We start from the raw sequence: 57,443 nt of genomic DNA, 5'->3' as shown, positions 1-57,443 counted from the left end.
TCTCCCACGTTCAGGTGCGTCGCGAAGACCCGATCGAGGAAGAAGCCCGCCTGCGTCAGGAAGCCGAGGCACTCGCTGCGCGCATGCAGTTCCAGCATGACGAAGCACCGGGTCTGGAAGCGCCGGAAGCCTTGGGCGAAGAGGTCGATGTGGCCTTGGCTCAAGCCCCGGTCCGCAATGACCAGAAGCTGGGCCGCAACGAGCTGTGCTGGTGCGGTTCGGGCAAGAAGTTCAAACACTGCCACGGCGAAATCAACTAAGATTTTTGCCTGACGCTGCAACACCCTGCGCCGCGACCGGCCTTTGCCGTCGCGGCGTTTTGCCATTAATTTCACCGTTGATCGCGACGGTACAGACATCACCTATTCTTTAAGGAGCGCATTCATGGCTGTTGGTCTTGGTCCTTTGCCCACTTTGTACCCGGTCGCCGGTTTTGAACTCGGTATCGCTTCGGCCGGCATCAAGCGCCCGGGGCGCAAAGATGTAGTGGTGATGCGCTGTGCCGAAGGCTCGACGGTTGCGGGCGTGTTCACGCTCAACGCGTTTTGCGCCGCACCGGTCATCCTGGCCAAGCAACGCGTGGCAGGTTCGATCCGTTACCTGCTGACCAACACCGGCAATGCCAACGCCGGTACCGGCGAGCCAGGCCTGGTTGCCGCTGCGCGCACCTGCGCCAAGCTGGCCCAGTTGACCGGCGTGGATGCCAGCCAAGTGCTGCCGTACTCCACCGGCGTGATCGGTGAGCCGCTGCCGGTGGAAAAAATCGAAGGCGCGCTGCAAGCCGCACTGGATGACCTGTCTGTGGATAACTGGGCGGCTGCGGCCACCGGCATCATGACCACCGACACCCTGCCCAAAGGCGCTAGCCGCCAGTTTGTACACGACGGCGTGACCGTTACCGTGACCGGCATCAGCAAGGGCGCGGGCATGATCCGCCCGAACATGGCCACCATGCTCGGCTACATTGCCACCGACGCCAAAGTCTCCCGCGACGTGCTGCAGCGCCTGATGCTCGACGGCGCCAACAAGTCGTTCAACCGCATCACCATCGATGGCGACACCTCGACCAACGACTGCTGCATGCTGATCGCCACCGGCCAGGCCAACCTGCCGGAAATCACCTCCACCGAGGGCGCGCTGTTCGCCGCATTGAAGCAGGCGGTGTTCGAGGTGTGCATGGACGTGGCCCAGGCCATCGTGCGTGACGGTGAGGGCGCAACCAAGTTCGTCACTGTTGAAGTGAACGGCGGCGCTAACCACCAGGAATGCCTGGATGTCGGTTACACCGTGGCCCACTCGCCCCTGATCAAGACTGCACTGTTTGCTTCCGACCCGAACTGGGGCCGCATCCTCGCTGCCGTCGGCCGTGCCGGTGTGCCGGACCTGGACGTCAGCAAGATCGACGTGTTCCTTGGCGACGTGTGCATTGCCAGCCGTGGCGCTCGCGCTGAAACCTACACCGAAGCCCAGGGCTCGGCGGTGATGCAGCAAGAAGAAATCACCATCCGCATCGAGTTGGGGCGCGGCGACTGCAGCGAAACCATCTGGACCACCGACCTGTCCCACGAGTACGTAAAGATCAACGCGGAATACCGCACCTGACAGCCAAGAGGAAAACCTGGTGAAACGAGTGCATGTAGCAGCAGCGGTGATCCGTGGCGTCGACGGCAGGATCCTGCTGGCACGCCGTGCCGATACCCAGCACCAAGGCGGCCTCTGGGAGTTTCCCGGCGGCAAGGTGGAGGCTGATGAGTCGGTCGCAAGCGCTTTGTCCCGCGAGTTGCAGGAAGAACTGGGCATCCAGGTCACCACGGCGCGCCCGCTGATCAAGGTGCAGCATGACTACCCGGACAAGCAGGTGTTGCTGGATGTCTGGGAAGTCTCGGCCTTTACCGGCGAGCCCCATGGTGCCGAAGGGCAGCCGTTGGAATGGGTGACGCCGCGGGACTTGCTCAACTATGAGTTCCCGGCGGCGAATGCACCGATTGTTGCGGCTGCCCGTTTGCCCGCTGAATACTTGATCACACCAGGCGAACTGGAAGCCCCCACCTTGTTGCGAGGTGTCCAGAAAGCCATTGCCGGTGGCATCAAGCTGGTTCAACTGCGCGCGCCCAACGGTTACGACCCTAAATACCGTGACCTGGCGGTGGACGCGGTGGGCCTGTGTGCCGGCAAGGCGCAACTGATGCTTAAAGGGCCGTTCGAATGGCTGGGGGATTTCCCTGCCGCCGGCTGGCACATGACCTCGGCGCAGTTGCGTAAATACGCGAGCAAAGGCCGCCCGCTGCCGAAGGATCGCTGGTTGGCGGCTTCTTGCCACAACGCCGAAGAGCTGGCACTGGCAGAGATGATGGACGTGGATTTCGTCACGCTGTCGCCGGTGCAGCCGACCCAGACTCATCCCGATGCCCAGCCGTTGGGTTGGGAGCAGGCGGTAGAGTTGATCCGTGGGTTCAGTAAACCGGTGTTTCTGCTGGGCGGGCTTGGGCCGGCTGAGCGGGAACAGGCTTGGGAAGCCGGGGCTCAGGGTGTGGCAGGCATTCGCGCGTTCTGGCCTGAGGCATGATGATCGTTCCCACGCTCTGCGTGGGAATGCCTCTTGTGACGCGGAGCGTCACGCTTTGGGACGCGGAGCGTCCAGGGCTGCATTCCCACGCAGAGCGTGGGAACGAACTTAGTGAGGCTTGGCCGCCGCCTGCCACAACACTTCCACTACACCCTGACGCTTGGCAATCACCCGCGCCGCCACAAACAGCACATCCGACAACCGATTGATATACGCAAGCCCCACGCCTTCCAACGGCTCAATCGCATTCAACTGCTGACACCGCCGCTCCGCACTGCGCGCCAGGCTGCGGCACACATGGGCCTGGGCAATCAGCGCTGAACCGCCGGGCAAGATGAAGTTTTCCAGCGGCCCGACTTCCTCATTCCAACGGTCAATCGCCGCTTCCAGCCGGTCGACTTCTGCGGCATTCAACGCTTTGTACACAGGCATCGCCAACTCACCGCCCAAGTCGAACAAGCGGTGCTGGCACGGCGTAAGCACCTCGATCACCTCCTTGAGCTGCGGGTGCTGGCCGCTCTGTTCTTCAAGGTTGGCCAGCAGCAAACCCAACTGGCTGTTCAGCGTATCCACCTCGCCAATGGCTTCCACGCGAGGGTGGTCCTTGGGCACGCGACGGCCATCACCCAGGCCCGTCTCGCCCTTGTCGCCGGTGCGGGTGTAGATCTTCGACAGGCGAAAGCCCATGGTCATTGCTCCAGTTGAGTCAGTTCATAGGGTGGCATCTGGCTGCCGGCCAACGGCAGGCGCAGGGTAAAACAGGTGCCTTGGCCGAGGGTGGAATGCACTTCCATCTGGCCTTTATGGTTGTTGGTGATGATGAAGTACGACACCGACAGCCCAAGCCCGGTGCCTTGGCCGATTTCCTTGGTGGTAAAGAACGGCTCGAACGTGCGTTTGCGCACGTTTTCGCTCATGCCGATGCCATTGTCTTCCACCTGGATCTCCGCCCACGGCGGGTTGAGGCGGGTGCGCAAGATGATGCGCCCCGGCTCGCTGTCGTCTTCACGCAGGTGAATGGCTTGCGCAGCGTTTTTCAGCAGATTGAGCAGCACCTGTTCCAGCTCGTTGGCGGTACCGGGCACCGGGCCCAGTTGCGGGTCGAACTGGCGGATGATCGCCTGGCCCTTGAAGTCGAAGCCGATGGTCAGGTCGAAGTCGTTACCGGCAATTTCCACGGCCTGGTCGATCAGTGCCGGTAAGTCGCACGGCGCCATCTGGCGGTTACTGCGGCGGCTGAAGCTGAGCATATGGGTGACGATTTTCGCCGCCCGCGCGCCGGCTTGCTGGATGCCATCGAGCAATTGCGGGACTTCGCGGCTTTGCAGGTAGTGGTTGACCGTCTCCAGCTCGATACCCGCCTGTTCGGCGTGTTCCAGGTTCTTCGGCAGGTCGGGGGACAGGCGCCGGCGGATGTTCTGCACGTTATGCAGGATCGCCCCCAGCGGGTTGTTGATTTCATGGGCCATGCCCGCAGCCAGGCCGCCCACGGAGAGCATTTTTTCCGACTGCACCATCATTTCTTCCAGGGACAAACGCTGGGTGATGTCGTCGATACGGATCACTACGCCGCGCCCGGCACCGCCCATCAACGGGTAGAAGGTCAGGGCGTAATGCTTGGGTTCGTCATCCTTGATCCAGGTGACACGCTCAATGCGCTCCACCGTGTGCTGCTCCACCGTGGCTTTTATCTGCGGCAGGTACGGTTTGAGCGGCTGGAAGGCGAGGAAGATCGGCTGGTTCAGCGCTTCATCCAGGCGCGTGCCGGAAAGCGCCGTGGCTTCCTGGTTCCATTGGGTGACGTAAAGCTGCTCATCCAGGGCGATCAGCGCCGACGGCATCGAGTCGATGATGCTGTTGAGGTAGTTCTGGAAGCCGGTGAGCTTTTTCTCGATCTTGCTGCGCACCTGCACTTCCAGTTCGAGCTTGCGGTTGGTGTGGCGTGTTTCTTCGGCCAGGCCCTGGGCTTGGTCGTAGGCGGCCTGAGAGTCGTCTCGCGCACGTTTGAGCTGCTGCTCGCGGGCTTCGATGCGCGACAACATGGTGTTGAAGGCTTCGGCCAGGCTGCCGATTTCATCATGGTTGCCGCGCCCGGCGCGCAGGGCGTAGTTCTCTTCGCGCGTCACCTGGCGTGAAAGCTCTTCCAGCTCATGGATCGGGCGGGTGATCAGGCGTTTGATCTGGCGGGCGATGATCAGCCACAGCAATACGCTGAAAATCAGGATGCCGAGGCTGGCGGTCAATGTGCCGGTATAGAACGCCATAGGCAGCTCACTGCTGGCCACCAACAGCAAATGCCCGGACGGCTGGCCGGCGCGGGGCAGGGTGATGACCTGGTTGCTGCGAAACTCAGTGAGGCGCCAGGCTTCGATATGCCGGTAGTTTTCCGGCAGGTGCAGGCGGTTGCCGTGCTGCATCTGCGCCAGCAAGGTGCCGTCGCCGTCGTACAGCGCGGCGGCGCGTAATGGCGAATAGCTGGTCAGCTCATTGAGCAGGGCGTCGGCCTTGGCCGGGGATTCAAGGGCTTCGGCGGCCAGCGACGGGTTGGACACCAATCGACCGATGGCCTGCAACGCCTGGGGCGCCATGCTTTCCTGGGAGATCCAATAGGCGGCACTGATAAACGTCAGGTTGGCCACCAGTAATACCGTGGTCAACAGCACCAGCAGGGCGGCCAGCAGTTTCTGCCCTACCGGTAGATTTTCTAGACGCTGGCGCAGTGGCATCAGGTTTTTTCCAGGTGATAGACAGGTAGGCAGGGTAGCGCGTGCCTCAGTCGCTGGCCAATCCGCGTGTGTGCAAGTAGTCGACCAGGCGCGCCCGCAACTGTTGCAGATGCGGCAGCACCAATTGATGGCGCTCTGCCGCCTGGCACGCATAACCGAGCAGGTAGCTGATTTCGGTGCGACGGCTGGAGGCCACGTCCTGATACATGGACGAATAATTGGCCGCGGTGGCCTGGATCACCCGTTGCACTTCGCTGTGCAGGTCCTGGGCGGCGGCGGGTTGGCCGCAGCATTCGAGCAACTCGCTGAGTTCGGCGCACAAGGTCGCGACTTCGCATTGGTGGGCTTGCAGGCCGCCGTTGCGGCACTGGTAAAGCACGGTCAATGGGTTAATGGCGCAATTGAGCGCCAGCTTGCGCCATAAACGCGTCAGGATGTCGGTGCTCCACTCATGGGGAATGCTGGCGGCGTGCAGGTCGTCCAGCCACAGCGCGGGAGTGGGGTGCCGCGCGTCTCCCAGCCAGGTGTAGCCGTGGCCGGCGAAGACCACGCGCCAATCGCCGTCGCGAAACGCGCCTTCGGTGCTGGAGGCAAAGATACAGCGGGCCTGGGGCAGTTGCGCGGCCACCGCATCCTGGCTGCCAAGGCCGTTTTGCAGCAGGATCAGCTCAGCGTCCGGTACCAATCGGTGTTGCAGCTGTGCGATGGCGCTTTGGGCGTCGTAGGCTTTGCACGCCACCAGCAGGCGATGAATCGGCCCGGGGCTGTCAGGTGTTTCGCCGATCACCAGGTAAGTATTTTCTACGCCGTGTTCCACCAGGGTCAGGCCGCCCGCCTGGTGATAGCTGGCCAGGCGCGCGGCATCCCGCACTATCAGCCGCACGGGCAGGCCCGCGCGCGACAATCGTGTGGCCCAGAGGGTGCCCAGGCTGCCGGCGCCGAGAATATGCCAGGTGGTCGACATCAGTTTGTGCTCCGTAGGGTCGCCTGCGATGAATGGTGCGAAAGAACCGCTATAATGCCTCGGCATTTTAGCTTGGGCGCGCTCCATCTCTACTGAGCCCGCCCCTTATATTGGAGAAATGACATGCCTTCGTTCGACGTGGTATCCGAACTGGACAAACACGAAGTCACCAACGCCGTCGAAAACGCCGTCAAGGAACTGGACCGTCGCTATGACTTGAAGGGCAAGGGCAGCTTCGAGTTCAAGGAAAAGGAACTGACCGTCAACCTGACCGCTGAAGCCGATTTCCAGCTGGAAGCGATGATCGAGATCCTCAAGCTGTCGTTGGTCAAGCGCAAGATCGACGCGCAATGCCTAGAAATCAAGGACGCCTACGCCTCCGGCAAACTGATGAAGCAGGAAGCCGTGCTGAAGGAAGGCATCGACAAGGAGCTGGCGAAGAAGATCGTCGCTCACGTCAAAGATGCCAAGCTAAAGGTCCAGGCCGCCATCCAGGGCGAGCAGGTACGTATCACCGGCAAGAAGCGTGACGACCTGCAGGAAGCCATTGCTGCCCTGCGCGCCAAGACCTTTGACATGCCGCTGCAGTTCAATAACTTCCGCGACTGATGGCACATTGGGGAACCTGTGGGCGTTTTTGACGTCCCACGCCCCAGAAACAGTGCCTACACTTGAGCCCTTCGGGGCTCATTTGCGTTTTAAGGCAGTCAATTAAGCCGCACATCCGCGCAACAGGAGAAGATAGATGGATTTAAACGTTGAAATGGATCACCTGATCAAGACCTCTGAGTCTTGGCTCCCGATGATTATGGAATACGGCAGCCGGTTTTTGCTGGCCGTGGTCACCCTGGCCATCGGTTGGTGGCTGATTAACGTGTTGACCCACCGCGTGGGGCGTTTGCTGGCGCTGCGTAATGCCGACCTGGCGCTGCAACATTTCATCACTAACCTTGCCAACATCGCGCTCAAAGTCATGCTGGTGGTCAACGTGGCCTCGATGATCGGCGTGGCCACGACCTCGTTCGTGGCCGCGATTGGTGCCGCTACTCTGGCCATCGGCCTGGCATTGCAAGGCAGCCTGGCGAACTTCGCCGGTGGCGTACTGATCCTGTTGTTCCGTCCGTTTCGCATTGGTGACTGGATCGAAGCACAAGGCACTTCCGGTACCGTCGACAGCATCCAGATCTTCCACACCGTGTTGCGCACCGGCGACAACAAAACCGTGATCATCCCTAACGGTAGCCTGTCCAACGGCCTCATCACCAACACCAACCGTCAGCCGACCCGCAAGGTGGTGTTTGATGTGGGGGTCGACTACGAAGCCGATTTGCAGAAAGCCCGTGAAGTGCTGTTGGAGCTGGCCAAAGACCCACGCGTGCTGGCTGACCCTGCGCCTGTGGCAGTGGTGTCGACCTTGGGAGACAGTTCGATCACTGTCTCCCTGCGTTGCTGGACCAATACCCCGGATTATTGGGATGTGGTGTTTATGCTCAATGAACTGGCGCGTGATCGTTTGAAAGGGGCGGGTATTGATATTCCGTTTCCACAGCGAGTTATTCGCGTGATGCAAGAACCGCTTGCCAAATAACTAAGCGCGGGTTGTCGAACTTGGCCGATAGGTCAAGTTTGATGCGTAAGGCCAATGTAGTTACTTAGCTTGCTAGTTATTTTTCTTGTGTAATAAAACTGAAATAAAAAAGCCGCTCCCTTGCAAAGCAGGGTAGCGGCTTTTTAGTTAAGGCTTACGCCTTAAGTCATCATTGTAATTAAACAGCTAATTACAAGATGTTCAGCGGGTATTGCGCGATCAGACGCAGTTCGTCGATCGACGCCGAACCGTAGTACACGCCATCAGACGAACGATAGGTCGCTTGACGAACGCGCAGGCTCAGGTCTTTTGCCGGGCCGCTCTGAACCACGTACTTGGCTTCGATGTCGCGTTCCCACTCTTTGCCGTTCGAAGTGGTGCCAGTGTTGGCGCCGCTACCGCTGACATAACGAGTCATGAAGCTCAGGCCTGGCACGCCGAAAGTGGCCATGTTCAGGTCGTAGCGAGCTTGCCAGGATTTTTCGTCTTCAGCGTTGAAGTCGGAACGGGCGATGGAGTTGGCCAGGAAAATCGTGCCGCCGCCGTCTACGCCGTAGCCGTAGTCACCGTCACCGCTGACTTTCTGGTAGGCCAGGGTGAACGTGTGAGCCTGGATGGTGTACGCGCCTTGCAAGCTGTACGCACGGTTATCCAGTTTGGTGGTGTTGTCTTTTTCTGCGCGCTGCAGGCCGGCGCCATCGCTTTTGGTGCTGTAGATGTTGAAGTCAACGGCCAGGGACTGATCGTTGCTCAGCGCGTGAGTCCAGTTCAGGTTGGCGTAGGTCTTCTTCCAGTAGTCTTCGGTCTTCGCGTAGTAGAGGCTGGCGCTGACTTCCGGCGTCAGGGCATAGACACCACCGATAAAGTCGGTTTTGGTCAGACCCAGGCTGTCACGGTATGTCTGTGCTTGTGCCACGCTCGAGGTGAAGTGACCGCCTTCGAGTTTCAGGCCCTTGATCTCGTTGCTGGTGATCGAGATACCTTGCGGCAGCTCTGGCAGCAAGCGGCTGTCGTCGGAAGCGAACACAGGCGCGGTGGTGTACTGGTCGCCGACTTTAAGCACGGTGTCGGAGATGCGGAACTTAACGGCGCCGCCGCCTTTGGAGTAGTCGTCTTGCGAGCGACCGTCGGCACCGGTAGGGAACAGGCCAGTGCCCGAGCGACCCTTGCCGCTGTCCAGTTTCACGCCCAGCAGGCCGATCACGTCAACGCCGACACCGATAGTGCCCTGGGTGAAACCCGATTGGTACAGTGCGTTGAAGCCCAGGCCAGTTTCTTCGACACGGCTTTGAGCCTTGCCATTGATGATTTTGTAGCCGCCAGCCGGCTCATTACGGAAATCACGGCTGAAATACAACATACGAGTATTGATGCCGAAAGTGCTGTCTTCAACAAAGCCTTTGGAATCGTCCTGGGCGGACGCCATTGCGTACTGCGAAACGCCGGCTGAAACAGCCAGGGCGATCATGCTCCACTTCATCACGCGCATCGTGATTTGCTCCTTTGGTTTTAGGAAGAGTACTGCCGTCCCACCTGTATTTTTATCTGGGCGGCTCTTTCTTTTTTGTGTCGGCGCAAAGTTATATCACGCAGACCCTATTGACGATACTTACTCATCTATCCTTTCAGCTTCTTTACGAGGCTGTCGTAAATTGCTATTTCCCTGTCGCAAATTCACAGCCCGAGTGTGACCAGGCTGACAACTAAAGTGCAGTATTCATACCCCTTGCGAAGTTTGAACTCATCCTTGAAAGGCACCTGAACGCTACTGTTTCTTATCGCGTAACACCTGTATCCATACGGGTGCCGTTGCCGACGATACGGGTGTGAATGCAACAAGCGTGCACAAAGCGGTAACCGAATGTCATTTTTTCGTGAAAAACGTTACGGCCGTGTAAAAACCGCATAAGCACGGGCTTTTTACGTCGTTTGGTTTGGGCTTGACGCCCCGCTGAAACACCTGTTGGGAGGTACAAAAATCCTGTGCCAGGGCAAAGCGTTACCGGTTCACCCCTTGAGTGGGTAATTGGCGGATCCCTTTGAGGCACGGGTGGGTCATTTTGGTGCATCCCGCTGAGGCCCGATTTAGCGTAGCTCAAATATTTGCCTGCCTCGAAAGGGTGCGTGCTTTTTTGCCCGGTTGCCTGAACGCTCCCGCATTCGCCGTGAAGCCTCGGGCATTCGAAGGTATGCTGGGCACCTGAAATTGACCTGCCGAACGGAGTGCCGCGTGTTCGCCTTAGACCAACGCCTGCAACAAGACACACTGGCCATTGGGGACTTCCCGCTCTGCCGCCTGCTGCTGTCCAACGACGCCAATTACCCCTGGTTCATCCTGGTGCCGCGCATCAACGGTATCAGCGAAGTGTTTCAACTGGATGTCGCAGATCAACAGATACTGTGGCAAGAAACGACAGTCTTGGCGCAACAGCTCAACACGAGCTTTGCCGCCGACAAAATGAACATCGGCGCGCTGGGGAATGTCGTCAGTCAGTTGCACGTGCATGTGATCGTGCGCAAACGTGACGATGCGGCCTGGCCGGCACCGGTCTGGGGCAAACACCCGGCCCGGCCTTATACCGAAGAGCAAGTGGCGGCGATTCGCAGCCAATTGCGCGGGCTATTGCCTGCCGACTTCATCTTTAGCCAGGACTGAATCATGGACCTGCAAGACCGCGTTACCGATCTGGAAAGCCGCCTGGCCTTCCAGGACGACACCATCGAGACCCTCAATGACATCCTGGTCACTCAGCAGCGTGCGGTTGAACGCCTGCAAATGCAGATGACGGCGCTGCTCAAGCGCCAGGAGGAAATGGGCGGGCAGTTCGAGACCTCCGAAGAAGAAGCACCGCCGCCACATTATTAATCGGTCCTTCGTTAAACAGCCGCGCATAAAAAACCGCGATCCAGCTCAGCCGGATCGCGGTTTTTTTATGCGCTGCGGGTAGGAATCAGCGACGCGGCAAGGCCGCAATCACGTCTTCGGCTTGCAGGCCTTTGTCGCGGTTCATGACGGAGAACTCCACGCGCTGGCCTTCGACCAGGACGCGATGGCCTTCGCCACGGATGGCCCGGAAGTGGACGAAGATATCGTCGCCCGAATCGCGGGAAATAAAGCCGAAGCCTTTGGAGGTGTTGAACCACTTGACGGTCCCGGTATCCCGGTTGGTCATGTCGTAGTTTTGCGACGCCGCGGCAGGCGACGAACGGTAGAAGCTGATGGCCAGGTGAAGAACGATGGCGACCACAGCAATCACCAGGCTGAGCAGGATGGCCGGGTGGCCGCCCACTTCAGGCATAGGTGCCAGGAGGGTGAGGGTTTGCACGACAACGGTCAGTACCAACAGCGCGCTGACCAGGTTTTGCAGTTGATGACGCGTGCCTTTGTTCCAGTAAGGGATTACCGGTGCGAGCGTCAGGTTAAGAAGGCCGAACAAGGCCAGGTACAGGGCGTCGTGTTGTTCCAGGTACGGCAGGCTTTCAGGCTGCAGACTCGGAATAAAGGACAGCAGCAACGCTGCAACGCCCGTCAGGAGGTGGACGATTTTCAACATTTTGATTAACTCACGTTAAGACGGATCACAAGGAAGAGCTGACTGGCACGGTTCGCTTCTGAACAATGGGAGGCGTTGAGCACGTGCGCGGGTATCAGCCTATGTGGCGTACCGCAGAAATGAACGGTAACCACACGCCGCCTATTTAACAGCAAAGGCTGTGCCTACTCAAATCAAGCATTTCGGGGCGTTGCAAGGGCAAAGGCATTTCTGCGTCAAACCCTTGTCCTAGACAGTGGCAGGGTTTGCGAGCGGTAATTTTAAAGTTTTCCGACTCGTCACAAAGGTTGGCCCGTCGCTCATAGGCACAGCCGTGGAGAGGGGCGATATGTCGCACGCTGTCTGCCTGTGTCGGGCTGCACACCGCCGGCACTCTTGCTAGAGTGGTCCTGCACCTGATCAATGAATGTTCGTCAATTGAAGGGGAAAAACATGGCAATCGATATTGGTATCAGTGAAGAAGATCGTAAATCCATCGTCGATGGGCTTTCACGGCTGCTGTCCGATACCTATGTACTGTATTTGAAAACCCACAACTTCCACTGGAACGTCACGGGTCCCATGTTTCGTACGCTGCACTTGATGTTCGAGGAGCAGTACAACGAACTCGCGCTGGCGGTGGACTCCATTGCCGAGCGTATCCGCGCCCTGGGCTTCCCGGCGCCGGGTGCCTATTCGATCTATGCCCGGCTGTCTTCGATCAAGGAAGAAGAGGGCGTGCCCAGCGCCGAAGAGATGATCAAGCAACTGGTGGCCGGCCAGGAAGCCGTCACCCGCACCGCGCGCGGTATTTTCCCACTGCTCGACAAGGTGAGCGATGAGCCGACCGCCGACCTGTTGACCCAGCGCATGCAGGTTCACGAGAAAACCGCGTGGATGCTGCGTTCGTTGCTTGAAAACCAGTAAAGACACCCCCTGAGCGGCGCCTTCCCGGCGCCGCTCGCTTGTTTCTCCGCATTTCCTGCCGTTGTCCTACAACTTTCCAATCCGCGTCTTCTGGCTGCCCCTCTCGCCCTGCTGTTTTATAGGCCCACTGCCCAATGGGAGAAACCCATGGGCTGCTGTTTGGCAATGGAGTGTCAGGTGTATGTCACGCGGAGTGGGTAATGGAGTGATGGAAACCGCCGGTTTTCACAAGATAAAGGTCGACCCCTTTGCCAAAGGGTTCGACATGGGACTGGCCAAGCCATTGTCCCGGTCGGTCAGGCTCAATGGGTTTTCCACCTGCCTGCGTCTTGAGCAGATCTACTGGAATATCCTCACGGAGATAGCCAGGATCAATGCTTGTTCAGTCAGCGCGTTGCTGTCGTATGTCGATCGGGAAGTGCATTTGCGTTACGGGGGAGTGAAGAACTTCAGCGGGTTGGTGCGGGTGGTGTGCGTGGTCCACGTATTAAAAGATCGTGCCAGCGCCACGGGCCTGGATTAAACCGCCGGTTGCGAAGCAGGCCCACCGTCAAGGCGGGCCAGGCTTCGGGCAGAAAGCCGGCTGCGCTGTGTCGATTTACCAGATATAATCCCGCGCTTTGCTGCGCGCCCCTGGCTTATCCACAGGGTGGGCGTGGCGCAGTTACGATCTGATCGCCGAGACATCTCCATGCCCATGTACGATTATCAATGTGCTTCCTGTGGTCATCAGTTGGAGGCCATTCAGAAGATCAGCGCCGCGCCGCTGGTCGATTGCCCTGCCTGCCAGGCACCTGAGCTGAAGAAGATGTTGTCCATGCCGGGCTTCCGCCTGAGCGGCGGCGGCTGGTATGAGACCGACTTCAAGACCGGCGCCAAGAAGAATCTGGCGGGCGGCGACAAAGCAGACTGAGTTGAACTCTACGCGCAGGCTCCTGCATTATCCGTCCCCTGCTTAACTGTACGGTGACAAGGCGAGCCTCCACCGAATTTCGAATTACGAGAAGTGAAACCACTACCATGATGCGCAGCCACTATTGCGGCCAACTGAACGAGACCCTGGATGGTCAGGAAATCACCCTTTGCGGATGGGTTCACCGTCGCCGCGACCACGGCGGGGTGATCTTCCTCGATATCCGTGATCGTGATGGTCTGGCCCAAGTGGTGTTCGACCCGGACCGCGCCGAGAGCTTCGCCGCCGCCGACCGCGTGCGCAGCGAATACGTCGTTAAAATCACCGGCAAGGTGCGTCTACGCCCGGCCGGTGCTGTAAACGCCAACATGGCCTCCGGCGCCATCGAAGTGCTGGGCTATGAGCTGGAAGTGCTGAACGAGTCGGAAACCCCGCCGTTCCCACTCAACGAATACTCCGACGTGGGCGAAGAAACCCGCCTGCGCTACCGTTTCCTGGACCTGCGTCGTCCGGAAATGGCCGAGAAGCTGCGCCTGCGTTCGCGCATGACCACCAGCATCCGCCGCTTCCTCGACGAAAACGGCTTCCTCGACGTCGAAACGCCGATCCTGACCCGGGCCACCCCGGAAGGTGCGCGTGACTACCTGGTGCCGAGCCGTACCCACGCCGGTTCCTTCTTCGCATTGCCGCAATCGCCGCAGCTGTTCAAGCAACTGCTGATGGTCGCCGGCTTTGACCGCTACTACCAGATCGCCAAGTGCTTCCGCGACGAAGACCTGCGCGCTGACCGTCAGCCTGAATTCACCCAGATCGACATCGAGACCAGCTTCCTCGATGAAAAAGAGATCATGGGCCTGACCGAGCAAATGATCCGCAACCTGTTCAAGGAAGTGCTGGACCTGGAATTCGGCGAGTTCCCGCACATGACCTTCGAAGAAGCCATGCGCCGCTACGGTTCCGACAAGCCAGACCTGCGTAACCCGCTGGAACTGGTGGACGTGGCCGACCAGCTCAAAGCAGTCGACTTCAAGGTGTTCAGCGGCCCGGCCAACGACCCGAAATGCCGCATCGCCGCCCTGCGCGTGCCTGGCGGCGCGAGCATGCCGCGCAAGCAGATCGACGACTACACCAAGTTCGTCGGCATCTACGGTGCCAAAGGCCTGGCGTACATCAAGGTCAACGAGCGTGCCAATGGCGTTGACGGCCTGCAATCGCCGATCGTGAAAAACATTCCGTTGGACAACCTGAACGCGATCCTCGACCGCGTCGGTGCAGTCGATGGCGACATCGTGTTCTTCGGTGCCGACAAGGCCAAGATCGTCAGCGAGGCCTTGGGCGCGCTGCGCATCAAGCTCGGTCACGACCTGGACCTGCTGACCTGCAAGTGGGCGCCGATGTGGGTCGTCGACTTCCCGATGTTCGAAGAAAACGAAGACGGCAGCTTCAGCGCCTTGCACCACCCGTTCACCGCGCCGAAGTGCTCGCCTGAAGAGCTGGAAGCCAACCCGGCGGGCGCTCTGTCGCGCGCCTACGACATGGTGCTCAACGGCACCGAGCTGGGTGGCGGTTCGATCCGTATCCACCGCAAAGAGATGCAACAAGCGGTGTTCCGCCTGTTGGGCATCAACGAAGCGGAACAGGAAGAGAAGTTCGGCTTCCTGCTCGACGCCCTGAAGTACGGCGCACCGCCGCACGGTGGCTTGGCGTTTGGCCTGGACCGTCTGGTGATGCTGATGACCGGCGCCCAGTCGATCCGCGAAGTGATCGCCTTCCCGAAAACCCAGAGTGCTGCGGACGTCATGACCCAGGCTCCGGGCGTGGTGGATGCCAAGGCGCTGCGCGAACTGCACATCCGTCTGCGCGAGGCGCCGAAGGCTGAGTAAGGCTGCGGCGTGAAAGCGCAATAAGGTTTTACGCAGTCAAAAAGGCGCATCTTCGGATGCGCCTTTGCGTTTAAAAGAGGGAATTCCTGCCTGGGGCGGGATTGATAAGGTTTCTAGAGAATTTCGGAGTTGTGTTATGGCTGGCCATTCCAAGTGGGCGAACATCAAGCACCGCAAAGAGCGTCAGGATGCCAAGAAAGGCAAGATCTTCACCAAGTGGATTCGCGAACTGACCGTCGCCGCCCGTCAAGGCGGTGGTGACCCAGGTTCCAACCCGCGTCTGCGCCTGGCGCTGGACAAGGCCTTGGGCGCGAACATGAGCCGCGACATCATTGATCGCGCGGTGGCCCGTGGTGCCGGCGCTGCCGATACCGACGACATGGTCGAGCTGAGCTACGAAGGCTACGGCCCAGGCGGCGTGGCGGTGATGGTTGAGTGCATGACCGACAACCGCAACCGCACCGCGGCTGCTGTGCGCCATGCCTTCAGCAAGTGCGGCGGCAACCTGGGTACTGATGGCTCGGTGGCTTACCTGTTCGAGCGCAAGGGGCAGATCACGTTCGCCCCCGGCACCGATGAAGACGCCCTGATGGAGGCGGCCATGGAGGCAGACGCCGACGATGTGGTGACCAACGAAGACGGCTCCATCGACGTATTCACCTCGTTTGCCGGCTTCTACTCCGTGCGTAACGCGCTGGAAGCGGCGGGTTTCAAAGGCACCGACGCAGAAATCGTGATGTTGCCGACCACCAGCGCCGAGCTGGACCTGGACGGCGCGCAGAAAGTGCTGAAGATGCTGGATATGCTCGAAGACCTGGATGATGTGCAGAACGTCTACTCGAATGCCGACATCCCGGAATCCGTAGCCGAACAACTCACCTGAGCACCATGAAAATCGCCTGTGGGAGCTGGCTTGCCTGCGATAGCATCACCTCGGTTTGACGGAAATACCGAAGTGTCTGCATCGCAGGCAAGCCAGCTCCCACATTTGATTGTTGTTGGCCGCAAGAATCATGTTTTTCCCAACCCGCAGGCGTTATGACTTTAATCCTTGGTATCGACCCCGGTTCGCGCATCACCGGTTTTGGCGTGGTGCAACACACCCCGCGTGGCTGCGTCTATGTCGCTTCGGGCTGCATCCGTACCGGCGCGGGCGAGTTGGCTGAGCGCCTGCAGATTGTGTACCGCGGCGTGCGTGAAGTGATCCAGACCTACGGGCCGGTCACCATGGGCATCGAAAAGGTCTTCATGGCCAAAAACGCCGATTCTGCCTTAAAGCTCGGCCAGGCCCGTGGCGCTGCTATTGTGGCCGGTGCGGAGGAGGGCATGGAAATCGCCGAATACACCGCGACCCAGGTCAAACAGGCCGTGGTCGGCACCGGCGCGGCGAATAAAGAGCAGGTGCAGATGATGGTCATGCACATGCTCAAGCTCACCTCAAAGCCGCAAATCGACGCCTCCGACGCCCTGGCCATTGCCATTTGCCATGCACACACGCGTTCCAGCCTCTTGCCGCATGGCCTGGGCACCGCACGCAGTCGTGGCGGGCGGCTGCGTCTCTGATAGCATCAGCGCAATCGTTATTTCCGGTCAGGCCGTGCTCTGACCCCAAGCTTTAAGGATCTGAACCGTGATTGGACGCTTGCGCGGCACCCTGGCTGAGAAACAGCCGCCGCACCTGATTCTGGATGTAAATGGGTTGGGGTATGAGCTGGAAGTGCCCATGACCACCTTGTATCGCTTGCCGTCGATCGGTGAGCCGATAACATTGCACACGCATTTGGTGGTGCGCGAAGACGCGCAATTGCTCTATGGTTTCATTGGCAAGCGCGACCGCGACTTCTTCCGTGAGCTGATTCGCCTCAATGGCGTGGGGCCAAAGCTGGCGCTGGCGTTGATGTCGAGCCTGGAAGTGGACGAGTTGGTACGCGCGGTTTCGGCCCAGGACACGTCAGCGTTAACCAAGGTGCCTGGTGTCGGCAAGAAAACCGCCGAGCGCCTGCTGGTCGAACTCAAGGACCGTTTCAAGGCCTGGGAAGTGGTGCCGAACATGTTCGCGCTGGTACCGAATCAGCCGGACATGCCGGCCAGCCAGATCGCCAGTGCCGAAAGCGATGCCGTGAGCGCGCTGATCTCCCTGGGCTACAAGCCCCAGGAGGCGAGCAAAGCCGTGTCGGCCATCAAGGACAAGAACCTGAGCAGCGAAGACATGATCCGCCGAGCCCTGAAGGGAATGATTTAAGTGATTGAAGCTGATCGTCTGATCGCGGCCACCGGCCCGCGCGACCGTGAAGAAGTCCAGGACCGCGCCATCCGCCCCGTCAGCCTTGCCGACTATATCGGCCAGCCGACCGTGCGCGAGCAGATGGAGCTGTTTATCCAGGCTGCGCGTGGGCGCAACGAGTCCCTCGATCACACGTTGATCTTCGGCCCGCCAGGCCTGGGCAAGACCACCCTGGCCATGATCATCGCCCAGGAGATGGGCGTGTCGATCAAGTCCACCTCCGGCCCGGTGCTGGAGCGTCCGGGTGACCTGGCCGCGCTGTTGACCAACCTTGAACCGCACGACGTACTGTTTATCGACGAGATTCACCGGCTGTCGCCGATCGTCGAGGAAGTACTGTACCCGGCCATGGAAGACTTCCAGCTCGACATCATGATCGGTGAAGGCCCGGCGGCCCGCTCGATCAAGCTCGACCTGCCGCCGTTCACGCTGGTCGGCGCCACCACACGCGCCGGGATGCTGACCAATCCGCTGCGAGACCGTTTCGGCATTGTTCAACGTCTAGAGTTCTATAGCACTGCCGATCTTGCGACGATTGTCAGCCGTTCGGCGGGCATCCTGGGGTTGCCACTGGACCCGGAAGGCGCGTTCGAAATCGCCCGCCGCGCCCGTGGTACGCCGCGTATCGCCAATCGCTTGCTGCGTCGTGTGCGCGATTTTGCCGAAGTGCGGGCCAAGGGGCATATCACCAAGGCCGTGGCGGATTTGGCCTTGAACCTGCTGGATGTGGACGAGCACGGCTTCGACCACCAGGATCGACGTCTACTCTTGACCATGATCGAGAAGTTCGACGGCGGCCCGGTCGGTGTGGACAGCCTGGCCGCGGCGATCAGTGAGGAGCGCCATACCATTGAGGATGTGCTGGAGCCGTACCTGATCCAACAGGGTTACATCATGCGTACGCCAAGGGGCCGCGTGGTCACGCGCCACGCCTATTTGCACTTCGGGTTAAACATTCCGTCACGATTGGGCGAGATGCCTGTAGTAGACGAATTCCTCGATGCAGTGGACGATTAAAAACACCACGCCAGACGATTTATCTGAAGTTTGTGCTGTCCTAGTGGCTGGTGTCGTCATTCAGTCGTTAGAAATGCTGAATAGAATGCAAAAACAGTTGCCCAGCCGGATTGGCAACCTGAGGAGTAAGCACTAGAGTATGCGCGCGCAAAACGGGGATCAGTCGTTCGCACATCGCTGTCGCGTTTATTACGAGGACACCGATGCCGGCGGCATCGTTTATTACGTTAACTACCTCAAGTTCATGGAGCGGGCTCGAACCGAGCGGCTACGGGAGCTGGGCTTTGCCCAATCCCAGCTGGCAGGGGAGGACCTGTTATTCGTCGTGCATTCCAGCGAGGCGCGCTACCACGCACCGGCGCGACTGGACGACGAATTGCTGGTCAGCGCTGAAGTTATCGAATTGAACCGTGTCAGCCTGCGCTTTAAACAGCAGGTCAGGCGGGCAACGGATGCAACGCTGCTCTGTGAGGGGCAGTTCCTGGTGGCCTGTGTGCGCACCAATAGTTTGAAACCCCGGGCCATTCCCGAAGCTCTACGTGCGGCCTTTGCCGGCGTAAGCGGCGCGGGTAAACAATCAAAGCAGGAGATTTAGCGTGGAACCTACCGTCGTCGACCATTCCTCCATGTGGAGCCTGGTCAGCAATGCCAGTGTTGTGGTTCAACTGGTGATGCTGGTCCTGGTAGCCGCATCGGTTACCTCTTGGGTCATGATTTTTCAGCGCAGCAACCTGCTGCGTGCCGGTCGACGTGCCCTGGAGAGCTTCGAGGAGCGCTTCTGGTCGGGTATCGACCTGTCCAAGCTGTACCGTCAGGCCGGTAGCAACCCGGACCCGGATTCGGGCGTAGAGCAGATCTTCCGCGCCGGTTTCAAGGAATTCTCGCGCCTGCGCCAGCAACCGGGTGTTGACCCGGAAGCGGTCATGGAAGGCGTGGCCCGTGCCATGCGCGTTGCCATCTCCCGCGAAGAAGAAAAACTTGAACAAAGCTTGCCGTTCCTCGCCACCGTCGGTTCCGTGAGCCCGTACATCGGCCTGTTCGGTACCGTGTGGGGCATCATGAACTCCTTCCGTGGCCTGGCCCAGGCGCAACAAGCGACCCTGGCCACCGTGGCCCCGGGTATCGCCGAGGCGTTGATCGCCACCGCGATCGGCCTGTTCGCCGCTATTCCCGCAGTAATTGCTTACAACCGTTTTGCCGCTCGTGGCGAAACCTTGATCAGCCGTTACTACACCTTCGCCGATGAATTCCAGGCGATCCTGCACCGTAAAGTGCACACCAGCGAAGAATAAGCAGGTAATTTCCAATGGCTTTAATCGCTCGAGCTCGCAAAAAGCGCAAGCCGGTCGCCGAGATGAACGTAGTGCCTTACATCGACGTGATGCTGGTGCTGCTGGTTATCTTCATGGTGACCGCGCCGATGCTCAATCAGGGCGTGAAGGTTGATCTGCCCAAGGTTTCCAGCGAAGCCTTGCCGCAAGACAACAACACCCAGGTCCTGACCATTTCGATCAAGGCTGACAAGACCTATTACTGGAACCTTGGCAGCGAAGTCGACACCCAGAAACAGCAGGACAAGGCCATGACCTTGCCGCAGATGACGGACGCCGTGACCAAGATCATCCGGTCCGGCAACGAAGGCGGCAAGCACACGCAAGTGTTCATTCGCGGCGACAAAGTGGTCGACTATGGTTCCGTCATGGGCGCCATGGGCGGGCTGCAGAAGGCCGGCGTGGGTAACGTTGGCTTGATTACCGAGGCGCCCTGATGCAGCAACAGCGAGAGCCGTCCGCCTCGGAAAGCTACTTCTGGCCTAGCGTCTGGGCAATTGCCCTGCACGTCCTGGTGTTTGGCATGCTGTTCGTCAGCTTTGCCATGACCCCGGACCTGCCGCCAGCCAAGCCGATCGTGCAGGCGACCCTGTATCAGCTGAAATCGAAAAGTCAGGCCACCACCCAGACCAATCAGAAGATTGCGGGTGAGGCCCAGAAGTCGGCTGCGCGCCAGACCGAAGTCGAGCAGATGGAACAGAAGAAGGTCGAGCAGGAAGCGGTGAAGGCTGCTGCGGAACAAAAGAAAGAAGAGGCGGCTCAAAAGGCCGAGGAATCGAAAAAGGCTGACGAAGCCAAGAAAGCTGACGAGGCCAAAAAGGCTGATGAAGCCAAAAAAGCCGATAAAGCTGCCGAAGCTAAAAAGGCTGAAGAGAAACAATTGGCTGATATAGCCAAGAAGAAGTCTGAAGAAGAAGCCAAAAAAGCTGCCGAAGAAGAGGCCAAGAAAAAGGCCGCTGAAGACGCCAAGAAGAAGATAGTCGAAGACGCGAAGAAGAAAGCCGCCGAAGACGCCAAGAAAAAAGCTGAAGCAGACGAGGCGAAGAAGAAAGTCGCCGACGACGCGAAGAAGAAAGCTGCCGCCGACGCCAGTAAGAAAAAGGCCCAGGAAGCAGCGCGTAAATCCGCCGAAGAGAAAAAGGCCCAGGCCTTGGCAGATTTGCTCTCCGACACGCCGCAGCGTCAGCAAGCCTTGGCCGATGAACGTGGCGATGAAGTCGCGGGCAGTTTCGACGACCTGATTCGGGCACGGGCAGCGGAGGGTTGGACACGTCCACCTTCGGCACGTAAAGGCATGACAGTAGTGCTGCAGATCGGCATGTTGCCGGACGGTACGGTGACTTCGGTCAGCGTGTCCAAGTCCAGTGGTGACGGTTCGTTCGACAGTTCGGCGGTTGCCGCGGTCAAGAACATTGGCCGGTTGACCGAGATGCAGGGAATGAAACCAAGCGACTTCGCTCCCTATCGTTCATTCAAGATGACATTCACACCTGAGGATCTAGCCTTGTGAGAAACCTTCTTCGAGGAATGCTTGTCGTTATTTGCTGTATGGCAGGGATAGCGGCGGCGGATGAAAAGAACATTCTGGTCACCAGCGGTAGCGATCGGGCCACCCCGATCGCGGTAGTGCCGTTCGGTTGGCAGGGCGGCAGCGTGCTGCCGGATGACATGGCCCAGATCGTCAGCGACGACCTGCGCAACTCCGGCTACTACGCGCCTATTCCAAAAGGCAACATGATCAGCCAGCCGACCCAGGCCAGCGAAGTCATTTTCCGTGACTGGAAAGCGGTAGGCGCCCAGTACCTGATGGTCGGCAGCATTACGCCGGCCGGTGGTCGCCTGCAAATCCAGTACACGTTGTTCAACGTGGCCACCGAGCAGCAGGTCTTGACCGGCAGCGTATCGGGCACCGCCGAACAACTGCGGGACATGGCGCACTACATCTCGGACCAGTCGTTTGAAAAACTCACCGGTATCAAGGGTGCGTTCTCGACACGTCTGCTTTATGTAACGGCTGAGCGTTTCTCCGTAGACAACACGCGTTACACCTTGCAGCGTTCGGACTACGACGGCGCCCGCGCCGTGACCTTGCTGCAGTCGCGTGAGCCAATCCTGTCGCCGCGCTTCGCGCCGGACGGCAAGCGTATTGCCTATGTGTCGTTCGAACAGCGCCGCCCGCGCATTTTCGTGCAGCACATCGATACGGGTCGTCGTGAGCAGATCACCAACTTTGAAGGCCTCAACGGTGCCCCTGCGTGGTCGCCGGATGGTTCGCGCCTGGCGTTCGTACTGTCCAAGGACGGCAACCCGGACATTTACGTGATGAACATGGCTTCGCGCCAGATCAGCCGTGTAACCAGTGGCCCGGGCATCAATACCGAACCTTTCTGGGGTAAGGATGGTTCGACCATCTACTTCACCTCCGACCGTGGCGGCAAGCCTCAAATCTACAAAACAAGCGTAGGTGGCGGTGGCGCGGAACGCGTGACCTTTATTGGTAACTACAATGCCAACCCTAAGCTTTCGGCCGATGAAAAGACGTTGGTGATGATTCACCGTCAGGATGGTTTCACTAATTTCCGGGTTGCGGCCCAGGATTTGCAGCGTGGAACGGTAAAAATCCTCACAGATACCAACCTTGATGAGTCAGCCACTGTTGCGCCCAACGGCACCATGGTAATCTACGCCACCCGCCAGCAGGGCCGGGGAGTCTTGATGCTCGTGTCCATTAATGGACGCGTAAGGCTCCCGCTTCCTACCGCACAAGGCGAAGTCAGAGAACCATCCTGGTCCCCTTACCTGAACTGACGCGGCGCTACAAAAAGAATTGCTTAACACACTGGGGTTCATTAGGAGTTTCACGATGGAAATGCTGAAGTTTGGTAAGTTTGCTGCTCTGGCTCTGGCTCTGTCCGTAGCCGTTGGTTGCTCGTCTAAAGGCGGCGACAATGCCGGTGAAGGCGCAGCTGTTGATCCAAACGCTGGTTACGGCGCTAACACTGGTGCAGTTGACGGCTCCCTGAGCGAAGAAGCTGCTCTGCGCGCTATCACCACTTTCTACTTCGAATACGACAGTTCTGACCTGAAGCCAGAAGCCATGCGCGCTCTGGACGTTCACGCGAAGGACCTGAAAGCTAACGGCGCTCGCGTTGTTCTGGAAGGTAACACTGACGCCCGTGGTACTCGTGAGTACAACATGGCACTGGGCGAGCGTCGTGCGAAAGCCGTTCAACGCTACCTGGTACTGCAAGGTGTTGCTCCAGGCCAACTGGAACTGGTTTCCTACGGTAAAGAGCGTCCAGTTGCAACTGGCAACGACGAACAGTCGTGGGCTCAAAACCGTCGCGTCGAACTGCGTAAGTAATTCGTCATGCGAACGTGCCGTCGTGCTCTAACTGTATTGGCTCTCAGCCTCGCACCGCTTGCGGTGTGGGCTGCGGTTCCTGTGGAAGATAGCAACTCTGGCTATAACAATAGCGGGAGCAGTTATCCGCCAGCGGGTTATGGCACGAACGGCGCCTATGCTGGGGGACCGGCAACTGCCGCTCCCTCGGCACAGGGCGAACTGTTCAACCAGCTGCAACGTATGCAGGATCAATTGTCGCAGCAACAAGGCACCATTGAGATCTTGCAGAACCAAGTGAACCAGCTGAAGCAAGAAGGCCTGGAGCGTTACCAGGATCTTGATCGACGCATTGGAGCCGGCGTAACACCTGCCGCAACTCCTGATAATTCTTCTGCCGGTGGCGCGCCAAGCGCTGCCGCCGGTGGTGCAGCAGCAGGCGCAGCGGCTAGCCAAGCGCCTGCTGCCAGCAGCGAACCGGGTGATCCGGCCAAGGAAAAGCTGTATTACGACGCAGCTTTTGACCTGATCAAAGCCAAGGATTTCGATAAGGCCAGCCAGGCCTTTACCGCATTCCTGCGCAAATACCCTAACAGCCAATACGCGGGCAATGCCCAGTACTGGCTGGGTGAGGTGAACCTGGCAAAGGGTGATTTGCAAGCGGCAGGCCAGGCATTTGCCAAGGTCAGCCAGCTGTACCCAAAGCATGCAAAGGTGCCTGACTCGCTGTATAAACTGGCTGATGTAGAACGCCGCCTGGGTCACACCGACAAGGTCAAAGGCATTTTGCAACAGGTGGTTGCCCAATATCCGGGTACCTCCGCAGCCCAGTTGGCCCAGCGGGATCTGCAGCGCTTGTAAGCGATGCAACCCGTTTAGAAGAAACCCGCGCCTGGCGCGGGTTTTTTCGTTAGAATCCACGCCCTTTTATGAAACACGCTTTTTGGGGCCTACGCGTTGGCGGGGTTCCTTGAAGTGCCTGACGGAGGCGGACAGCCTGTTTAGCTGTTACGCCCGTGGCGACTATGCAAGACACATTACGTATTACCGAAGTTTTTTACTCGTTACAGGGTGAAACGCGTACCGCTGGCCTGCCTACCGTATTTGTACGGTTGACCGGCTGCCCGTTGCGTTGCCAATACTGTGACAGCGCCTACGCCTTCAGCGGTGGCACCGTGCGCACCCTCGACGACATCATCGAGCAGGTTGCCGGCTTCAAGCCGCGCTACGTCTGTGTGACCGGTGGTGAGCCCCTGGCCCAGCCGAATGCCATCCCGTTGCTCAAGCGGCTGTGTGACGCTGGCTATGAGGTTTCACTGGAAACCAGCGGCGCCCTGGATATCTCCGCGGTTGACGCGCGCGTGAGCCGGGTGGTCGACCTCAAGACCCCGGGCTCCAAGGAAGCGCACCGCAACCTCTACGACAACATGGATTTGCTGACGGCCAACGATCAGGTCAAGTTCGTGATTTGTTCGCGGGATGACTATGACTGGGCGGCCTCCAAGCTGATCCAGTACAACCTCGACCGCCGTGCCGGCGAGGTGTTGTTCTCGCCGAGCCACCATGACCTCAACGCCCGCGACCTGGCCGATTGGGTCGTGGCGGACAACCTGCCGGTGCGCCTGCAATTGCAGTTGCACAAATACCTGTGGAACGACGAGCCGGGGCGCTGACATGACCGAGCAAAAGCGCGCGGTCATCCTGCTCTCTGGCGGTCTGGATTCCGCCACGCTGGTGGCCATGGTCCGCGCCCAAGGCTACAGCTGCTACACCCTGAGTTTCGACTACGGCCAACGCCACCGCGCCGAGCTGCACGCCGCCGAGCGTGTTGCCCGTGAGCTGGGCGTGGTCGAGCACAAGGTGATCGGCCTCAACCTCAACGGCATCGGCGGCTCGGCCCTGACGGACAGCAGCATCAATGTGCCTGAAGCGCCCAGCGAAGGCATTCCGTTGACCTACGTGCCGGCGCGCAACACCGTATTCCTGTCCCTCGCGCTTGGCTGGGCCGAAGTATTGAAAGCCCGCGACATCTTCATTGGCGTTAATGCCCTCGACTACAACGGCTACCCGGACTGCCGTCCGGAATACGTCGAGGCATTCGAACGCATGGCCAACCTGGCGACCAAGGCCGGAGTGGAAGGGCAGGGATTCCGCATTCAGGCGCCGCTGCAGAACATGAGCAAGGCAGACATCGTGAAGGCTGGCGTAGGACTGGGCGTCGATTACGCGCTGACAGTTTCCTGCTACCAGGCAGACGATTCCGGTCGTGCCTGTGGGAAATGTGACGCTTGCAGACTGCGAGCAGAAGGCTTCAAAAACGCCGCAATTGCGGACCCAACGCGTTATTTCTGATTTATTTAAAATAAGGTGTTGAATAATCCTTAGAAATCAGTATTATACGCGCCACCACACAGCGGGTCGTTAGCTCAGTTGGTAGAGCAGTTGGCTTTTAACCAATTGGTCGTAGGTTCGAATCCCACACGACCCACCATTTTTGGCGGTTTAGAAAATCCGGAAGGCCCACGCAAGTGAGGATTTCCGGGTTTTTTTTTGCCTGCAATTTGGCGCTGGTAAAAAACCGCCTCCAAGAGACGGCTCGTTGCCCGGCCTTAGCCAAACCGCCCCGTAATATAGTCCTCCGTCTGCTTCATCTTCGGCGTGGTAAAGATCTGATCGGTCTTGCCATGCTCAATCAATTCCCCCATGAACATAAACGCGGTGCTGTCCGACACCCGCGCGGCCTGCTGCATGTTGTGGGTCACGATGATCACCGTGTACTGCGCCTTCAATTCCGTAATCAACTGTTCGATACGCCCGGTGGAAATCGGGTCGAGGGCGGAGGTTGGTTCGTCCAGTAGCAGCACCTGCGGGCGCAGCGCGATGGTGCGGGCGATGCACAGCCGTTGTTGCTGGCCGCCGGAGAGGCTCTGGGCGCTCTGGTTGAGTTTGTCTTTGACTTCATCCCACAGCGCACCGCCGCGCAGGGCCTGTTCGACGCGGTCGTTCATTTCGCGGCGCGAGAGTTTTTCGTGGTGACGCACCGCGTAGGCGATGTTGTCGTAGATCGACATCGGAAACGGTACCGGCTTCTGGAACACCATGCCTACGTGGCTGCGCAGGCGGTTCATCGAGTAGCCGGGGGCGAGGATGTTTTCGCCATTGAGCAGCACTTCGCCGCGCGCTTCCTGCTTGGGGTACATCGAGTAGATGCGGTTGAACACCCGCAGCATGGTGGATTTGCCGCAGCCCGAAGGCCCGATGATGGCGGTAATGCGCTTTTCCGGAATATCCATGTTGATGGATTTGAGCGAGCGTTGGTTGTTGTAGAAGAACTCCAACCCACGCACCTGGATTTTGGTTTTGTCGGGAGCAATGCCGGTGGCGTCCATCAGTGAGACCTATTGCGTAAAAGAATCAGGCGGGATGCCAGGCTGAGTACCAGCACGAACAACGTCAGGACCAATGCGCCGGCCCAGGCAAGTGCATGCCAGTCGTCGAACGGGCTCATGGCGTACTGAAAAATAACCACGGGCACGCTGGCGATCGGCTTGAGCAGGTTGCTGCTCCAGAACTGATTGCCAAAGGCGGTGAACAGCAGTGGCGCGGTTTCCCCGGTGATGCGCGCCAGGGCAAGCAGGATGCCGGTGACTACGCCGGCCTTGGCCGCCCGCAGCACGATTTGCAGCGTCAGCTTCCACTGCGGTACACCGAGTGCCAGGGCCGCCTCGCGCATGGTGGAGGGTTGCAACTGGAGCATTTCATCGGTGGTGCGCACCACCACCGGAATCACCAGCAGCGCCAGCGCCAGCGCACCGGCGATGGCAGAGAAGCCGACCTGATGATTGGTCAGCAGGTTCAGCGGCAGGATAACCCCGGTGTAGATGAATAAACCCAGCACAATCGAGGGGGCGGACAGCAGGATGTCATTGATGAAACGCACCGTAGTCCCCAGGCGCGAGTGGCGTGCGAACTCTGCCAGCCAGATGCCGGCCATCAGCCCGATGGGCGTACCGATCACCAACGCGATAGCCGACATCAACGCGCTGCCATAAAACGCATTGGCCAGGCCGCCCTCGGTGCCGGGCGGTGGGGTCATCTGGGTAAACAGGCGCAGGTTCAGGGCCTGGAAGCCGTTGATAATGGTGGTCAGCAGAATCCACGTCAGCCACAGCAAGCCAAAGGCGGTGGCGCCGCAACTGAGGAACATGGCCACGCCATTTTTAAATGCGCGTTTGCGATACAGGCGTTCGTTGGCGTTCATAACCCTTCCTTGCGCGACAGGCGCATCAGCAGCAGTCGCGCGAGCGCGAGCACGACGAAGGTCACGATAAACAGCAGGAAACCCAAGGCAATCAGCGCAGAGCGATGCAGGTCGGTGTAGGCCTCGCTGAATTCGTTGGCGATGACCGAGGCGATGGAACTGCTGGGCATCAGCAACGAGGCGGAAAACTGTTGTGCGTTACCCAATACGAAGGTCACCGCCATGGTCTCGCCAAGGGCGCGGCCCAGGCCGAGGAAGATACCGCCGACCACCGCCGAGCGGGTGTAAGGCAGAACAATGTCCCACACCACTTCCCACGTCGTGCTGCCCAAGGCGTAGGCGGATTCTTTCAACTGCGTGGGCACGCTGCGAAACACCTCATGCATCACCGAGGTGATAAACGGCATGATCATCACCGCCAGCACAATGCCGGCGGTGAGCATGCCGATTCCCAGTGGCGGCCCCTGGAACAGCGAGCCAACAAAGGGCAGGGCGCCCAGGTAGTCATTGATCAACGGCGACAGGTGTTCGGCCATGAAAGGCCCGAACACAAACAAACCCCACATGCCATAGATGATCGACGGGATACCGGCCAGCAGCTCAATCGCCGAGGCCACCGGCATTTTCAGCCAGGGCGGTGCAACTTCAGTCAGAAAAATCGCGATGCCGAAACTCACCGGAACGGCAATCAGCAAGGCGAGAAAGGAGGTGACCAAGGTGCCGTAAATCGGCACCACGGCACCAAAGTGGTTATTGACGGCATCCCACTCGGTGCTGGTGATGAAACCGAAACCAAACGTCTTGAACGCCAGCCCGCCGCCCCACAGGGTCGAGGCGGCAATGGCGCCCAGCAGCGCCAGTACCAGCATGGCGGCACCGAACATCGAGCGTTTGAACCACAGGTCGTGGCGTTGATCGCGGGCGGCGCGGCGGTCGCCCCCGGTGTCGCTCGCGTGAGTAGTCATAACCAGGGTGTGGACCGTGTCGTTCATATCAGAGGTGCTCAGCGCCTTCCTCAGTTATCGAGGAAGGCGGTCGTAGGGCGAATCAGTGGGCGAAGTCAGACTTCCAGTAATCTTCGATTCGCGACACCAGGGAGCCCGGCAATGCGACGTAGTCCAGGGCCGCAGCCTGTTCCTGGCCTTTTTCCAGCGACCACTTGAAGAAGTTGAACGCCGCCTGGCTTTGCTCGGCATTCTTGGGCTGCTTGTACATGATGATCCAGGTGGTGGCCGTGATCGGCCATGCGCCTTCACCTGGGGCGTTGGTCATGATCAGGTTGAAGTCTTTGGCACTGGCCCAGTCGGCGGTGTCGGCGGCGGCCTGGAACGCCTTGGCGTTAGGCTCGACGAACTTGCCGGACGCGTTCTTCAGTGAGGCAAAGGTCATTTTGTTCTGCAGGGCGTAGGCGTATTCCACAAAGCCGATCGAGTTCTTGATCTGCTTCACGTAGGCCGAAACGCCTTCGTTGCCCTTGCCGCCCACACCGACCGGCCACGGTACGGTGGTGCCGAAACCAATCTTGGTTTTCCAGCTGTCGCTGACTTTGGCCAGGTAGTTGGTGAAGTTATACGAGGTGCCGGAGCCGTCCGAACGGTGCACCACGGTGATGTTTGCGCTTGGCAACTTCACACCAGGGTTGAGCGCGGCGATGGCAGGGTCGTTCCAGGCCTTGATGTCACCGAGGAAGATCTTTGCCAGGGTGTCGCCGTCGAGTTTCAGCTGGCCTGCGGCCACGCCTTCGACGTTCATCACCGGCACGATGCCGCCGATCACGCTGGGAAACTGACCCAGGCCGCCGGCTTTGAGATCGTCGGCCGACAGTGGTGCGTCAGAGGCGCCGAAGTCAACGGTGGCTGCCTTGATCTGGGCGATGCCGCCGCCGGAGCCGATCGACTGATAGTTGATGCGGTTGCTGGAGTTCTTGCTGTAGTCCTGCGACCACTTGGACAGCACCGGGTAGACGAAGCTGGAGCCGGCACCGGTAACGTCGGTGGCGTGGGCCATGCCGCTCAGGCACAGGGCGCTCAACAATACAGACAGACTTTTTTTAGTCGGCAACATCACGACAACACCTCAAGGTAAGGGGTAAGTGGGTAGGCCCACCTGTCTAAGACGTGACGATTTAATTCCTGATATGTTGCTGTTTAATGACGGTTTGGCTTTATGAAGAAACATTTAGAAATGTTTGCCTGGGTGGCAGCGAGCATGGCTGCTGTCACCCAGGCGATGCTACTTAGCTGCCTTTCTGGTCAATCCCCGCCTGTAATTCCTGCTGGTCACTGTGCCCGCCGACCCGCAGCGGCCCAAGGTTGAAAGCCTGATCCTTGCGTGTGGCGTCGTCCTGTTTCTGGGTCAGTTCGTCCTTGGCGCCCAGCGCCAGGTTGACCGGCGATTTCGACAGGTTCAGCCCGACATCGGCGCGATAGTCGCTGCCTGCCAACGTCGTCGCCGTCACTTTGGAACCGCCCAACTCAACCTTGCCGCTTTCGGCGCTGATCCGCGCGCCAGTCAGCCGTGTGTCGCCAGCCACTTCAAGGTTTACGCCCTGAGCACCGCGAATGCCCGAGGCCTGATTAACGCTGTCTTTCACCACGTGGCTGACGTCCAGGTTCAGCGTCGGCGTGTAGCTGGTGTTGCCGCTCTTGTCACCGAACAGTACGTTTTGCGCGGTATCGGCCACCTTGCTGCCGGCGGTGTCCTTGCCGCTGACGGTGTAGCTGTCGCTGGTTTTTGGCCAGACTTTGTCCTTGAAGCTGGACAGGCGCGTGCCCAGTGCATCTTTCTTGTCCGCGAGGTAGGTCTTGGCCTGGTCCACGCGGGTGCCAAAGGCGCCACGGGGTTCAGGATTCACCTCGTAGCTGCCACTGCGGCTGAGCTTTTCGCCCAGGCGCTCCTTGGCGTTGATCACGCTGTCCTTGGCCGAAGCGAGGTGCTCGGTGCCTTTGTCGACGGCGTTTTCCAACTTCTCCCGATGCTTGTCGAACGCGCCCTCGGCCTTGGCTTGCACCTTGTCCTTGAGCGGGCCGGTGGTCTTGGCGAGCTTGTTGACCACGCCGGGTTGGTTTTTTTCGACATCAAGCTTGGCGTCGACGTTGACCTTAGTGCTGCTGACGTGATCTTTGCGGCTCTCGACCACAAGATCCCCGCCGACGTTGCCGCTGACCTGATCCGCCTCTATCCGCGCACCCGCCAGATGGGTATCACCGGCACTGTTGATGGCTACGCTATCGGCCTTGATCAGGCTGTCGTGCTGGGTGGTGCCTTGCACGTGGTCCACATCGACCTTGGCGCGGGCATTGATGCCCAGCTGGGTCTTGGGTGTGTCGTGTTCACCGGCGTCGCCCCGTGTTGTTTTACCGCCGCTGCCACCCGCGCCGAGGGTCACGCCCCAGCTGTTGTGAGCCTGGGTGGATTGCGCCGACTCTTGCAGGATGCCGCCGTTTTGCGCATCGAGGGTGACCGTTTTGGCGGCAATCTGCGTACCTTGCAGATGGAGATCATCGGCGCTGGAGAGGCTCACGTTGCCCTTGCTGTGCAACTGCCCGACAACCACGCCCTGATCGTTTTCCGCCACCTTGCCGATATTGAAGTTGGCACTCAGGCTGCCAGTCTTGGCGCTGCTGTCGGCGCCACTGGTTTTTCCGGCACCGACGCTCAGGCCGCCGCCGAGGTTGCTGCCATTGCTGACATGCGTATTGGTGGCCGCTTGCAGGTCCAGCTTGCCGCCGGCATTCAGGCTGATATCACCGTTGCTGGCGATCTGCGTGCCTTGCAGGGTTATGTCGGCGCCGCTGCTGAGCTTGATCGGCCCGCTGCCTTGAAGCGTCGCGACCCGCGCCTGGCTGTCTTGGGTGGCCAGCTGCTTGTTATCCAGTTGCACACCAGCACCGAGGTTGACGTTGGTACCGTTGGTGCCCGGTGCGGTGCCCACGGTCAATGAACCATTACCGCGCAGGCTGTTGCTGGATGTGCTTTGCGTGTCGCTGGCCTGATCAAGCGCCAACTCGCCACCGGCCTTGAGGTTGACGCCCGCCTGGCCACCGTTGAACTGGCTGCCCGCGTAACGCGCATCGGACTTGGCCGTGATGTTCACGCCCTGAGTGCCCGCGTAGCTGCCGACCACCGCCGTGCTGCTGGCTTCGCGCACATCGCTGCTGCCGCCTGCGCCGCTGCCGCGCACGTTCACGTCTTCACCGGTGGTGGTGTAGACCCGCACGCCTGCCTTGGCGTCCACGCTTTGTTCGCTGCTGCTGTGGGTGTTGGCTGCGGCGCTGGCGATATGCTCGCCGGCATCGATCTTCAGCCCGCCATCGGTGGCGCGGTACTGAGTGCCTTCATCCTGCAACTTACCGGCGACATCGACCTGCACCGTGGCGCCACTGAACTGGCTGACCACCGCCGTGCTGTCCTGCTGGGTGCGGGTCTTGTTGGTGTGACCGACTTCCACGTCCAGCCCGACATTCGGCTGCTCGAAAGCATCGAGCAAACCGGGTTGATGGAATTTGGCCTGGGCCACACCTTCGACGGCTTTTTCGATTGGTCGGGTGATGCCTTTGTATTCGACATTGACGCCGACATCGGCGGTCCAACCGTTTTCCTTGTGGGTACTGGTCTGGCTGTTGTGCGCCGCCTGGTTATCGACGGTGCCGGCGTTGACCTGCAATTCGGAGCCTGCCTTGACCTGCGCGCCCTGGCTGGTGAGGGTGTTGCCGGCGTTGATGGTCAGTTTGCCAGCCGCTGCCACGTTGCTGGTTTGCGCGGTGGTGTTGCTGCTGTTGTCGTGGCTGCTTTGATGGCTGAACTGTGCGCCGTTGCCAGCCTTGTCCAGACCGCCGGTGTAGTACACGCCACCGCCGGTGGTGGTTTTGTCGGTGGTGTTGCGCGTGCTGTTATCGGTCGCCAGCAACTCGACGTTTTTGCCGCTCAAAATTGCATCGCCCTGGGTGGCTTGGACGCCGGAACCCTTGATGCTCACATTGCCATCGGCGGTGACCGCCACGCTGGCGCCGCTGAGGCTGGAAGCTTGTTGTTTTGTGGTGTCGGTCTTGCTGGTTTGCTGCTGGTCCTCAAAGCTCACGCCAGCGCGGTACTGGCGAGTGCCTTCGGCGTTTTCCTTGGCGTAGCCATCGAAACCACGAGCGTGAGTGGTGGTGGTGTCGTGTGTAGTGTTGTCAGCCGAAGCGATCTTGATATCGCCCTTGGCGTCCGCCTGTAATTTACCGGCGGCCGACACCTGAGAGCCACTGACTTGAATGTCCTTGGCGCTTTGCAGCTTGAGGTTGCTGTCCGAGCGCAGGTTGCTGGCCACGACAGTGCTGTCCTTGAGTTGCTTGCGGCTTTCATCCTTGGAAATGCCGAAGAACTTGCTGTCGTTGCTGTAGCTATTGTCGTGGGAGGTGTCTTTTACGCCGTCGATCACCAGCGAGCCTTTGTCGCTGATCACGCTGGCCTGCTTGCCGCCACGCGCCTGGCTGCCGCTGATGCGCACGTCGTCGGCCTTGACGAGCAGTTTGCCGTCGGCGTTGACCTTGCTGCCGGTGTTCAAGGTTTTGCCCTTGTCGCCGTCGCCGCTCTTGCCAAAGAAGCTGCCGCCGGTCAGGTCGCCGGAGTAAGCGTTGTCGCGGCTTACCTGGGTGCGGCTGGCGCTGCTGATCTCCACTTGGCGGCCGGCCAATTGAATATCGCCGGGTGTTTTCAGTTCGGCGCCTTGCAATTGCAGTTTCTGCTGGCTGGTCAGCTCCAGCGTTTTGCCGGCCTTGAGGCTGCTGGTGACGCTGCGTTGCTCGCTGGAAGATTTGTCCCAGTTGGCTTTCCACAGATGTTTGCGATGGTTGCCCTGATCGCGGGTTTCATGGGTTTCGGTCGCGGCGTTCACCTGCAGGTCGGCGCCGCTGTTGACACGTAAGGCATTGCCCGCTTCGACTTGGCTGGCCTTGATCTCGGCCTTGGCGCCGGAAGACAGCGTTGCATCCTGCTGCGCTAGGACCTTGTTACCGTGCTGGCGCGAGTCTTTATCAGTGGTGGTGCGGTCGTAGGTTTCGTAGGTGAACAGGAAGTTGCTGTTGTCCCACTGTTCACGTTTTTCCTGGAGTTTGCGGCTTTCCAGGCTACTGAGGGTCAGGTTGCGACCGGCGTCGAGCTTGACGTTGCGCCCACTGACGTCGGTGGCGGCCAGGTTCAAATCCTTGGCGCTGTGCAAGTCCACATCGCCATGCTGGCTTTGCACGCCGGCGCGGGTGGCGTCCAGGCTGTTGGCGTGGACCTGGCCGCTGATGTCGAGGTCGCCGGCCGAGCTGACGTTGACCCCGTCACGACCTTCCACCTGCACCGCGCCTACGCGCACGCCAGCACCTTCGGCCGTGCTGATGATGTTGATGCGTCCGGCCTGCATCGCCCCAAACAGGCTGGCGTCGATGCGCTGGTCCTGGGTCTTGCTGGCCGGGTCGACCTGGCGCACTTGCCCACTGGCGAAGTCGACCTGGTTGCGGCCTGCGGTGAGGTTCAGTTGATCGCGGGCACTCAAGCGCCCGTCGCTGTCGATGCGCGGCGCGATCAGGTTGATCGAGCCCGCGCGGTTTTGCAGGCCTTGGCCGTGCACCGTCAGTTGGCCGCTTGCGTCGCGGGTGTCCAAGGCTTGCAGCTTGCCGTCATTGAGTTCGGGGCGGCCCACCACCAGGTTGGCGTTCGGGGTGTTGATGAAGCTCCCGCCATTCACCGAAATACCGTTGGGGTTGGCCAACACATAATCGGCCGCCTTACCGAAAATCTCTTGGGCGCCGTTTAAGGTCGAGGCGTTGCGGCTGATCACTTCGTTGAGGATCACGCTCGCCGCCTGGCCCTGGAACTGCGGGTTCGCCGCCAGTTGCCCGGCGAGTTGCGACTGGCCGGCCTGCAGGGCGTTGTTCAGCACCACGCCCTGGCGGTCGACGTTGTAATCCAGGAACTGGTTATGGGACAGGCCGCCGGCATTCGGCGCGACGATATTGACGATGGGCACGCCCTGCTGGTTTTGCAGTTGCGGTATCCCGCCAGGCCCTTCGACCACGGTGATGCCGGCGGCCAGTACCAGTTGCGGCAGCAGGAACAGGCTGGCGATGGCCCAGCGCAGTTTGCCCTGGGGTGAAAGGTGAAACGTGTGGGTGTCAGTCGGCATAAGTAAGTTCGCTCTATGTTGGCTGATCCGCCTCGTGCGTTGTTCGTTGCAACGCTACTGGGGTGGTCAGGTACGGCGGTTGTTTCAGGCTAATCGGGTGTTGGTTTAAATCTGCACACTCATATCTGCACACTCATATCTGCAAGCTAAGGCGCGTCAGCCAGACCTCCGGCTCCTGGCCAAAGCCTGTTGGCGTGTGCAAATTGCGTTGGTAATCGACGTCGAGCTGCACGTTCTTCCAGCTCAGGTTGAGCCCGGCACTCGCGCCGCTCAGGCGTTGGCCCGGGGCGCCGTGTTCGCGCTTGACCCAACCGTTGTCCAGGCCCAGGCGCGGGGTGATTTTTACCGGAAGGTCGCTGTTGAGCGGCAGGCGCAAGGTGTTGCGCCACACCGCACCGATGGCGCCCGAGGCACTGTTTTCGCGGTAGCCACGCACAGCCGAATCGTCGGTGCCCAGCAGTTGCTCAATGGCAGGCAAACGGTCCGGGCTGTATTGCGCAGACAGCTGGCTCTGCCACTGCCAGGGTTGCGTGCGCCATTGGCCGTTGCGCCATTGAGTGAGGTTGGCGCGGTATTTGTGAAACTGCGCCTGGGGCAGGTTTTTCTGCACTTGGTCAGCGTCGCGATCAGCGCCGAACCAGGTCAGGCCCTGGGCGTAATTGACGTCCAGGTTCCACACCGCGCTGTTGAGCCAGAACAGGTTCAAACCGGCCTCGGCCACGCTCAGCGTTGGGCTCTGGATGCCCAAGCGGACCTTTTGCAGGTAGCTGTCGACGTCCTTGTAGGCCAGTTGCAGGTTGGCGCTGAGTTGATGGCCCTGGTCGCGCCACAACACGCGGTCGGTGCGCAGGCTGATCTGATCGGTACGGCCGCTGTTGTACAGCGTGGTATTGCTGACCTTGAGCGGTGAGCGGTATTCGGCATGGCTGGCGAACAGGCTGTAGGTCCAGTAGCCGTAGGGGATCGAATAAAACAGGCTGTTGCTGCGGCTGTAACGCGGGCCGTGGTTGAGCGTGTCGCTGAAGCTCAGGTTGAGTGAATCGTTGAGCTGCAGCGGGCTGTCCAGGCTCAGGCTGATGGCGTTGCGATCACGCCCGGTGCCGGCGCTGCCAAGGTTATCCACTCCCAGGCCCAACCCCCAACGTGAGGCGCTACTGCGCGAACGCAGGATGATGCGCGAGGCACCAGGTTCACGGCCAGGGGCGATATCCGCGGTGAGGTCCACCGAGCGCAGGCGGTTGAGCTGGTCCAGGCCTTGCTCCAGGTCGCGCAGGTTCAGTGGCTTGCCGAGCAGCCCGGGGAAGGCGCCGGCCAGGGACACGGGCAAGCTTTGGTCGGCCAGTTCGATGGCTTCCAGGTAGCCTTCTTCGACATGGATATCCAGCGGTTGCCCGGCAGCCGGGGTGCTGATCAGGTACGGGCGGCTGGCGATATAACCGGCCTCGACGTACAGGCGAGTGATCTCGGCCAGCAGGCGGTTGATCTGGGTGACGCCCATGCACGGGGCGACATAGGGCTCGATGTGTTTATTCATCTCGGCCCTGCTGAACAGCGTGACACCGGCCAGGCGTGTGCCGCTCAGCGGCCAGCAGCGTTCATCTTTGACATTGTCTGCTGGCACAGTGGGGGCGGCCGTCGGTGTGCCGAAGCTGCCTTTCTGGAGCTGGCGCTGGCGTTGCTCCAGCTGTAATTGCTGCAGGTCGCGCTGCTGTTGTTGCTGCAAACGCAGGGCTTCCTGGCCTGGCTGCGGGCCGTCGGCGGCGGACGCGGGCAGCGCGCACACGCAGAGCAGGGCGATACCCAATGGGTGGAGATGGCACAAGCGTTTGAGTGAGGGCAGGTTCGGCACTCGACATCCTTAACGTAGAAATACACACGATTCATGCCCCGGAGCCAAACCGTGAGCTCGGGGGGGCTTGCCGCTCTTGAGTCATGATTAAACGGATTGTTACATCGTCTGTAGGATTTATTACATAAAACGTGAGGAATGCCGCGTTATTCAGCAAATAAATGCACAAAATCAGTGCAAATTGACTGATGGGGGCTATCAGGTCCCTGAATTTACGGGGTGGGTATGTGGATCAGGCGATGTGGGAGGGTTTTGATTGTTGCAGCAAGATGACTTAATCGGCGTGTTTATAGAGATGCACGCATCCCATGTCGTCAACGTGGCTATCGAGGGGTATTTGCGTTCAAATTGACAGCTTTACGACGATGAAACCAGGCAGTCACGATCCGGTTAAAAAGTCATAAAAAGACACGGAAAATCAGGCGAAGTCTTTGAAAATCCTGAGATTGTCCGACAATCAAAAGCATGAAAAACTCTTCATAAACGCCTCGCTCGAACGTTGGTAGTTTCCCCAGCGCTGCCCAATAATTCGAGTCCTAATAATGAATAACAAAACTCTTAAAAGCGCCTTGGCGCTCTCCATTTCGCTCGCCTCCACACACCTGTTCGCCGGTGGTTTTGCCCTCAATGAGCAAAGTGTCAGCTCAATGGGTACAGGCTACGCCGGGCGTTCTTCCTCGGCGGATGACGCCAGCACGGTGTTCGGTAACCCGGCCGGCATGTCGCGCATCAAGCACAATGAAGTCAGCATCGGCGCCACCTACCTCGATGCCAAATCCAACATCAAGGACGCCAGTTCCTCTCAAGGCGGTGTCGACAATCCTGGCACCAACAAAGGCGATATGGTCCCCGGCATTGCCGTGCCGATGGGTTACCTGGTGACGCCGATCGATGAACACTGGGCCTTTGGCCTGGGGGTCTACGCGCCGTTCGGTCTGGTGACCGACTATGAACACGGGTTCCAGGGCAATGGCTTTGGTAACAAAAGCAAGATTCAGGTCATCACCGTGCAGCCGACGGTCAGCTATGCGTTCAACGGCAAGGTCTCGGTAGGTTTCGGCCCGACCTTCAACAAAATCAGCGGCGAGCTGGACTCCAAAGTCCCGGCGTTTGGCTTGGGCACCGAGACGGCCAAGATCAAGGGTGACGACACCGCGATGGGCTTCAACGCCGGTATCCTGGTGCAGGCTCTGGACAGCACCCGCGTCGGCGTCACCTACCACTCGCAAGTGGTCTATCACCTGAGCGGCCATACCAACGCCTCCGGCGTGCTCTCCGATGTGCTGGACGGCGGGGCGCAAAAGTATGACGCCAAGCTGAATGTCACCACGCCGTCGTCCGTGGACTTCTCGGTCACGCACCAACTGACCGACGCCTTGACCCTCTACGTGGGTAGCACCTACACGCGCTGGAGCCAGTTGAAGAAGATCACGGTCAACAACGCCGGCGTGTCGGACATTACCGCTGAGCTGGCCGGCCTGGGCTCCATCACCGAAGAGCAGCATTGGCACGACACCTGGTCCCACGCGATAGGCCTGTCGTACCAGCTCAACAAGCAGTTGGTGCTGCGTACCGGCTTCTCGGTGGACCAGACGCCAACCAACAACACCGACCGTTCGGTGCGTATTCCGACGGGCGACCGCACCGTCTTCAGCCTCGGTGCCGGCTGGACGCCTGTGGATAACCTGACCTTTGACGTGGCCTATTCCTACCTCAAGGAAGAGCCGATCAAGGTGCGCGACAACAACCCACAGCTGGCGCTCACCTACGACGCCAAATATGAAAACAGCGCCAATGGGTTCGGTGGTTCGGTCACTTATCGCTTCTGACCTGGGCAGTACGGCAAACCGCCGATCTTTGACGGCAGCCGCGAATCGCAGAATTACCTGTATGTGCAAGTCCTGGACAAGGCCAGCAGCACCGCCAGCTTTGCCTATAAGGACGGCCAGTTGACCCATGCCTCGGTCACGCAGTCGGCCTCCCAGAACACCCACACGCAGAAGTAGGTGATGGCTAACCTGGTGGAAGACACCGTGGTGCCCAAGGAAGGTTCATCCAAGCGTGATTACCTGGCGCTGCTTGAGCACGCGGCCAAGGAAAGCAAAAAGTCCAAGGATGCGCTGGAGCAGTCGACGTTGAAAAATGCCCTGGCGACGATGCATGACGCGGTCATGTTGCAGGACGACCCGGATGTGTTGATGCGCTGATGCTCGACGTGATCAAAACGGGAAGGCTCAGTGATGAGCCTTCCCGTTTTTTTTTGCCCGCTCAGCGTACCGCGCAATCCCATATTAGGCTTTTGAATCGATTCGATATTCTGTAGCCTTGCGCAGCTTTACCCGTGCTTGATGAACACAATCACTTCGTCCGGCGGCGCCCGAAGGGCTCCAGAGCCGGTGGTACACTCGACTTTCGCGCTTACTGCGCTTGCAGGTCTTGCGAACATGACGCAAATTTCCGAACGCCTACTGGTTCAAGCCCACCTCGATGCTAAGCAGCCCAAGGCGCTGAGTGCCGATGAAGAGGCGAGCCTGCGCAGCGCCATCGCCGCCGAGCTCAAGGCTCAGGACGCGGTGCTGGTTGCCCACTTCTATTGCGACCCGGTGATTCAGGCCCTGGCCGAAGAAACCGGTGGCTGCGTGTCCGACTCCCTGGAAATGGCCCGCTTTGGCGCTGCCCACCCGGCCAAGACTGTGTTGGTGGCCGGTGTACGTTTCATGGGCGAGACCGCCAAAATCCTCACCCCCGAAAAACGCATCCTCATGCCCACCCTGGAAGCCACCTGCTCCCTGGACCTGGGCTGCCCGGTGGAGGAGTTTTCAGCGTTCTGCGACCAGCACCCCGAGCGCACGGTGGTGGTTTACGCCAACACTTCGGCGGCGGTCAAAGCCCGTGCCGACTGGGTTGTTACCTCCAGCTGCGCGCTGGAAATCGTCGAAAGCCTGATGGACAACGGCGAGACGATTATCTGGGGCCCGGACAAGCACCTGGGTACTTACATTCAGCGCCAGACTGGCGCAGACATGTTGCTCTGGGACGGCGCGTGCATCGTCCATGAAGAGTTCAAGTCCAAGCAGCTTGAAGACATGAAGGCGCTGTACCCGGATGCTGCGATCCTGGTGCACCCGGAGTCGCCGACGGCGGTGATTGAATTGGCTGACGCGGTGGGTTCCACCAGCCAACTGATTGCCGCAGCCCAGCGCTTGCCGAACAAGACCTTTATCGTCGCCACCGACCGCGGCATCTTCTACAAGATGCAGCAGTTGTGCCCGGACAAAGTCTTCGTTGAGGCACCGACCGCTGGCAACGGCGCGGCCTGCCGCAGTTGCGCGCACTGCCCGTGGATGGCGATGAATACGCTGGAGCGCACGCTGCAGTGTTTGCGTGAGGGCAGTAATGAGATCTTCGTCGAGCCATCGGTGATCCCGCACGCCGTGCGCCCGCTCAAACGCATGTTGGACTTTACCCAGGCTGCGCGCCTCAAGCTGGCTGGCAACGCCTGACCTGAAGTTGAACACATAAACAAAATGTGGGAGCTGGCTTGCCTGCGATAGCGGTTTATCAGTCAATGCTGCTGTGACTGAACGATCGCCATCGCAGGCAAGCCAGCTCCCACACTTGATCTCTAGTGTTCTTGGGTTACTTTTTCTGCTTTGGAATGTGCACCAGCTGCGTATCCGAGTAGATGTCATGCCAGCTGCGCTTGCGCTTATCAAACACCGACCAGACAAACCCCAACCCCACGCACAACCACGATGCAATCGCCACCACAAAGCGCAGCAGCGCCTGCCATAGGCTGATGCGCGAGCCGTCTGCGTTCTGCACGCGCACGCCCCACACCTGCATGCCCAATGTCTGCCCCGAATGGGTCCAGAACTTGGCGAAGAAACCAAACAGCACAAAAAACAGGATCGTCGACAGCAGCGGGTCGCCGTCCAGCGCGCCGGACTCGGTGAGCGTGCGCATCCTGGCTTCGCCGATAAACGCCATCCACACCAGCTTGTAGATAAACGCGGTGACGATCAGCAGGGCGGTGCACAACAGGAAGTCATAGAACATCGCTGCCAGACGACGGCCCAGGCCAACGGCGGGGAATTCGCCTTGGGGGCTCAACAAAGGTTTGGGCATGGCCGTCTCTCTTGAGAAAAAAGCCATTTTACGAGCAAACGCACATAAAAAAGCCCCTGATGTCACCATCAGGGGCTTTTTGTCGCAGTAAGGATCAGCCTTCTGCTTGTACTTCGTCAGCCTGCATGCCTTTCTGGCCTTGCACGGCGATGAAAGACACTTTCTGGCCTTCTTTCAGGCTCTTGAAGCCATTGCCCTGAATAGCGCGGAAATGCACGAACAGATCCGGACCGCTTTCTGGAGTGATAAAACCAAACCCTTTCTCGTCGTTAAACCACTTGACGGTACCGCTCTGACGATTCGACATTTCTTATTTCCTTTGACGCTAAAAATTAATGACAGCCCCTTTCACATGAAAGAGTACTGGGCTGGGTTGCAGGAAAGTAAGAGACGTCGAACGGGTTGTAGCAAACTTATGGCTACTGCCCAGGTCCAGGTTCAAAGCGACCCATGCAAACACAGTGGCTAAACTCTACGTCAACTAATATGGAAAAAACAAGCCCCGGAGAATCCCCAGGTTTTGCTCGGCCATATGACACTTCGTTGACTAAAAGTGGATCCCACATATTCGATAGCGTTGCTCACTTGTTATAGGTTTGCGCCTATTAAAATGACTATCGTCAATGCACTCTTTTATGGCGGTTGCGTTACAAATTAGTGCGCGTTAACGCAACCGCGTTACTTATAGGAACAGTCAATCAGCCACGGTAGTAACGTTGCGGTACAAATGGCATTTTACTTACACGTAGTGGCACCTTTTTCCCACGTACCAACGCAGACACTTCGGTGTCCAGTGCGACAAATGCGCTGTCCAGGTAACCCATGGCCAATGGGCCGCCCAGTGTCGGGCCAAAACCGCCGCTGCACACGCTGCCGATCACCGTGCCGTGTTCGTCGACGATTTCTGCGCCTTCACGCACCGGGGTCCGTTCCTGTGGCAGCAGGCCCACGCGCTTGCGGCTTACGCCGGCTTGTTGCTGGGTGAAGATGCGGTCAGCGCCCGGGAAGCCGCCAGCACGCGCGCCATCGGCACGACGGGCCTTGGAGATCGCCCAGAGCAGGCTGGCTTCGATCGGCGTGGTTTCGGTGTTCATGTCATGGCCATACAGGCACAGGCCGGCTTCCAGGCGCAGGGAATCGCGGGCGCCCAGGCCGATGGCTTGAACTTCGGTTTCGGCGAGCAGGCTGCGCGCCAGGCTCTCGGCATTGGCCGCCGGTACGGAGATCTCAAAACCGTCTTCGCCGGTGTAACCCGAGCGGCTCACGTAGCACTCCACGCCCAGCAGGCGCAGGGTGGCGAACTGCATGAAAGTCATCTTGGTCACTTCCGGCGCCAGGCGCGCCAGCACTTTCACTGCCTCCGGGCCTTGCAAGGCCAGCAGGGCGCGCTCTTCGAACAGCGGTTCGATGCTGCACTGCTCGCCAATGTGTTTGCGCAGGTGGGCCAGGTCCTGGTCCTTGCAGGCTGCGTTGACCACCAGGAACAGCTCGTCGTTGCCCAGGTTGGCCACCATCAGGTCATCAAGGATGCCGCCCTGGTCGTTGGTGAACATGGCGTAGCGCTGCAAGCCGACTGGCAGGTCGATGATGTCGACCGGCACCAGGGTTTCCAGGGCCTTGGCGGCGTTGGCGCCGGTCAGGCGGATCTGGCCCATGTGGGACACGTCGAACAACCCGGCTTGATCACGGGTGTGCAGGTGTTCCTTCATCACGCCCAGCGGGTATTGCACCGGCATGTCGTAGCCGGCGAAGGGCACCATGCGCGCGCCCAACTCGATGTGCAGCGCGTGCAATGGGGTTTTCAACAGGGTTTCGGTGGACATGTTCAGCTCCTGAAAAACGTGCGGACGCGCTGGTGGGCGTCAGCACTCGATAATGTTGACGGCCAAACCGCCACGGGCGGTTTCCTTGTATTTGCTTTTCATGTCGGCGCCAGTCTGGCGCATGGTGCGGATGACCTTGTCGAGTGAGACAAAGTGCTGCCCGTCACCACGCAAGGCCATGCGCACGGCATTGATCGCCTTGACCGAGCCCATGGCGTTGCGCTCGATGCACGGTACCTGCACCAGCCCGCCAATCGGGTCGCAGGTCAGGCCGAGGTTGTGTTCCATGCCGATCTCGGCAGCGTTTTCCACTTGGGACACGCTGCCGCCCAACACTTCGCACAAAGCGCCTGCGGCCATGGAACAGGCCACGCCGACTTCGCCCTGGCAGCCAACTTCGGCGCCGGAAATCGAGGCGTTTTCCTTGTACAAAATACCGATGGCGGCGGCGGTGAGCAGAAAGCGCACCACGCCGTCCTCGTTCGCGCCGGGGATAAAGCGCATGTAGTAATGCAGCACCGCTGGCACGATCCCGGCCGCACCGTTGGTGGGCGCGGTGACCACGCGCCCGCCGTTGGCGTTTTCTTCGTTGACCGCCAGCGCATACAGGTTGACCCAATCCAGCACCGACAACGGGTCGCGCAATGCCGATTCGGGGTTCTTGCACAGCTGCCGATGCAGCGCCGCCGCACGGCGCTTGACCTTCAAACCACCGGGCAAGATGCCTTCGTTGCGACACCCGGCATCCACGCAGTCCTGCATCACCTGCCAGATGTTCAGCAAGCCGGCGCGAGTCTCCGCCTCCGGGCGCCAGGCACTTTCATTGGTGAGCATCACCTGGCTGATGGACAGTCCGTAGGTGGCGCAATGGCCAAGCAAGTCCTTGGCGTGCTTGAAAGGGAAGGTCAGCGGCGTGGTGTCTTCGACAATCCGGTCAGCGCCGGCAGCGTCTTCATCCACCACAAACCCACCGCCGACCGAGTAATACTCGCGGCTGCGGATCTGGATACCGGCGGCGTCGAAGGCACGAAAAATCATGCCATTGGGGTGGTAGGCGAGAGGCTTGCGAATCATCGCCAGGTGTTCTTTCTCGTTGAACGCAATGCTGTGTTCACCGAGCAGGTTCAAGCGACCGTCACCGCGCATTTGCGCAAGGCGTGCGGCGACGGTTTCAGTATTCACGGTGTCTGGGTGTTCGCCTTCCAGGCCCAGCAACACGGCCTTGTCGCTGCCGTGACCTTTGCCGGTGGCGCCCAGCGAGCCATAGAGCTCCACCTTGATGCCGCTGGTGGCGCTCAGCAGGTTGTCGCGCTTGAGGCCTTCGACGAATCGAGCGGCGGCGCGCATCGGGCCGACGGTATGGGAGCTGGAGGGGCCGATGCCAATCTTGAACAGGTCGAACACGCTAAGGGACATGGTTGTTCTCCGGTTTCTTATTATTTTGGAAGACTTGCTCGCTCAGTGCAGAAACCGGGCTTGTGTGGGAGCTGGCTTGCCTGCGATAGCATCACCCTGGTCTACCTGATAGACCGAGGTGCCTGCATCGCAGGCAAGCCAGCTCCCACAAAAACCAGCTCCCACATTGACCGAGTTCAGTCAGATCACGCGTAGCTCTCGATCGACGGGCACGCACACACCAGGTTACGGTCGCCAAACACGTTGTCGACCCGGCCAACCGGCGGCCAGTATTTGCCTTCGATCAACGACGCCACCGGGTACACCGCCTGTTCACGGCTGTACGGGTGGCTCCATTCACCGACGATTTCAGCCGCCGTGTGCGGGGCGTTTTTCAGTGGGTTGTCGTCCTTGTCCAAGGTGCCGTTTTCGACTGCGCGAATTTCCTCGCGGATGGCAATCATGGCGTCACAGAAGCGGTCCAGTTCTTCTTTGGATTCGCTTTCGGTCGGCTCGATCATCAAGGTGCCCGCCACCGGGAACGACATGGTCGGCGCATGGAAACCAAAATCGATCAGACGCTTGGCCACGTCATCCACGCTGATGCCGCTGCTGTCTTTCAAGGGGCGCAGGTCCAGGATGCACTCGTGTGCCACCAGGCCGTTGCTGCCGGTGTAGAGCACGGGGTAATGCTCTTCAAGGCGACGGGAAATATAGTTGGCGTTCAGGATCGCCAGCTGCGAGGCGCGCTTGAGGCCCGCGCCGCCCATCATGCTGATGTACATCCAGGTGATCGGCAAAATGCTCGCGCTGCCAAATGGCGCCGCGCACACCGCGCCTTCCTTGCGCTCCATGGCCGCGTGGCCTGGCAGGAATGGCGTGAGGTGGGATTTAACCCCAATCGGGCCAACGCCCGGGCCGCCACCGCCGTGCGGAATGCAGAAGGTTTTGTGCAGGTTCAGGTGGGACACGTCGCCACCGAACTTGCCCGGTGCGCACAGGCCGACCATTGCGTTCATGTTGGCGCCGTCGATGTACACCTGGCCGCCGTTGTCATGAATGATCCCGCAGATTTCGCGGATGCCTTCTTCGAACACGCCGTGGGTGGACGGGTAGGTGATCATCAGCGCAGCGAGGTGCTCGCGGTGCTCGATGGCTTTGGCGCGCAGGTCTTCGATGTCGACGTTGCCGCGTGCGTCGCAGGCGGTCACCACCACGCGCATACCGGCCATGTTGGCGGTCGCAGGGTTGGTGCCGTGGGCCGAAGACGGGATCAGGCAGATGTCGCGGCGTTCTTCGCCACGGCTCTGGTGGTAAGCACGAATGGCCAGCAGGCCTGCGTATTCACCTTGGGAACCGGCGTTCGGCTGCAGGGAGATCGCGTCGTAGCCGGTGGCCGCGCAGAGCATGGCTTCCAGGTCGGAAGTCAGCTCCAGGTAGCCGGCGCTTTGTGCGGCCGGGGCGAAGGGGTGCAGGGCACCGAATTCGGCCCAGGTCACCGGGATCATTTCGCTGGCGGCGTTGAGTTTCATGGTGCACGAACCCAGCGGGATCATGGTGCGGTCCAGCGCCAGGTCCTTGTCGGCCAGCTTGCGCAGGTAGCGCATCAGCTCGGTTTCGGAGTGGTAACGGTTGAACACCGGGTGGCTGAGGATCGGCGACTGGCGCAGCAGCGCGGCGGGCAAGGTGCTTTCAGTCGCAGCAAAGGCGGGCAGTGCCTTGCCGTCGGCGAAGATCGACCACAGGGCTTCGATGTCAGCCTGGGTGGTGGTTTCGTCGACCGACAGGCCAACGCGTTCAGCATCGACCACACGCAGGTTGATGCGCTGGGCGCGGGCCTTGTCGTGCAGGGCGGCGGTGTTGGCGCCCGTGTTGAGGGTGATCGTATCGAAGAAGTTTGCCTGCTCAACCTTAAGGCCCAGGGCGGTCAAGCCTTTGGCCAGGATCGCGGTCAGTTGGTGAATGCGCTGGGCGATCTGGGTCAGGCCTTTAGGGCCGTGGTACACGGCGTACATGCTGGCGATGTTAGCCAGTAGCACTTGCGCGGTGCAGATGTTGCTGGTGGCTTTCTCGCGACGGATATGTTGCTCGCGGGTCTGCATGGCCAGGCGCAGGGCCGGCTTGCCGAAACGGTCGACCGACACACCGACCAGACGGCCGGGCATGTCGCGCTTGAACGCATCCTTGGTGGAGAAGTACGCCGCGTGCGGGCCACCAAAGCCCAGCGGCACGCCGAAGCGTTGCGCGCTGCCGATGGCCACGTCGGCGCCGAACTCACCCGGCGGGGTCAGCAGGGTCAGGGCCAGCAGGTCTGCGGCCACGGCCACCAGTGCGTTGGCGGCGTGGAAGCGCTCGGTCAGTTCGCGGTAGTCGAACACGTCACCGTTGCTGGCCGGGTATTGCAGCAGGGCGCCGAAGAATGCGCTGACGTCGCTCAGCTCGCGTTCATCGCCCACCACCACGTCGATGCCCAACGGCTCAGCACGGGTGCGCAGTACGTCGAGGGTCTGTGGGTGGCTATGCACGGAGGCGAAGAAGGCATTGCTGCCCTTGTTCTTGCTCAGGCGCTTGCAGAAGGTCATGGCTTCGGCGGCGGCGGTGGCTTCGTCGAGCAAGGAGGCGTTGGCGATCGGCAGGCCGGTGAGGTCGCTGATCAGGGTCTGGAAGTTCAACAGCGCTTCCAGGCGGCCTTGGGAAATTTCAGGTTGATACGGGGTGTAGGCGGTGTACCAGGCCGGGTTTTCCAGCAGGTTGCGCAGGATCGGCGACGGTGTATGGCAGTTGTAATAGCCCTGGCCGATGTAGGTCTTGAACAGTTGGTTCTTGCCGGCGATGGCCTTGATCTTGGCCAGGGCCTGGGCTTCGCTCAGGCCGTCTTCCAGGCCGAGCACGCTGGTGCCCTTGATGCTTTCCGGGATCACGCTGGCGCTGAGGGCTTCGAGGGAATCAAAACCCAGGCTTGCGAGCATCTGCTGCTCATCTTCCTGGCGCGGGCCGATGTGGCGGGCGATGAATTCGTTGGCGGTGCTGAGATTGATGGTCATGGCGCGCTCCTCAGGCTTCAGCGTTGGCTTTGATCAGGCGGTCGTACGCATCCTGATCCAACAGCTTAGCCACTGCATCGGCATCGGCGGGTTTAAAGCGGAAGAACCAACCTTCGCCCATCGGGTCTTCGTTGACCAGTTCCGGGCTGTCGCTGAGTGCTTCGTTCACTTCGAGCACTTCACCGGTCAGCGGCATGTACACGCCGCTGGCTGCCTTGACCGATTCCACGGTGGAGGCTTCGGCGCCCTTGTCGTAAGCCTGCAACTCCGGCAGTTGCACGAAAACCACATCACCCAGTGCGTTTTGCGCGAAAGCGGTGATACCCACGGTGACGCTGCCATCGGCTTCGGCGCGCAGCCATTCGTGATCTTCAGTGAAACGCAACTCGCTCATGGAAACTCCTCAGGGCCAGATTCGTCTGGTGGACGGGATTGGAATAATGGGGAGTTACTTAGCAATATTGCGGCCAATGTTATTAAGTCGTTATAAATCAGATGCTTAACGATTTTGGTTATGACGATATGATTTTCAGCTGTAGCGATTTCGCTACACTCGTGCACGCCAAAAAAAGCCTATGCGGATCAAAGCCTTGCATGGCGCGTAAAAAACAGGGTTGTAGCGATATCGTTACGCTGTAGCGCTTTCAGTACAGCGGATGTCGTTCTCAGACCAAAACTTGGATGCCCTCCATGGGGGAGGGGGCTTGTGTGGGAGCTGGCTCCCACACAAGCCCCACATTTTGATCTCTACATTTTCAGGTTTTGTTTGGAATGCCGTACTTGCGCAAGCGATGGGCGATCGCCGTGTGGGACGTTTGCAAGCGGCTGGCCAGTTGGCGGGTCGAGGGATAACTGGTGTAGAGCGTTTCCAGCAGGTTGCGCTCGAAGTCTTCCACCGCTTGCTCCAGGCTGTCGACTTCACCGTCGCTCTGGCGCGCCACTGAGGTGCCGGCGATGTCGAGGTCACCGATGTCCACCAGGCTGCTTTCGCAGATGGCGGCGGCGCGGAAGATCACGTTCTGCAGCTGGCGCACATTACCCGGCCAGCGGTTGCCGAGCAGCGCCGGGTAAGTGCCAGGCGCCAGGCGGCACACCGGGCGCTGGATCTGCGCACAGGCCTGCTGCATGAAGTAGCGCGCCAGCAGCAGAATGTCCTGGCCGCGCTCGCGCAGCGGCGGCACTTCGACGTTGAGCACATTAAGGCGGTAGAACAGGTCTTCGCGGAAGGTGCCCTCGCTGACCATCTTTTCCAGGTCGCGGTGAGTAGCGCTGAGAATGCGCACATTGACCTTCACTTCGCGGTCGCCGCCCACCCGGCGAAAGCTGCCGTCGTTGAGAAACCGCAGCAGCTTGGCCTGCAAATACGGCGACATCTCACCGATCTCATCAAGGAACACCGTGCCCTGGTTGGCCAACTCCATCAGCCCCGGCTTGCCGCCACGCTGCGCGCCGGTAAAGGCGCCAGGCGCATAACCGAATAATTCACTTTCGGCCAGGTTCTCCGGCAACGCCGCACAGTTCAAGGCCAAAAACGGTGCACTGTGCCGCGCGCTGATAGCATGGCAGGCACGCGCGACCAGCTCTTTGCCGGTGCCGGTTTCGCCCTGGATCAACAGCGGTGCATCCAGCGCCGCCACCCGTTGCGCCCGCGCCTTGAGCGTGCGAATCACCGGCGACTCGCCCAGCAGCGCATCAAAACCTTCGGCATGGTCATGGTGCAGCGCCGACAGCTGTTCGCCGATGCGGTTGGGTTGGTACAGAGTGAGCAGGGCGCCGGCGTCAGTGATCGGCGTGGCGTCGAGCAAAAAGGTCTGGCCGTTGACGCTGATTTCGCGCAACGGCAAACGAAAGCCCTGTTCGAGCAAGGTTTCCAGCAACGCCGGGTCATTGAACAACGCGCTGATACTTTCACCCGCCGGTTCGCGGCCATACAGCGCGATCAGCGCCGGGTTGGCCAGCAGGATCTTGCCCGCGCTGTCCAGGGCCAGCACCGGGTCGGTCATGGCCGCGAGCAACGCGTCGAGTTGCAGGTGGCGACGTTGGCCGGGGAGGATATCCACCACGGTGACCGCCTGTACGCCGTGCACGCTGAACAGCGCGTCGCGCAGCTCTTCGAGCACCTCGGCGCTCAGCGTCGGCGCGTCGATGTACACGTTGGGCGGCACCATCTCCACCGCATCCAGGTTGAGATTGCGCCCACCGAGCAGGGCCAGGACTTCCTGGGTAATGCCGACGCGGTCGATGAAGCTGACGTGGATACGCATGGGGCTGGCAATTCTGGGGAACTGGAGGCGGCAAGTATGCCTTGGAGCGCAGGGAGATCAAAATGTGGGAGCTGGCTTGCCTGCGATAGCATCACCTTGGTCTACCTGATACACCGAGGTGACCGCATCGCAGGCAAGCCAGCTCCCACACAAGCCAGCTCCCACATTGGACTTACGGTGTTGTTACTCCAGGTGTTCCGGTTTGACCGGATCGCCGGATTTCACATCCAACTGATGCCTTACATCTTCAAACATCAAGTCGTACTGCTTGTGCATCGAGCCGTTAAGCGTCGCAACCTTCGGCATTCCATATTTCTGCGCGATGTTCATCGCATGCCGGGCAAAGTCGAAGGCCTGATCCTTGGGTAAAAAGAATTCCTCCTTGAGGTCCTTGCCCTGCACCGAGCCGTGCAGCTTGAAGAGCATTCCCTTGCCTTCCTTTGGATCCTGGCTGACCTCGTAGTCGATGCACAGGTTGTAGCTGTAGTCATCCTTGTTGAGCGCGTGACGTTCGATGTGCAGGTGACCGGGTTCAAAGGTGGCCATAGGCGTTTCTCCTCTACTTCACAGGTAGGTGATGCCAGGTTTTGCCGTGCTGATACGCGTGCCGGCGCTGCCCTGGACGATGGCTTCGATATCCGAGAGTGAACCGATGACGGCAGTTTTGCCAGTCTGGCGGGCGAACTCGCAGGCCGCTTGTACCTTCGGCCCCATGGAGCCGGCGGCGAAGCCGAGCTTCTCCATGTCGTCGGGATGGGCCTGGCCGATGGCCTTTTGGGTCGGCTTGCCGAAGTCGATAAAAGCCGAATTGACGTCGGTGGCAATCACCAGCAAATCCGCGTCCAGTTGTGATGCCAGCAAGGATGAGCACAGGTCTTTGTCGATCACCGCTTCAATGCCGCGCAGCGTGCCGTCTTCGCCATACATGGTCGGGATGCCGCCGCCACCGGCGCAAATCACAATTGCGCTTTTTTCCAGCAGCCACTTGATCGGGCGGATTTCAAAGATGCGTTTCGGGCGTGGGCTGGCCACCACACGACGGTATTTATCGCCATCGGGCGCGATGGCCCAGCCTTTTTCGGCGGCAAGTTTCTCGGCTTCGGCCTTGGAGTACACCGGGCCGATGGGCTTGGTCGGGTTCTGGAAGGCCGGGTCTTTGGCGTCGACTTCCACTTGGGTGAGCAAGGTGGCGAACGGCACCTCGAAGTCCAGCAGGTTGCCCAGTTCCTGTTCGATGATGTAGCCGATCATGCCTTCGGTCTCGGCGCCGAGCACGTCCAGTGGGTACGGCGAAACCTGGGTGTAAGCCGCTGCCTGCAACGACAGCAGGCCGACTTGCGGGCCATTGCCGTGGGCGATCACCAATTCGTTGCCGGGGTGGATTTTGGCGATCTGTTCGGTGGCGATACGGATATTGGCGCGTTGGTTGTCCGCCGTCATGGGTTCACCACGGCGGAGCAGGGCGTTACCGCCCAGGGCTACGACGATGCGCATAAAAATGTCCTTCTAAAAGCTTGGCTGAAGGAACGCTGTTCATGTGGGAGCTGGCTTGCCTGCGATAGCGGTGGATCATGTAGACCGCCATCGCGGGCAAGCCCGGCTCCCACATGGGAGCGCATTACCAGCTTGATGGGTTAGATATCCGCCAGCGCCGACACCAGAATTGCCTTGATGGTATGCATGCGGTTTTCCGCCTGCTCAAACGCGATGTTGGCTGGCGACTCGAACACTTCCTCAGTCACTTCCACACCATTGGCCAGGTTCGGATAGCGCGCGGCGATGTCCTTGCCCACCTTGGTCTCACTGTTATGGAACGCCGGCAGGCAGTGCATGAACTTCACGCGTGGGTTGCCCGAGGCTTTCATCATCTTGGCGTTGACCTGGTACGGCAGCAGTTGCTCGATACGCTCGTCCCACGCTTCCACCGGCTCACCCATCGACACCCAGATATCGGTGTGGATGAAGTCGACGCCTTTGACGGCTTCTTTCGGGTCTTCGGTGATGGTGATGCGTGCGCCGCTTTCCTCGGCAAACACCTGGCACTGCTTGATGAAATCTTCGTGTGGCCACAGGGCTTTCGGCGCGCCGATGCGCACGTCCATGCCCAGTTTGGCGCCGATCATCAGCAACGAATTGCCCATGTTGTAGCGCGCGTCGCCCAGGTACGCGTAGCTGATGTCATGCAGCGGCTTGTCGCTGTGCTCGCGCATGGTCAGGGTGTCGGCGATCATTTGGGTCGGGTGGAATTCGGCGGTGAGGCCGTTGAATACCGGCACACCGGCGAACTTGGCCAGCTCTTCGACGATTTCCTGTTCAAAGCCACGGTACTCGATGGCATCGAACATGCGGCCCAGGACGCGGGCGGTGTCTTTCATGCTTTCTTTGTGGCCGATCTGCGACGACACCGGGTCAATGTAGGTGACGTGGGCGCCCTGGTCATGGGCCGCCACTTCGAACGCGCAACGGGTGCGAGTCGAGGTTTTTTCGAAGATCAGCGCGATGTTTTTGCCTTGCAGGTGCGGACGCTCGGTGCCGGTGTACTTGGCGCGTTTGAGGTCGCGGGACAGGTCCAGCAGGTAGTTCAGCTCGCGGGTAGTGTGGTGCATCAGCGAGAGCAGGCTGCGGTTGCGCATATTAAAAGCCATGATGGATCTCCTTAGGTTTCGGTTATCCCCCTGGCCGCTGCTGGATAAGCAGCGGCCAAGGCCAAAAAATCAATAGTCGATGGGGTCGCGGATGATCGGGCAGGTCATGCAGTGGCCGCCGCCACGGCCTCGGCCGAGTTCACCGGCGCTGATGGTGATGACTTCCACACCGGCCTTGCGTAGCAAGGTGTTGGTGTAGGTGTTGCGGTCATAGCCGATCACCACGCCGGGCTCCACGGCCACCACGTTGTTGCCGTCATCCCACTGCTCGCGTTCGGCGGCGAAGCTGTTGCCGCCGGTCTCGACCACTCGCAGCGTCTTGAGGTTGAGGGCTGCAGCCACGGTTTCGAGGAAGTTGGTTTTCTCCCGCTGGATGTCGATGCCGTGTGGTTTGCTTTCATCCGGGCGCAGGGTGAAGGGCACGATCTGGTTGACCACTTCGGGGAAGATCGTCACCAGGTCGCGGTCGCAGAAGCTGAACACCGTATCCAGGTGCATCGCCGCGCGGGACTTCGGCAGGCCGGCAACGATCACGCGTTCCACGGCTTTGTTTTTGAACAGGTTGCGCGCCAGTTGGCCAATCGCCTGGTGAGAAGAACGCTCGCCCATGCCGATCAACACCACGCCATTGCCAATCGGCATCACGTCGCCGCCTTCCAGTGTGGCGGCCCCGTGTTCCTGGTCGGGGTCGCCGTACCAGATCTGGAAGTCGGCGTTGGTGAACTCGGGGTGGAATTTATAGATGGCGCTGGCCAGCAGGGTTTCCTGACGTCGCGCCGGCCAGTACATCGGGTTGAGCGTCACACCGCCGTAGATCCAGCAGGTGGTGTCGCGGGTGAACTGAGTGTTGGGCAGCGGCGGCAGGATGAAGCTTGAGTGGCCGAGGAAGTCGCGGAACATCTCGATGGTCCGGCCGCCGAAGCTGCTCGGCAGGTCATCGGCCGACACGCCGCCAATCAGGAACTCGCTGATTTTGCGCGGCTCCAGGCTGCGCAGCCACGAGCCGACTTCATCGACCAGGCCCAGGCCCACCGTATTGGCGGTGATCTTGCGCTCCAGAATCCAGTCCAGCGCTTCGGGGATGGCGACGATATCGGTCAGCAGGTTGTGCATTTCCAGCACATCAATGTCCCGCTCGCGCATCTTGGTTACGAAGTCGAAGTGGTCGCGCTTGGCCTGGGCCACCCACAGCACGTCATCGAACAGCAGTTCATCGCAGTTGTTGGGGGTCAGCCGCTGGTGGGCCAAACCTGGGGAGCACACCATGACTTTACGCAGTTTGCCGGCTTCGGAATGTACGCCGTACTTCACTTTTTCCGTGGTCATTACAGATCCTCCAGTGAACAAAAGTTACAGAGTCAGGAAGCCGGCGTAGAGGCCATAAGCAGCCACCAGGGCGCCAATGACTACCGCGGCGAAAATCAGCTTCTCGACGTTGGTGAAAATCGGTTTGCCCAGTTCATGCTTGGCCTTGGCGAACAGGATCACGCCGGGGGCATACAGCAGGGCGGAAAGCAGCAGGTACTTGGTGCCACCGGCGTAGAGCAGCCACACCGCGTAGATCAACGCGATGGCGCCGATGAACAGGTCTTTCTTGCGCTCGCGCAGGGCGTTTTCGTAGGTCTCGCCGCGCACCGCCAGCAGCAGTGCATAGGCCGCCGACCACAGGTAAGGCACCAGGATCATCGAGGTGGCGAGGTAGATCAGCGACAGGTAAGTGCTGGCCGAAAACAGCGTGATGACCAGGAAAACCTGGACCATCGCATTGGTCAGCCACAGGGCATTGACCGGCACGTGGTTGGCGTTTTCCTTACGCAGGAACTCCGGCATGGTGTGGTCCTTGGCGGCGGCGAACATGATCTCCGCACACAGCAGCACCCACGACAGCAGCGCACCCAACAGCGAGATGATCAAGCCGACGCTGATCAACACCGCGCCCCAGTGGCCCACCACATGCTCCAGCACGGCAGCCATCGAAGGGTTCTGCAGTTTGGCCAGTTCCGGTTGGGTCATGATGCCCAGGGACAGCACGTTCACCAGCATCAAAAACAGCAGCACGGTGATAAAACCGATTACGGTGGCCTTGCCGACGTCGCTGCGTTTTTCTGCACGGGACGAGAAGATGCTCGCGCCTTCGATGCCGATAAACACCCACACGGTGACCAGCATCATGTTGCGCACCTGGTTCATCACGCTGCCCAGGTCGGGGTTTTTCACGCCCCAGATGTCAGCGGTGAAAATGTCCAGCTTGAACGCGAACACAGCGATCAACACGAACAGCACCAGCGGCACCACTTTGGCGACGGTGGTCACCAGGTTGATGAACGCCGCTTCCTTGATGCCGCGCAGTACCAGAAAGTGCACGGCCCACAGCAGCACCGAGGCGCCAATCACCGCAGCGGGTGTGTTGCCTTCGCCAAAGATCGGGAAGAAGTAACCGAGGGTGCTGAACAGCAACACGAAGTATCCGACGTTGCCCAGCCAGGCGCTGATCCAGTAGCCCCAGGCCGACGAGAAGCCCATGTAGTCGCCGAAGCCGGCTTTGGCGTAGGCGTATACGCCGCCGTCGAGGTCAGGTTTGCGGTTGGCCAGGGTCTGGAACACGAAAGCCAGGGTGAGCATGCCGATGGCGGTAATGACCCAGCCGATCAACACCGCGCCGACATCGGCGCTGGCGGCCATGTTTTGCGGCAGTGAGAAGATCCCGCCGCCAATCATTGAGCCCACGACCAGCGCAACCAGGGCGCCGAGTCGAAGTTTTCCGGGAGTGTCAGACATTGCATGACTCCAATGCAGGAGAAGAGAGAGCACAGAATAATTCTGTGCGCTGATCAAACAGCTGACTTAGATCACGTCATTGGCACATTCCATTGTGAATTAATGACTTAGGGGTAAGATCCCGGGGCAATAGTTTCCCCCGAAAAGGCGCTTTCCAGAGCGGCTCCTGCGTTTTGATCAAGCATTTAGTCCGAGGTGTGGACGTTTGACCCTAGCCCGCTTTGTCGAATGTGCAAACTTTTCTCAATTAACGGGTTAAGTCTGCAAAAACTGGCCAAGTGCCTGCTCTATTTAAAATCTAAATAAGCTTAAACTTTATAAACTGTCATGCCGTTGCGTTATGAGCGTGACGGTTTTATCGCTGTCTTTAATAAACGCTGCACTCGCTGATTTAATTAGTTGAGTGCGCGTTTGTTCTCTCAAACTATTTTATTTCAGGAGTTTGCATGTCCCAGCCGGCCGAGAAACTACGTCTCAGCGCGTTGATTGCCCTGGTGGTGGGGTCGATGATCGGCGGCGGGATTTTCTCTTTGCCGCAGAACATGGCCGCACGCGCCGAAGTGGGCGCCGTGCTGATCGGCTGGGCCATCACCGCCGTCGGCATGCTCACCCTGGCGTTTGTGTTCCAGACCCTGGCCAATCGCAAACCCGAACTGGATTCCGGCGTGTACGCCTATGCCAAGGCCGGGTTCGGTGACTACATGGGGTTTTCGTCGGCCTGGGGTTATTGGATCAGTGCGTGGATGGGCAACGTCGGTTATTTCGTGTTGCTGTTCAGCACCCTCGGCTACTTTTTTCCGGTGTTCGGCCAGGGCAATACGCCGGTCGCCATCGGCTGCGCCTCACTGCTGCTGTGGGCCGTGCATTTTCTGGTGCTGCGCGGCATCAAGGAGGCGGCGTTCATCAACCAGATCACCACCGTGGCGAAGATCGTGCCGTTGCTGATGTTTATCGTGATCGCCGCCGTGGCGTTCAAGGCGGATATTTTCACCCGTGATATCTGGGGCCTGGGCAACCCGCAATTTGGCAGCGTGGTCGATCAGGTGCGCAGCATGATGCTGGTCACCGTGTTCGTGTTTATCGGCATCGAGGGCGCCAGCGTGTATTCGGCGCGCGCCGAGAAGCGCTCGGACGTGGGCCGCGCCACCGTGATCGGCTTTCTCGGCGTGCTGGCACTGCTGGTGCTGGTGAATGTGCTGTCCCTGGGCATCATGAGCCAGCCGGAGCTGGCGCAATTGCAAAACCCTTCACTGGCGGGTGTGCTGGAACATATCGTCGGGCCGTGGGGCGCGATGGCGATCAGCATCGGGTTGGCCGTGTCACTGCTCGGCGCCTTGCTCTCATGGGCGCTGCTGTGTGCGGAAATCCTCTACGCCACTGCCCATGACAAGACCATGCCGGCCTTCCTGAAAAAGGAAAACCCCAACCGGGTGCCGGTCAACGCGCTGTGGCTGACCAACCTGATGATCCAGGTGTTCCTGGTGATCACGCTGTTTTCCCACAGCACTTACACCACCCTGATTTACCTGGCCTCGTCGATGATCCTGGTGCCCTACCTGTGGTCGGCGGCCTACGCGGTGCTGTTGAGCGGGCGCGGTGAAACCTATGCCGGTGCCCAGCGCCAGCGCTATAAGGATTTGCTGGTCGGCCTGATCGCTCTTGGCTATGCCGTCTGGCTGCTGTACGCCGGCGGCTTGAAGTACCTGCTGCTCTCGGCGCTGTTGTATGCGCCCGGCGTGATCCTGTTTGCCCTGGCCAAGCGCGAGCAGGGCCAGCCCTTGTTTACGCACATGGAAAAGGGCATTTTCAGCTGCGTGATCGCGGGCGCGGGGCTGGCGGCTTATGGGCTGTATAGCGGGGTGTTGTCGTTGTGAGATTGGCATATCAGCCGCCCTATGACTGGGCGGCAATGCTGGGTTTTTTATCGGCGCGGGCGATCACCGGGCTGGAGACCGTTGAGGCCGGCGTGTATCGGCGCAGCATCAGCGTGAACGGGCAGCACGGCTGCATCAGCGTGGCACCGGGTGCGGGCGATTGGCTGGAAGTGGGTGTTGAGTTCCCCGACGCGGCGGCGCTGCCCGAGATCGAGCGGCGCCTGCGGGCCATGTTCGATCTGGACGCCCGGCCTGGGTTGATCAATGCGCAGCTGGCCGCCGACCCGTTGATGGCACAACTGGTGGCTGCGCGCCCTGGCCTGCGTGTACCGGGGACGTGGGACGGTTTGGAACTGGCGATTCGTGCGGTGCTGGGCCAGCAGATCACGGTGGTCGCGGCCATTCGCCTGGCGGGTAAATTGGTGGCGCAGTATGGCCAGCCGCTGCAAACGCCCTATGCCGGTATTACCCATGTGTTTCCTGTTGCCGAAGTCTTGGCGGCGGCGGACCTCGCGACCTTGGGCATGCCCAAGGCGCGGGGCCGTACTTTGTCAGGTGTGGCTCAGGCGTTGCTGGAAGATCCGCAGTTATTTGCACCCAAGGCCAACCTCAAGGACGGCGTGGCGCGGCTGGTGGCCTTGCCGGGAATCGGCGACTGGACCGCGCAGTACATCGCCATGCGTCAGTTGCGTGAGCCGGATGCGTTTGCGTCGGGGGATATTGGCTTGATCAATGCGCTGGCGGCACTGGAAGGCGGGCCGGTGTCGGCGCGGCAGTTGTTGGCGCGTGCCGAGGCGTGGCGGCCTTTAAGGGCGTATGCGGCGCAGCATTTGTGGACGTCGTTGAGCCGGGTGGACTGAGGGTGGCTGTCAGGGCCTCATCGCAGGCAAGCCAGCTCCCACATTTGACTGTGGCCACACTTTCAATGTGTGAGAGCCAGCTCCCACATTTGACTGTGACCACACTCTCAATGTGTGAGAGCCAGCTTCCACATTTGACTGTGGCCACACTTTCAATGTGTGAGAGCCAGCTCCCACATTTGACTGTGGCCACACTTTCAATGTGTGAGAGCCAGCTCCCACATTTGACTGTGACCACACTCTCAATGTGTGAGAGCCAGCTTCCACATTTGACTGTGGCCACACTTTCAA

The 57,443-nt window shown here is 59.8% G+C and carries 51 protein-coding genes, 1 tRNA gene and 1 pseudogene (1 of these 53 running past the window's edge); 30 read left to right on the top strand and 23 right to left on the bottom strand.

Annotated features, from left to right (window positions below; translation table 11 throughout):
* The 3 genes from secA to GIW48_RS04565 all read left to right on the top strand — a co-directional run.
* Positions 1–260 carry the 3' portion of a preprotein translocase subunit SecA gene (secA, locus tag GIW48_RS04575; protein ID WP_017139796.1) on the top strand. It extends 2,476 nt beyond the left edge of the window, so 260 of the gene's 2,736 nt are visible here — the last part of the coding sequence; its start codon lies beyond the left edge, outside the window; the stop codon is at positions 258–260.
* 124 nt (positions 261–384) lie between these two features.
* The gene (argJ, locus tag GIW48_RS04570; RefSeq protein ID WP_169985151.1) at positions 385–1,602 is read left to right on the top strand and encodes a bifunctional glutamate N-acetyltransferase/amino-acid acetyltransferase ArgJ; all 1,218 of its coding nucleotides are present in this window, start codon (positions 385–387) and stop codon (positions 1,600–1,602) included.
* A 19-nt stretch (positions 1,603–1,621) separates the two neighbouring features.
* Complete coding sequence (locus GIW48_RS04565; protein ID WP_169985148.1) at positions 1,622–2,566, top strand: Nudix family hydrolase; 945 nt, start codon at positions 1,622–1,624, stop codon at positions 2,564–2,566.
* Between the two features lie 108 nt (positions 2,567–2,674).
* Here the strand turns inward: GIW48_RS04565 and GIW48_RS04560 are convergent, their stop codons facing one another.
* The 3 genes from GIW48_RS04560 to GIW48_RS04550 are packed head-to-tail and all read right to left on the bottom strand — an operon-like array spanning position 2,675 to position 6,256.
* Complete coding sequence (locus GIW48_RS04560; protein ID WP_017139799.1) at positions 2,675–3,253, bottom strand: cob(I)yrinic acid a,c-diamide adenosyltransferase; 579 nt, start codon at positions 3,251–3,253, stop codon at positions 2,675–2,677.
* 2 nt (positions 3,254–3,255) lie between these two features.
* Positions 3,256–5,292 carry a sensor histidine kinase gene (locus GIW48_RS04555; RefSeq protein ID WP_017139800.1) on the bottom strand — a complete coding sequence of 679 codons (2,037 nt, stop codon included), beginning with the start codon at positions 5,290–5,292 and terminating at the stop codon, positions 3,256–3,258.
* Between the two features lie 46 nt (positions 5,293–5,338).
* The gene (locus GIW48_RS04550) at positions 5,339–6,256 is read right to left on the bottom strand and encodes a putative 2-dehydropantoate 2-reductase (RefSeq protein WP_177033327.1); all 918 of its coding nucleotides are present in this window, start codon (positions 6,254–6,256) and stop codon (positions 5,339–5,341) included.
* Positions 6,257–6,379: 123 nt separating this feature from the next.
* On the opposite strand from GIW48_RS04550, the gene GIW48_RS04545 reads away from it, so the two are divergent.
* Entirely contained in the window at positions 6,380–6,865 is a 486-nt protein-coding gene (locus GIW48_RS04545; protein WP_003209785.1) for a YajQ family cyclic di-GMP-binding protein, read from the top strand.
* 136 nt (positions 6,866–7,001) lie between these two features.
* On the top strand, positions 7,002–7,844 hold the full coding sequence (locus tag GIW48_RS04540; RefSeq protein ID WP_099549392.1) for a mechanosensitive ion channel family protein: 843 nt from the start codon (positions 7,002–7,004) through the stop codon (positions 7,842–7,844).
* Positions 7,845–8,034: 190 nt separating this feature from the next.
* On the opposite strand, the gene GIW48_RS04535 is transcribed toward GIW48_RS04540, so the two are convergent.
* Positions 8,035–9,333, bottom strand: a complete 1,299-nt coding sequence (locus GIW48_RS04535; RefSeq protein ID WP_017139803.1) for an OprD family porin — start codon at positions 9,331–9,333, stop codon at positions 8,035–8,037.
* A gap of 741 nt (positions 9,334–10,074) precedes the next feature.
* Here GIW48_RS04535 and GIW48_RS04530 point away from each other — a divergent pair.
* On the top strand, positions 10,075–10,500 hold the full coding sequence (locus GIW48_RS04530) for an HIT domain-containing protein (protein ID WP_138454013.1): 426 nt from the start codon (positions 10,075–10,077) through the stop codon (positions 10,498–10,500).
* Positions 10,501–10,503: 3 nt separating this feature from the next.
* The gene (locus GIW48_RS04525) at positions 10,504–10,710 is read left to right on the top strand and encodes a SlyX family protein (RefSeq protein WP_017139805.1); all 207 of its coding nucleotides are present in this window, start codon (positions 10,504–10,506) and stop codon (positions 10,708–10,710) included.
* Positions 10,711–10,795: 85 nt separating this feature from the next.
* On the opposite strand, the gene GIW48_RS29740 is transcribed toward GIW48_RS04525, so the two are convergent.
* Positions 10,796–11,398 carry a cold-shock protein gene (locus tag GIW48_RS29740; RefSeq protein WP_003193875.1) on the bottom strand — a complete coding sequence of 201 codons (603 nt, stop codon included), beginning with the start codon at positions 11,396–11,398 and terminating at the stop codon, positions 10,796–10,798.
* 432 nt (positions 11,399–11,830) lie between these two features.
* On the opposite strand from GIW48_RS29740, the gene GIW48_RS04515 reads away from it, so the two are divergent.
* From GIW48_RS04515 to GIW48_RS04430, 18 genes are all read left to right on the top strand, one after another.
* Positions 11,831–12,304, top strand: coding sequence for a Dps family protein (locus GIW48_RS04515; RefSeq protein ID WP_003193874.1), 474 nt, complete (start codon positions 11,831–11,833; stop codon positions 12,302–12,304).
* Between the two features lie 181 nt (positions 12,305–12,485).
* A complete protein-coding gene (locus GIW48_RS04510) occupies positions 12,486–12,827 on the top strand; it encodes a ribbon-helix-helix domain-containing protein (protein ID WP_017139807.1) in 342 nt (113 codons plus the stop codon).
* A 168-nt stretch (positions 12,828–12,995) separates the two neighbouring features.
* Positions 12,996–13,217 (top strand): FmdB family zinc ribbon protein, encoded by a 222-nt coding sequence (locus tag GIW48_RS04505; protein WP_017139808.1) that lies wholly within the window; start codon positions 12,996–12,998, stop codon positions 13,215–13,217.
* Positions 13,218–13,324: 107 nt separating this feature from the next.
* Positions 13,325–15,100, top strand: coding sequence for an aspartate--tRNA ligase (aspS, locus tag GIW48_RS04500; protein ID WP_170039897.1), 1,776 nt, complete (start codon positions 13,325–13,327; stop codon positions 15,098–15,100).
* 136 nt (positions 15,101–15,236) lie between these two features.
* Positions 15,237–15,983, top strand: a complete 747-nt coding sequence (locus tag GIW48_RS04495; protein ID WP_138451547.1) for a YebC/PmpR family DNA-binding transcriptional regulator — start codon at positions 15,237–15,239, stop codon at positions 15,981–15,983.
* A gap of 155 nt (positions 15,984–16,138) precedes the next feature.
* A complete protein-coding gene (ruvC, locus tag GIW48_RS04490; RefSeq protein WP_024077147.1) occupies positions 16,139–16,663 on the top strand; it encodes a crossover junction endodeoxyribonuclease RuvC in 525 nt (174 codons plus the stop codon).
* Positions 16,664–16,730: 67 nt separating this feature from the next.
* Positions 16,731–17,342 (top strand): Holliday junction branch migration protein RuvA, encoded by a 612-nt coding sequence (ruvA, locus tag GIW48_RS04485; protein WP_236460391.1) that lies wholly within the window; start codon positions 16,731–16,733, stop codon positions 17,340–17,342.
* Positions 17,343–18,401, top strand: a complete 1,059-nt coding sequence (gene ruvB, locus GIW48_RS04480) for a Holliday junction branch migration DNA helicase RuvB (RefSeq protein ID WP_017139814.1) — start codon at positions 17,343–17,345, stop codon at positions 18,399–18,401.
* A gap of 139 nt (positions 18,402–18,540) precedes the next feature.
* Positions 18,541–18,996, top strand: a complete 456-nt coding sequence (gene ybgC, locus GIW48_RS04475) for a tol-pal system-associated acyl-CoA thioesterase (RefSeq protein WP_071484353.1) — start codon at positions 18,541–18,543, stop codon at positions 18,994–18,996.
* 1 nt (position 18,997) lies between these two features.
* A complete protein-coding gene (gene tolQ / locus GIW48_RS04470) occupies positions 18,998–19,693 on the top strand; it encodes a protein TolQ (protein ID WP_003209819.1) in 696 nt (231 codons plus the stop codon).
* Positions 19,694–19,716: 23 nt separating this feature from the next.
* Positions 19,717–20,169, top strand: coding sequence for a protein TolR (gene tolR / locus GIW48_RS04465; RefSeq protein WP_161630238.1), 453 nt, complete (start codon positions 19,717–19,719; stop codon positions 20,167–20,169).
* Positions 20,169–21,242: a cell envelope integrity protein TolA gene (gene tolA, locus GIW48_RS04460; protein ID WP_017139816.1), complete on the top strand. Its 1,074-nt coding sequence runs from the start codon at positions 20,169–20,171 to the stop codon at positions 21,240–21,242. The genes tolR and tolA overlap by 1 nt, the downstream gene beginning before the upstream one ends.
* A gap of 17 nt (positions 21,243–21,259) precedes the next feature.
* Complete coding sequence (gene tolB, locus GIW48_RS04455; protein WP_032865998.1) at positions 21,260–22,540, top strand: Tol-Pal system beta propeller repeat protein TolB; 1,281 nt, start codon at positions 21,260–21,262, stop codon at positions 22,538–22,540.
* Between the two features lie 55 nt (positions 22,541–22,595).
* On the top strand, positions 22,596–23,096 hold the full coding sequence (gene pal / locus GIW48_RS04450; protein WP_003193861.1) for a peptidoglycan-associated lipoprotein Pal: 501 nt from the start codon (positions 22,596–22,598) through the stop codon (positions 23,094–23,096).
* A 6-nt stretch (positions 23,097–23,102) separates the two neighbouring features.
* Positions 23,103–23,936: a tol-pal system protein YbgF gene (ybgF, locus tag GIW48_RS04445; protein WP_017139818.1), complete on the top strand. Its 834-nt coding sequence runs from the start codon at positions 23,103–23,105 to the stop codon at positions 23,934–23,936.
* Positions 23,937–24,100: 164 nt separating this feature from the next.
* Complete coding sequence (gene queE, locus GIW48_RS04440) at positions 24,101–24,748, top strand: 7-carboxy-7-deazaguanine synthase QueE (RefSeq protein ID WP_017139819.1); 648 nt, start codon at positions 24,101–24,103, stop codon at positions 24,746–24,748.
* A gap of 1 nt (position 24,749) precedes the next feature.
* Positions 24,750–25,427, top strand: coding sequence for a 7-cyano-7-deazaguanine synthase QueC (gene queC, locus GIW48_RS04435; RefSeq protein ID WP_099549396.1), 678 nt, complete (start codon positions 24,750–24,752; stop codon positions 25,425–25,427).
* Between the two features lie 63 nt (positions 25,428–25,490).
* Positions 25,491–25,566 (top strand) — tRNA-Lys (locus GIW48_RS04430).
* Positions 25,567–25,684: 118 nt separating this feature from the next.
* Here the strand turns inward: GIW48_RS04430 and pstB are convergent.
* The 6 genes from pstB to GIW48_RS04400 all read right to left on the bottom strand — a co-directional run bounded on the left by pstB (position 25,685) and on the right by GIW48_RS04400 (position 36,341).
* Positions 25,685–26,464, bottom strand: coding sequence for a phosphate ABC transporter ATP-binding protein PstB (pstB, locus tag GIW48_RS04425; protein ID WP_017139133.1), 780 nt, complete (start codon positions 26,462–26,464; stop codon positions 25,685–25,687).
* Positions 26,464–27,336: a phosphate ABC transporter permease PstA gene (gene pstA, locus GIW48_RS04420; RefSeq protein ID WP_170039895.1), complete on the bottom strand. Its 873-nt coding sequence runs from the start codon at positions 27,334–27,336 to the stop codon at positions 26,464–26,466. The genes pstB and pstA overlap by 1 nt, the downstream gene beginning before the upstream one ends.
* Positions 27,333–28,328 (bottom strand): phosphate ABC transporter permease subunit PstC, encoded by a 996-nt coding sequence (gene pstC / locus GIW48_RS04415; protein WP_017139135.1) that lies wholly within the window; start codon positions 28,326–28,328, stop codon positions 27,333–27,335. The genes pstA and pstC overlap by 4 nt, the downstream gene beginning before the upstream one ends.
* Positions 28,329–28,383: 55 nt before the next feature.
* Positions 28,384–29,400, bottom strand: coding sequence for a phosphate ABC transporter substrate-binding protein PstS (gene pstS, locus GIW48_RS04410; protein ID WP_017139136.1), 1,017 nt, complete (start codon positions 29,398–29,400; stop codon positions 28,384–28,386).
* A 172-nt stretch (positions 29,401–29,572) separates the two neighbouring features.
* Positions 29,573–34,492, bottom strand: a complete 4,920-nt coding sequence (locus GIW48_RS04405; protein ID WP_236460390.1) for a hemagglutinin repeat-containing protein — start codon at positions 34,490–34,492, stop codon at positions 29,573–29,575.
* A gap of 133 nt (positions 34,493–34,625) precedes the next feature.
* Positions 34,626–36,341, bottom strand: a complete 1,716-nt coding sequence (locus GIW48_RS04400) for a ShlB/FhaC/HecB family hemolysin secretion/activation protein (protein WP_170039891.1) — start codon at positions 36,339–36,341, stop codon at positions 34,626–34,628.
* 542 nt (positions 36,342–36,883) lie between these two features.
* Between GIW48_RS04400 and GIW48_RS04395 the strand changes: the two genes are divergently transcribed.
* The 3 genes and pseudogenes from GIW48_RS04395 to nadA all read left to right on the top strand — a co-directional run bounded on the left by GIW48_RS04395 (position 36,884) and on the right by nadA (position 39,844).
* Positions 36,884–38,170, top strand: coding sequence for an OmpP1/FadL family transporter (locus GIW48_RS04395; protein ID WP_236460389.1), 1,287 nt, complete (start codon positions 36,884–36,886; stop codon positions 38,168–38,170).
* A 12-nt stretch (positions 38,171–38,182) separates the two neighbouring features.
* A pseudogene (locus GIW48_RS04390) lies at positions 38,183–38,548 on the top strand (lactate dehydrogenase); the annotation flags it as partial.
* Between the two features lie 237 nt (positions 38,549–38,785).
* Positions 38,786–39,844: a quinolinate synthase NadA gene (gene nadA, locus GIW48_RS04385; RefSeq protein ID WP_017139141.1), complete on the top strand. Its 1,059-nt coding sequence runs from the start codon at positions 38,786–38,788 to the stop codon at positions 39,842–39,844.
* A gap of 136 nt (positions 39,845–39,980) precedes the next feature.
* Here the strand turns inward: nadA and GIW48_RS04380 are convergent, their stop codons facing one another.
* From GIW48_RS04380 to arcD (GIW48_RS04325), 12 genes are all read right to left on the bottom strand, one after another.
* Positions 39,981–40,469: an RDD family protein gene (locus GIW48_RS04380; RefSeq protein ID WP_099549400.1), complete on the bottom strand. Its 489-nt coding sequence runs from the start codon at positions 40,467–40,469 to the stop codon at positions 39,981–39,983.
* Between the two features lie 94 nt (positions 40,470–40,563).
* A complete protein-coding gene (locus GIW48_RS04375; protein WP_017139143.1) occupies positions 40,564–40,776 on the bottom strand; it encodes a cold-shock protein in 213 nt (70 codons plus the stop codon).
* A 391-nt stretch (positions 40,777–41,167) separates the two neighbouring features.
* Positions 41,168–42,292 carry a glycine cleavage system aminomethyltransferase GcvT gene (gene gcvT, locus GIW48_RS04370; RefSeq protein ID WP_170039889.1) on the bottom strand — a complete coding sequence of 375 codons (1,125 nt, stop codon included), beginning with the start codon at positions 42,290–42,292 and terminating at the stop codon, positions 41,168–41,170.
* A 39-nt stretch (positions 42,293–42,331) separates the two neighbouring features.
* A complete protein-coding gene (locus tag GIW48_RS04365) occupies positions 42,332–43,708 on the bottom strand; it encodes an L-serine ammonia-lyase (protein WP_017139145.1) in 1,377 nt (458 codons plus the stop codon).
* 185 nt (positions 43,709–43,893) lie between these two features.
* A complete protein-coding gene (gene gcvP, locus GIW48_RS04360) occupies positions 43,894–46,731 on the bottom strand; it encodes an aminomethyl-transferring glycine dehydrogenase (protein WP_236460388.1) in 2,838 nt (945 codons plus the stop codon).
* A gap of 10 nt (positions 46,732–46,741) precedes the next feature.
* Positions 46,742–47,125, bottom strand: coding sequence for a glycine cleavage system protein GcvH (gene gcvH / locus GIW48_RS04355; RefSeq protein WP_017139147.1), 384 nt, complete (start codon positions 47,123–47,125; stop codon positions 46,742–46,744).
* A gap of 361 nt (positions 47,126–47,486) precedes the next feature.
* The gene (locus tag GIW48_RS04350) at positions 47,487–48,995 is read right to left on the bottom strand and encodes a sigma-54-dependent transcriptional regulator (protein ID WP_099549404.1); all 1,509 of its coding nucleotides are present in this window, start codon (positions 48,993–48,995) and stop codon (positions 47,487–47,489) included.
* Between the two features lie 183 nt (positions 48,996–49,178).
* Complete coding sequence (locus tag GIW48_RS04345; protein WP_169985134.1) at positions 49,179–49,541, bottom strand: DUF5064 family protein; 363 nt, start codon at positions 49,539–49,541, stop codon at positions 49,179–49,181.
* An 18-nt stretch (positions 49,542–49,559) separates the two neighbouring features.
* Entirely contained in the window at positions 49,560–50,489 is a 930-nt protein-coding gene (gene arcC, locus GIW48_RS04340) for a carbamate kinase (protein ID WP_236460387.1), read from the bottom strand.
* A gap of 140 nt (positions 50,490–50,629) precedes the next feature.
* Positions 50,630–51,640 carry an ornithine carbamoyltransferase gene (locus GIW48_RS04335; RefSeq protein WP_170039881.1) on the bottom strand — a complete coding sequence of 337 codons (1,011 nt, stop codon included), beginning with the start codon at positions 51,638–51,640 and terminating at the stop codon, positions 50,630–50,632.
* Between the two features lie 69 nt (positions 51,641–51,709).
* Complete coding sequence (gene arcA, locus GIW48_RS04330; protein ID WP_017139151.1) at positions 51,710–52,966, bottom strand: arginine deiminase; 1,257 nt, start codon at positions 52,964–52,966, stop codon at positions 51,710–51,712.
* Between the two features lie 24 nt (positions 52,967–52,990).
* Positions 52,991–54,418: an arginine-ornithine antiporter gene (gene arcD / locus GIW48_RS04325; RefSeq protein ID WP_017139152.1), complete on the bottom strand. Its 1,428-nt coding sequence runs from the start codon at positions 54,416–54,418 to the stop codon at positions 52,991–52,993.
* A 446-nt stretch (positions 54,419–54,864) separates the two neighbouring features.
* On the opposite strand from arcD (GIW48_RS04325), the gene arcD (GIW48_RS04320) reads away from it, so the two are divergent.
* Entirely contained in the window at positions 54,865–56,292 is a 1,428-nt protein-coding gene (arcD, locus tag GIW48_RS04320) for an arginine-ornithine antiporter (RefSeq protein WP_170039879.1), read from the top strand.
* On the top strand, positions 56,289–57,152 hold the full coding sequence (locus GIW48_RS04315; protein ID WP_170039877.1) for a DNA-3-methyladenine glycosylase family protein: 864 nt from the start codon (positions 56,289–56,291) through the stop codon (positions 57,150–57,152). The genes arcD (GIW48_RS04320) and GIW48_RS04315 overlap by 4 nt, the downstream gene beginning before the upstream one ends.
* Positions 57,153–57,443: the final 291 nt, after the last annotated feature.

It is taken from the genome of Pseudomonas sp. PA-6-3C, assembly GCF_021605825.1.
Taxonomy (GTDB): Bacteria; Pseudomonadota; Gammaproteobacteria; order Pseudomonadales; family Pseudomonadaceae; genus Aquipseudomonas; species Aquipseudomonas edaphica.
The sequence above is the reverse complement of the archived record's forward strand: the minus strand, read 5'-3'. Positions and strand labels throughout refer to the sequence as shown.

What these genes read in the sequence shown, in the direction of transcription:
- GIW48_RS04560 (WP_017139799.1), bottom strand. Translation starts at nt 3,253, where the DNA reads ATGGGCTTTCGCCTGTCGAAGATCTACACCCGCACCGGCGACAAGGGC.
- GIW48_RS29740 (WP_003193875.1), bottom strand. Translation starts at nt 11,398, where the DNA reads ATGTTGAAAATCGTCCACCTCCTGACGGGCGTTGCAGCGTTGCTGCTG.
- queC (WP_099549396.1), top strand. Translation starts at nt 24,750, where the DNA reads ATGACCGAGCAAAAGCGCGCGGTCATCCTGCTCTCTGGCGGTCTGGAT.
- GIW48_RS04515 (WP_003193874.1), top strand. Translation starts at nt 11,831, where the DNA reads ATGGCAATCGATATTGGTATCAGTGAAGAAGATCGTAAATCCATCGTC.
- argJ (WP_169985151.1), top strand. Translation starts at nt 385, where the DNA reads ATGGCTGTTGGTCTTGGTCCTTTGCCCACTTTGTACCCGGTCGCCGGT.
- GIW48_RS04345 (WP_169985134.1), bottom strand. Translation starts at nt 49,541, where the DNA reads ATGGCCACCTTTGAACCCGGTCACCTGCACATCGAACGTCACGCGCTC.
- gcvH (WP_017139147.1), bottom strand. Translation starts at nt 47,125, where the DNA reads ATGAGCGAGTTGCGTTTCACTGAAGATCACGAATGGCTGCGCGCCGAA.
- arcD (WP_017139152.1), bottom strand. Translation starts at nt 54,418, where the DNA reads ATGTCTGACACTCCCGGAAAACTTCGACTCGGCGCCCTGGTTGCGCTG.
- GIW48_RS04510 (WP_017139807.1), top strand. Translation starts at nt 12,486, where the DNA reads ATGTCACGCGGAGTGGGTAATGGAGTGATGGAAACCGCCGGTTTTCAC.
- gcvT (WP_170039889.1), bottom strand. Translation starts at nt 42,292, where the DNA reads ATGTCCACCGAAACCCTGTTGAAAACCCCATTGCACGCGCTGCACATC.
- GIW48_RS04380 (WP_099549400.1), bottom strand. Translation starts at nt 40,469, where the DNA reads ATGCCCAAACCTTTGTTGAGCCCCCAAGGCGAATTCCCCGCCGTTGGC.
- aspS (WP_170039897.1), top strand. Translation starts at nt 13,325, where the DNA reads ATGATGCGCAGCCACTATTGCGGCCAACTGAACGAGACCCTGGATGGT.
- ybgC (WP_071484353.1), top strand. Translation starts at nt 18,541, where the DNA reads ATGCGCGCGCAAAACGGGGATCAGTCGTTCGCACATCGCTGTCGCGTT.
- queE (WP_017139819.1), top strand. Translation starts at nt 24,101, where the DNA reads ATGCAAGACACATTACGTATTACCGAAGTTTTTTACTCGTTACAGGGT.
- GIW48_RS04350 (WP_099549404.1), bottom strand. Translation starts at nt 48,995, where the DNA reads ATGCGTATCCACGTCAGCTTCATCGACCGCGTCGGCATTACCCAGGAA.
- GIW48_RS04405 (WP_236460390.1), bottom strand. Translation starts at nt 34,492, where the DNA reads ATGCCGACTGACACCCACACGTTTCACCTTTCACCCCAGGGCAAACTG.
- ybgF (WP_017139818.1), top strand. Translation starts at nt 23,103, where the DNA reads ATGCGAACGTGCCGTCGTGCTCTAACTGTATTGGCTCTCAGCCTCGCA.
- pstA (WP_170039895.1), bottom strand. Translation starts at nt 27,336, where the DNA reads ATGAACGCCAACGAACGCCTGTATCGCAAACGCGCATTTAAAAATGGC.
- arcD (WP_170039879.1), top strand. Translation starts at nt 54,865, where the DNA reads ATGTCCCAGCCGGCCGAGAAACTACGTCTCAGCGCGTTGATTGCCCTG.
- GIW48_RS04545 (WP_003209785.1), top strand. Translation starts at nt 6,380, where the DNA reads ATGCCTTCGTTCGACGTGGTATCCGAACTGGACAAACACGAAGTCACC.
- pal (WP_003193861.1), top strand. Translation starts at nt 22,596, where the DNA reads ATGGAAATGCTGAAGTTTGGTAAGTTTGCTGCTCTGGCTCTGGCTCTG.
- GIW48_RS04550 (WP_177033327.1), bottom strand. Translation starts at nt 6,256, where the DNA reads ATGTCGACCACCTGGCATATTCTCGGCGCCGGCAGCCTGGGCACCCTC.
- GIW48_RS04555 (WP_017139800.1), bottom strand. Translation starts at nt 5,292, where the DNA reads ATGCCACTGCGCCAGCGTCTAGAAAATCTACCGGTAGGGCAGAAACTG.
- GIW48_RS04535 (WP_017139803.1), bottom strand. Translation starts at nt 9,333, where the DNA reads ATGCGCGTGATGAAGTGGAGCATGATCGCCCTGGCTGTTTCAGCCGGC.
- gcvP (WP_236460388.1), bottom strand. Translation starts at nt 46,731, where the DNA reads ATGACCATCAATCTCAGCACCGCCAACGAATTCATCGCCCGCCACATC.
- arcC (WP_236460387.1), bottom strand. Translation starts at nt 50,489, where the DNA reads ATGCGCATCGTCGTAGCCCTGGGCGGTAACGCCCTGCTCCGCCGTGGT.
- pstB (WP_017139133.1), bottom strand. Translation starts at nt 26,464, where the DNA reads ATGGACGCCACCGGCATTGCTCCCGACAAAACCAAAATCCAGGTGCGT.
- GIW48_RS04505 (WP_017139808.1), top strand. Translation starts at nt 12,996, where the DNA reads ATGCCCATGTACGATTATCAATGTGCTTCCTGTGGTCATCAGTTGGAG.
- GIW48_RS04375 (WP_017139143.1), bottom strand. Translation starts at nt 40,776, where the DNA reads ATGTCGAATCGTCAGAGCGGTACCGTCAAGTGGTTTAACGACGAGAAA.
- tolB (WP_032865998.1), top strand. Translation starts at nt 21,260, where the DNA reads ATGCTTGTCGTTATTTGCTGTATGGCAGGGATAGCGGCGGCGGATGAA.
- pstS (WP_017139136.1), bottom strand. Translation starts at nt 29,400, where the DNA reads ATGTTGCCGACTAAAAAAAGTCTGTCTGTATTGTTGAGCGCCCTGTGC.
- GIW48_RS04365 (WP_017139145.1), bottom strand. Translation starts at nt 43,708, where the DNA reads ATGTCCCTTAGCGTGTTCGACCTGTTCAAGATTGGCATCGGCCCCTCC.
- GIW48_RS04495 (WP_138451547.1), top strand. Translation starts at nt 15,237, where the DNA reads ATGGCTGGCCATTCCAAGTGGGCGAACATCAAGCACCGCAAAGAGCGT.
- GIW48_RS04525 (WP_017139805.1), top strand. Translation starts at nt 10,504, where the DNA reads ATGGACCTGCAAGACCGCGTTACCGATCTGGAAAGCCGCCTGGCCTTC.
- GIW48_RS04395 (WP_236460389.1), top strand. Translation starts at nt 36,884, where the DNA reads ATGAATAACAAAACTCTTAAAAGCGCCTTGGCGCTCTCCATTTCGCTC.
- GIW48_RS04540 (WP_099549392.1), top strand. Translation starts at nt 7,002, where the DNA reads ATGGATTTAAACGTTGAAATGGATCACCTGATCAAGACCTCTGAGTCT.
- ruvC (WP_024077147.1), top strand. Translation starts at nt 16,139, where the DNA reads ATGACTTTAATCCTTGGTATCGACCCCGGTTCGCGCATCACCGGTTTT.
- tolA (WP_017139816.1), top strand. Translation starts at nt 20,169, where the DNA reads ATGCAGCAACAGCGAGAGCCGTCCGCCTCGGAAAGCTACTTCTGGCCT.
- nadA (WP_017139141.1), top strand. Translation starts at nt 38,786, where the DNA reads ATGACGCAAATTTCCGAACGCCTACTGGTTCAAGCCCACCTCGATGCT.
- arcA (WP_017139151.1), bottom strand. Translation starts at nt 52,966, where the DNA reads ATGACCACGGAAAAAGTGAAGTACGGCGTACATTCCGAAGCCGGCAAA.
- pstC (WP_017139135.1), bottom strand. Translation starts at nt 28,328, where the DNA reads ATGAACGACACGGTCCACACCCTGGTTATGACTACTCACGCGAGCGAC.
- GIW48_RS04335 (WP_170039881.1), bottom strand. Translation starts at nt 51,640, where the DNA reads ATGGCTTTTAATATGCGCAACCGCAGCCTGCTCTCGCTGATGCACCAC.